Genomic DNA, 56,729 nt, shown 5'->3' with positions numbered 1-56,729 from the left:
TGGAATAATCCCATTTTTCAAACACTCCCGGAATAGAATCATTCTGCCTGTGCGTCCATTTCCATCCTGAAAAGGGTGTATTTTTTCATATTCGGCATGAAGTTTAGTAATATCGATTAGAGATTTTTCGCTGTTAAGATAGATTCCCAACAGTTCACACATCTTCTCATGAACCTGATTCGGCTTAACTGTTTCAATATCCCACACCACATTCTGTCTGTTTTTATACTCCCCAATCGGATAACCATTGGCCCGGTCCTCAAATACTCCCTGCTTAAGCGCCGCATGGAATTGTTTAATAAGGGGTTCCGATAATACCTCGTTGAATGTTTTTAAGGCCAGGTTAAACATAAGAAAATGTCCATTGGTTTCTTCAATATCCTTAGCCCGGTAAATCTCTCCATCGGACATAATTGTTCCGGTATTAAATAATGACGCCGTCTGTTCTCTTGACAGCCGGCTGCCTTCGATGCGATTTGAATTATAGGCAAATTCTCTCTGGGTAATTCCATAGATACCGCTTCGATCCTTTTTCTGTAATTCGATTAACATCCTGTCCAACAGATAATTATTTATCGCAACGCAGTCATCCGGTGTTAATTCATGAAAGCTTTTATTTAAAATCGAGTTAATATTCATATATTCTCCATCAATCAAAATACGTTTTAGTCCTGAACCATATGTCTATTGACCATCAAGTTCTTCTATCTTTAGCCCATCGAGAGCAGTAAGTATATAATAACGTTTCCGAGTAATTCAGCGATATAATGGTATGAATTAGCTTTAGCAAAACCATATTTTGCACCATGAATACTGTGAGGAACGATTGCTACATCCTCGTGCAACATCTTCTTAAAATATTCCTGCCATTCCAGTGTGGCTTTACCATAATCGTGTAAATATCCTGCAACATCCAAGAGAGCTTCCATGCCGAATTTTCCTGCAAATTTGCGAGCCAGTTTTGAGACATTAGTCGAATGTACTTTTAAAAGCTGATTCCGGCGAGCCAATGCTGTATCCCACAATTCTGTAGTAAATAATTTCTGTTTAAAGGCTTCTTTTTCGTCCTCAACTAATGGCGGAAAAACAATCTGCTCGTTCATCTTACCTCCTGCACTCTAACATCTCTATAATAACATATCCACATTCTTACAACAAGCAGTATCTATTAGTAAGCTCCTGTCGCGCCCCACTACTCCGTCCAGGCCACAACCGCTGACACGCTCCGCACACCAGCGGTTGTGTGGCCTTCGCCGCATAGCATACTACAGACGAGGGCGCAACTGTGAGCTGGCTCCCAGCTGCGCCCTCGTCTTCCGTCTGCTCCTCACCATTAATGCTCCAACATATTCTCAATCAAAATCCCATACCCTCTGCTCGCATCCTGCACAAACACATGGGTCACCGCCCCGGCCAGCTTCCCATCCTGTATAATCGGACTGCCGCTCATCCCCTGCACAATCCCGCCTGTCAGCTCCAGCAGCTCCGGGTCAGTCACCTTGATGACCATGCTTTTGTTCTTATGGCTGGAATTATAATCCACCTTTTGAATTTCAATGGCATAATCCTTTAATTCGCCGGAAATATTGCTTCGGATATAGGCCGGTCCCTGCTTCACATCCTGGCGGCAGGCGATTTCCAGAGGCTCTCCCACTATCTGCTTTTTGAATTGCTGGTTGACGGTGCCGAATATGCCTTCATTTGTGTTCTTTTCAATATCCCCCATATGGGACTGGGGGCCGTAGTAAATCACGCCGGACAGCAGTCCCGGCTTGCCCATGGAGCCTTTTTCAATTCCCATGATTTCAGTGGAATAAAGGGCGCCGTCAGAGGATTCCACCAAGTCTCCTGTATCGCTGTCGCTGATTCCATGGCCCAGGGCGCCGAATCTGCCGTTCATATCCACATAAGTAATGGTACCGATACCCTGGGTATCGTCCCTGACCCATGCTCCCAGCTTGTACTGTCCGTCAGCGCCCTGGACCGGCTTCAGGCTCACATCCACGTCCTCGCCTTCCCTGCGCACCTGGAGCACACAGTCCTGTCCGCCTGACTCGCTGACAGCGCGTATCAGGTCCTCCTTTGTGTTCATGGGCTTTCCGTTAAATGCCTCTATATAGTCTCCTGATTTCAGTATACCGTAGGCAGGTTCCACCTCCATGCCGTCGCTTCCCGTTATACGTCCTGTACCGATGACCATGACGCCGTCTGATTTCAGATAGATTCCTATGGGGGAGCCGCAGGGAATGGCATATCTGGTGTCCACCACGTCCACCTGTATGTCCTTTAATTTTATCACCCCAAACAGCTTAAGACCTACCTGGTAGCTTCCCTTTTCTCCCCCAAACATGGAAAAACGGTCCCTGCCGCTTATGGTAATCTGGTCCGCCGGTATGTTGCTTTCATTTGCCAGGGCCACTTCCTGGCTGCCGCTGGATATGGTTGCCTTCAAAGGCAGGCCGAAGGAAAATTCCTCCTCTTCATTTTCTATAATGCTCACCCGGTCCGGCACTGCCTGGTCCATGTAATACCACGTATACCCCGTAACAGCCACAACGGACAGCCAGAAGATGCGTCCCAGCCACCGGTAAAAGATTGATTTCCCCTTCATCGCCCTGCCTCCTTATATAGTCATTCATTTAAAATGGGTCAATACAAAGCCATGGTGCATCTGCTGCGGATGGACCATAACAAAAAAAGAAAGAAGCAATGTTCGCTGCCTCTTTCTTAGTATTATCCATCCTTAGGATTTCAATCTGTTTTATTTTGTTCTGTCTGCCAATTCCTTCATTTCACCTGCGTTTTTAAGTACGGCCTCTGTAATCCTGGCGCCGCCCAAGAGCCTGGCCAGCTCTTCTATGGAAGCCCTTCTGTCCAGCAGGCGGATGGTGGTTATGGTCCTGCCCTGGCTGGCAGATTTTGCAATTTCAAAATGTGAATCCGCCATAGCCGCTATCTGCGGCAGGTGGGTGATGCAGATAACCTGGTGGTTCTTTGCTATGAGCATTAGTTTCTCCGATACCTTCTGGGCGGTACGCCCGCTGATGCCGGTGTCTATCTCATCGAAAATCAGGGTCGGGATGTCGTCGGAATCCGCCAGCACGGTCTTAATGGCCAGCATGATTCTGGAAAGCTCGCCTCCGGACGCTACATCCTTCAGAGGACGCATGGGCTGTCCGGGATTGGTGGAAATAAGGAATTGGACTTCGTCCCATCCGGACGAGGTAAAGTGACCCAGTTTTTCAAATTCCATGTCAAATTCCACATCCAGGAAATTCAGGTCCTCCAGACCCTGCTTGATTTTCTTTACAAGCTCCCTGGATGCCTTTTTACGTATCCCTGTTAATTGTGCGCAGAGTTTCTCCAATCCATTCCTGCATGCCTCTAATTCCTGCTCCATGCGCTTTCTGTGGGCGTCATAATCTTCCAGTTCTTCCAGCTTTTTCTTTTTTTGTTCCAGCTTTTGGCGGATAATCTCCACTGTTGCCCCGTATTTTGCCTGAAGGTTATGTATCAGGTCCAGGCGTTCCTCGGTCTTCCTGAATGTTTCCTCGTCCATTTCCATGGAATCCAGGTAGGCAGACATTTCCCTTCCTGCATCCCTCAGTATGGAATCCGCGTCATAGAGCTGGTCCCGGATGCCGCCCAGGGTGTCATCGTACTCAGCGGCCTGCTCCACCTCTTTTAAGGCCCTTGAAAGCCATTCTCCCTCCACTGCCCCGTAGGCAGCCCCCAGACATTCTGCAATACGCCTGGAATGGGAATAACGGCGGTAGAGGGAGGTGAGTTCCTCCTCCTCCCCTTCCTTCAGGGCTGATGCCTCTATCTCCTCTATCTCGAACCGCAGGAAGTCAGCTTCGCGGATACGGCTCTCAGCATCCAAATTAAACCCTCCCAGCTTTTCTTCAAGGGAACGGTATATACGGTACCTGTCTGCAATTGTCTGTTTTACAGGCTGGGTCGCGGCCTTGACATAGGCGTCCAGAATTTCAAGATGCTTGGATTTGTACAGCAGGGACTGGTGCTCATGCTGCCCGTGTATATCCAGCAGCAGTCCTGTAATCTGGCTCAGTCTGGCCATGGTCACTGTCTCATCGTTAATACGGCTGATGCTCCTGGCAGGGGTCAGCTTCCTGGATATGATTACCAGTCCGTCCTCTGTGGGTTCCACCTCCAGCTCCCTGAGAGCCTTCCGCTTCTCTTCCCCTGTGACGGAAAATACCAGCTCAATATAGGCGTAGTCTGCCCCGGGGCGTATGCTGCCTTTGGACGCCTTGCCGCCCAGGGCCATGGTTACGGAACCGATGATAATGGATTTTCCGGCTCCGGTTTCACCGGTAAGGATATTGAGGCCCTCGCCGAATTCCACATCCGCTTTTTCAATAAGGGCCAGGTTCTTTACATGCAGCTCCAGTAACATATTACACCCCTTTTCCGTTAGTCTTCCACCATTTTCTTGATTTTTTCCATGACAATGATGGTGTCGTCCACACTGCGTATGGCACACATGATGGTATCATCGCCAGCAATGCAGCCCACGATTTCGTGAAACTGGATGGCGTCCAGGGCAGCAGCCACAGCCATGGCCATGCCGGATACGGTCTTGATTACCAGGATATTCTGGGCCATGTCCATGGACATGTATCCGTCCTTAAGGATACGGATATATTTAATGGCAGATGTCCCTCTGGGGCTTTCCAGAACCATGTAGCGCTGTCTGCCGCTCTCCGACTGCATCTTGGTCAGCTTCAGCTCACGGATGTCCCGGGAGACGGTTGCCTGGGTCACATTAAACCCAGCCTCATTCAATCTCTCTGCCAGCTCCTCCTGTGTCTCTATCTCATATTTTCCAATTAGTTCGACAATCTTGCTGTGGCGCTCTACTTTCATGTGAGACGCTCCCCTCCTTGTTGATTTATAATGGCCTGCGGACCATGGGTTGGCTATAATCCTCCCAGATGGTTGCTGAGGTTCTGCATGAATGATATCTGCTTTAGCTTGAGCATCACTGTCTGCAGCCCGGAACATTGGATGTCAATGCAGTCTCCTGCCTTTAACTCCATGGACGTATCCCCGTCAAAGGATACGACCTGGCCGCTGTTAAGGACCTTAATCCGGACCCGGTCCTCCGGAGCCAGCACAATACTCCTGGCATTGAGGGAATGGGAACAGATGGGCGTCAGCACCATCATCCTGGCCCCCGGCGCTATCACCGGTCCTCCTGCTGAAAGATTGTAGGCCGTGGACCCTGTAGGCGTGGCCACCAGGACACCGTCTGCTGCGTATTCATTGAGATACTCGTCATTTACATAGACACTGTAGCGGAGCACCTTCAGAGGGTCCTTTCTGGTAACCGCTATCTCATTGAGGGCAATATCCTTTAAAATGGCCTCTTCCTCCCGCCATGCAGTTCCCTGTATCATCATCCGCCGTTCCAGCTGGTAGCGCTCATTCAGCAGGGACTCCAGCACCGGTGCAATGTCCTCCTGCCGGCTCACCTGATTCAGATAACCCAGATGGCCCCGGTTCACCCCCAGCATGGGGATATTACGGCCCGCCAAATCCCTGGCCGCCTGTATAAGGGTGCCGTCTCCCCCGATTGTTATGACACACTCCGTATCCTCCGGCACCTGGGCCCCGTCAATATGGGCTCCCCCCCTGGTTCTCTCAGGTGTGTGGTGCAGAAGGCACTCTGCTCCCTTTGCCTCCAGGTACCCTTTGATGAATACCTGGGCTTCCTGTACATATTCTTTGTCAAGATTGGCAATAATATAAAAATGTTTCATGGTTATGGGGCTCCTGACGTTTTTATACGTTATTTATCCATTTGTGCAGGCCGTGGGCTGTTTAATCCAGACAGCCATGGGCCTGCTCCACTATGGCCCGGGCCGATACTTCCTGCCTGGCTGCTTCCTGCCTGGTTACTTCCTGCCTGTTTTCCTCCTGCCTGTTTTCCTCCTGCCCCGCCTCTTCCTGCGGACAATTCTGGAGGTACAGAAGATATTCGATGTTTCCCTCAGGCCCCTTTATGGGTGAGAATTCCAGGCCCAGTATGCCAAAGCCAATGGTTCTGGCATACCCCATAACCATCTCTATGACTTCAAGATGAACGCTCTTTTCCCTGACAACGCCCTTTTTTCCCACTTTTTCCCGTCCTGCCTCAAACTGGGGCTTTATCAGGCACACCACCTGGCCGTTCTGGGTCAGAAGCTGTTTTACCGGTCCCAGCACTTTGGTCAGGGATATAAAAGAAACATCAATACTGGCAAACTCAATGCGGTCCCCAATATCCTCCGGGGTCACGTACCGTATATTGGTCTTCTCCATGCAGATAACCCGGTCGTCATTGCGCAGCTTCCAGGCAAGCTGTCCATGGCCCACGTCCACGGCATACACCTTCACCGCGCCGTTCTGGAGCATACAGTCCGTAAATCCGCCGGTGGAAGCGCCTACGTCCATACATACCTTGCCGGCCAGCTCCACGCCGAAATGGCTCATGGCCTTTTCCAGCTTAAGCCCTCCGCGGCTGACATATTTAAGGGTGCTTCCCCTAACCTCAATCTGTACTGTCTCCTCAAAGGACGTGCCTGCCTTATCTTCCTTCTGCCCATTGACATAGACTATCCCTGACATAATCAGGGCCTTTGCCTTTTCTCTGGACTCCGCCAGGTTTCTCTGGACCATAAGCACGTCCAACCGTTCTTTCTTCATTACCGTTCTCCTTATGCCGAAACGGCATCTCCCTGCTGCCTTCCGGCTTAAGGGGGCAATGCCGCCTGTGTTATCTGATACCTGTCAAAGGCTTTTCCGCCGTACATTGTCCGGCAGCTATCCGCCCGGATACATATGTTCAAGCTTGGTTTTTGTCCGGAACCGGGCAGACTTCCGGGGATTCCTGTGCGGCCGGCCCTATATAGCCGCTGGCCTTCATGGTCCGTATAATGGAATCGCTGTCGATTCCCAGGCCTTCTCTTAATATGGATACATTGCCGTGCTCCACATATGCGTCAGGAATGGCAATATTAAGTACCTTTACATCCGGATAGTTTTCATGTATAAACGCAGTGACAGCCAGGCCGTATCCGCCCTGGAGCACATTTTCCTCCATGGTGACAATCAGACGGTGCCTCTCAGCCAGACGTGAAACCATTTTCCTGTCAAAGGGCTTCACAAACCTGCCGTTGGCAAGGCTGCATCTGTATCCTTCTGCTTTCAGCTTCTCCCGTACATGCTCCCCCGTGCTGACCATGCTTCCCACTGCAAGGAGAGCAATGTCCCCTTCCTCGTAAAGCATTTCACCCGCACCATACGAAACAGGCTGCCTAAACTCCTTCAGTCCGCGGTATGCCTCGCCTCTCGGATAACGGATAGCCAGTGGACTGTTGTAATCCATGGCAAAGTCCAGCATGGCCCGCAGCTCCCACAGGTTCTTGGGGGCCATGACGCTCATATTGGGTATGGAGGTCAGGAAGGAATAATCAAAGATTCCCTGATGGGTCTCCCCGTCGCTTCCCACAAGCCCTGCCCGGTCCACTGCAAAGAGCACCGGCAGGTTCTGGATACAGACATCGTGGAGGACCTGGTCATAGGCCCTCTGAAGGAAGGAGGAATAGACCGCCACCACCGGCCTGAGCCCGGCTGCTGCCATACCGGCTGCGGATGTGACTGCATGGGCTTCCGCGATTCCCACATCAAAAAAGCGGTCCGGGTATTTCTTTCCAAAGGCAGCCAGCCCCGTACCGTCAGGCATGGCGGCCGTGACCGCCACCAAATCCGGATGCTCCTCCCCCAGCTGGCATAGCTTTCTGGAGAACACATCCGTATAGGATGGATTCTTCTGGGCTGACAGGGATTTGCCCGTTTCCACGTCAAAGGGTCCCACCCCATGAAAATAGGACGGATTCTTCTCTGCCGGGCGGTATCCCTTTCCCTTTTTTGTCATCACATGAACCAGGACTGCGTGGTCCAGCTTCTGGGCCTCCCTCAGCACCTTGCAGAGGGCCTGGATATTATGGCCGTCCACTGGTCCCAGATAGGTGATTCCCATATTTTCAAACAGCATGCCTGGTATAAACAGCTGCTTTATACTGTTTTTGGTGCGTTTGATTTTGTCTATCATGGCAGTGCCCACCACCGGAATCCGGTCCAGGGCATCTGCCACGCTCTTTTTCAGGTCGTTGTAGCCGCTGCCTGTACGCAGGCCGTTTAAGTAGCGGGACATGCCCCCTACATTTTCCGAGATGGACATCTTATTGTCATTCAGCACAATGATAAAGTTCTTCTTCATCCGGGCGGCATTGTTCAGGGCCTCATAGGCCATGCCTCCGGTAAGGGCCCCGTCTCCAATCACAGACACCACTCGGTAGTTCTCACCCCTGATATCCCGTCCCAGGGCAATGCCCAGTCCTGCGGATATGGAGGTGGAGCTGTGGCCTGTATCAAAGGAATCATAAGGACTCTCCTTGCGCTTGGGAAATCCGCTGAGACCGCCGTACTGACGGAGCTCATCAAATTCAGCCATGCGCCCGCTTAATATCTTATGGGTATAGGACTGGTGCCCCACATCCCAGATAACCTTGTCCTCAGGAAGGTTTAAGGTCTTAAAAAGGGCGATGGTCAGTTCCACCACGCCCAGATTGGAGGCCAGATGTCCTCCGGTATGGCTGATTTTTTCAATCAGGAAGGTCCGTATCTCCTGGGCCAGTATCTTTAAATCCTCGGGCGGGAGGGCTTTCAGCTCCTCCGGCCCACTAATTTGTTCCAGTATCATAATAACGGTATCTCCAGTCTTACTTCTGACGGCCCACCAATGAGCGGATTAACTGCTCCAGGAAGTCATTGTTTCCCGGCAGCTTGTTCAGCTCCTCGATGGCTTCCGCAGAAATCTGCTCCACATCCTTCTTGGCCTTCTCCAGGCCTGCCAGGGTTACATAGGTGGTCTTCTTATTCTTTTCATCGCTTCCTGAAGGTTTGCCGGTCACATCCTGGCTTCCCGTCACATCCAGGATATCGTCCTGAATCTGGAATGCCATTCCGATTTTGGCTGCAAGGGATTCCACTATCTTGCAGTCCTCCTCGGCAGCTCCGCCCAGAACAGCGCCAATCAGCATAGAAGCCTCAATAAGCGCTCCTGTCTTCAGACGGTAGATGAAATCCAGCTTGTTCTCGGGTATAGGACCTCCGGCCAGCTCCACATCCACGGTCTGGCCTCCTATCATGCCGTAAACCCCGGTCTTGCGGGCAAGAATGCCCACGGCCCGTCCAATCCTGGACAGTTCGTCCGGGTCAATGCTTGTCTCAAAGGCATTGGCAGCTGTCTCAAAGGCATACATCATAAGCGCATCCCCGGTAAGCACACCGATGTCCTCGCCGAACTCAGCCCATGTGCTGGCCTTGCCCCGGCGCATCATGTCATCATCCATACAGGGAAGGTCGTCGTGCACCAGGGAGGATGTGTGTATCATCTCCACTGCCGCCATAAAGGGTATCACGGATTCCAAAAGGGTGCCTGTAAAAAGCCGGCACATCTCCTGCATGAGCATGGGGCGGAGGCGTTTTCCGCCTGCCTTCATGCTGTAGTTCATGGCCTCGAAAATTGTCTTCTGATGGCCTGTTTCCTCCGGAAGATAAGTTCCAATTAACTGCTCAATTTCTGCTGTACGCGCATCAAGTTCCTGTTTAAATGTTTCCTTATCGCTCATTTTCGTCACCCTCACTCAATATTAGAATCTGTTTTTCTACGTTGTCTATCTGACCGCTCAGGGATTTCACCAGCTTCATCCCCGCTTCATAGCAGGTGAATGATTCCTCCAGCGTACTGTCCCCGGCTTCCAGTTTCTTTATAATATCTTCCAGCTGGGCGAAATTCTCCTCAATGCTGGCTTTATTCTCTTCCTTTTCCTGTGTATCCGTCTTCTTACGCGGCATCCTCTATCCCTCACTTCCCGGTAATTTCATGGATTCTGTGTTCGTGACCAGGGCATCCACACGTCCGTCCTTCACGCTTATGCGTATGGTATCGCCTGTCCCTGCCTGTGCAATGGAGGTGAATGCCCTGCCTTTTGCATCTGTCACAAAGCCATACCCGCCCCCTAACTTTTTAAGAGGCGACAATCCGTCCAGCCTTCCGGACAGCAGTGCCAGCCTGTGCTTTCCCTCTGTAAGTCCGGCAGCCATCCGCGCCTCAAGACGCCGTTTCCTGTCCTCCAGCGTGAGCCGGGCATCTCCCAGCTGTTCCTCCATCATCCGCCCCAGACGGCTCTCCATATCCGCCAGACGCTGGCGCCTGTCATTGAGCTGGCGCTGCGGGCTTAGAAGTTTCAAACGCATACCGCACTGGTCCAGCCGGAAATGCACCTTTTCAAGCCTGCGCTCCATGGAGCGTTCCAGCACCTGCCTGTACAGATTCACCTGCTCCGTAAACTGGCTGTAATCAAACACGGCCAGCTCTGCTGCTGCTGACGGCGTAGGCGCCCTTAAATCCGCCACATAATCCGCTATGGTCACGTCTGTCTCATGCCCTACGGCTGAGATAATCGGGGTGGTACAGTTGAAGATGGCCCTGGCCACCATTTCTTCATTAAATGCCCAGAGGTCCTCAATGGAGCCTCCGCCTCTCCCCACTATCAGGACATCCAGCCCCATCCGGTCCAGCGTTTCAATGCCCTTTGCAATGCTGTACTTTGCCTGCTCCCCCTGGACCAGGGCCGGGTATAGTATGAGCTGGACATAGGGGTTCCTTCTGGCGGAAATATTCATGATGTCGCGGATGGCAGCTCCTGTGCCGGCCGTGACGATTCCCACCTTTCTGGCATACCTGGGAATGGGCTGCTTGTAGCAGCTGTCGAACATTCCCATCTCCTCCAGTTCATTCCGCAGCTTTTCAAACCGGCGGAACAGGTCGCCCTTTCCTTCCCTGGTAATTTCCTTTGCATAAAGCTGGTATCTTCCGTCCCTCTCGTACACATCCACGGTGCCTGACACCGTGACCTCCTGGCCTTCCTGAAGCTCAAAGTCCAGCCCTTTCCTCTGTCCTGCAAACATGACGGCGGCAATCTGTGCGCCGCCGTCCTTCAATGTAAAATAGATATGGCCGGATGTGTGGTACTTACAGTTGGACACCTCTCCCCGGATGGAAATCCGGTTCAGGGCAAAGTCCTGTGTAAACATGTTCCTGATATATGCAGTTACCTGAGATACGGTGTAAACACTTGCCATACGTCCTGCCTACGCTTCGCTTTCCTTATTATCCGCGGGGCCCTGGGACGCTTTGGAGTCCTGGGGCGCCTTGGTGTCCTGGGATGCCTGGACATCCTGGGACGCCTGGAGGTCCTGGGTTTCCTCCGCCGCCCTGTTCTCCCCGGCCGCCTTGGTTCCCTTGCTTACAAACTTAGCCAATATTCCGTTTACAAAGGACGGTGAATCATTTCCGCCGAACTTTTTAGCCAGCTCCACTGCCTCGTTGATGGATACCTTCTCAGGAATGGCGTCATCGTAAATCATCTCATACAGGGCCAGGCGCAGGATGGTCAGTTCCACCTTTCCCATACGCTTGGTCTTCCAACCGGCTGCCGCCTGGTTCAGCTTCTCATCTATCTCAGGAATCTTCTCCATTATGTTTGCTGTTCTTGCCTGAAGATATTCACTGTCCGCCTCTTTTAATTCTACTTTATGCAATACCTGAAGAATACCCGACTCATCTACATCGTCTTCTTCCGGGGACTGGAAATACTGGCCCAGCTGGGCTATGGCCTCTTCCTGTGTCGGGTAGAAGTCAGCCGAGAACAGCATCTTAAAACAATGCTCCCGCAATTCTCTTCTGGTCATTTTCTCTGCTTGTACCAAAAAGCAACGGCTTTCCGTACATTTTCCTTTCTTCGTGATGTCCGCTTCCTCCCTTGTCAGGGCGTGTCCTAAATAACCCGGGGATGAAGCTGCTCTAGATATTATAGCAAACCCAGTGCATAAAAACAATAAAAAATGTATAAAACACTCCCCAGGCAACGCTCCGGGGAGTGTTTACAGATATTATATTAAACCATGGTTTTATCTGCCTTCGTCCATATTGACTCCGGCAATCTTTACATTCACGTCCAGCACGGTCAGCCCTGTCATGTTCTCAATGGCCGTGCTTACCTTTTCCTGAACCTGCTCGCTTACGGCCGGGATGTTGTATCCGTAGCGGATATTAAGGGACAGGTCTACCGACACATGCTCCTCGGTCACATCCACCTTGACTCCCTTGCTCAGGTTCTTCATGCCCAGCTTGCCCACCAGCTCATTGGTGATGTTTCCGGCCATGGAATCCACGCCCTCCACCTCTGTGGCAGCCAGACCTGCAATAATGGCCACTACCTCGTCTGCAATCTGTACTTCGCCTATCTTTTCTTTTTCGTATAATTTATGGGTACTGCGATTTTCCTCAGACATCACAACTTACCTCCTGTCAAGACTTAATTATTAGTATTATAACAAATCCGGGAGGATATGTATAGGATTAATTTTAACGCCCTTTCTCAATGATACCAGCTCTGACAGAGCCTTTAACCGGCTGAAAGCCCGTTCAGAATGCATTGGCTGTCCGTGACAGTTCCTTCTGGAATGCGTTCAGGTCCTGTCCCTTAAGGGCCCGTTCCAAAAGCTCCGGCATTTTCTGGGGATTGCAGGCAAAGCAGGGCACATCCATAGATGCAATCCTGCCCGCAATCTGCTCGTCGTAGTAAGGCTTTCCGCCGTCCGCAATGGCCAGAAGACAGACCACGGTTACCCCGGATTCCTTCATTTCCAGGATACGCCTGAGAAGTCCGGCCCGGTTTCCGCCTTCCATCAGGTCGCTGACGAGAAAAAACAGTGTCTTTCCCGGATTTTCCATGAATTGCTGGCAATAGGCCACGGATTTCTCAATGTCCGTACCGCCGCCCAGCTGGAACCCGAACAGCAGGTCCACGGGGTCCTCACATTTCTCCGTCAGGTCCGTAACCTTTGTATCAAAGGCCACGATTCTGGTCTTCACCGATGCAATGCTGGCCAGGATACAGCTGATGACAGAGGAATAGATAACCGATTCCCCCATGGAGCCGCTCTGGTCCACATCCAGAATAACCGTATATTTATTGGCCGCATTGGACGTGGTCCTGTCATAAAAATAAAAATGCTCCGGCACCAGCCTCTTTAGCTCGGGATTATAGTTCTTTAGATTTCTGCGTATAGTAGCCTTATAATCCAGGGCAGCTGCCGATGGTATGGGAGAATGCCGCCTCCTGTCCACGGCGGCCGTCACTGCCCTGCGGATATCGTCAGCCAGCAGCTTATTGATTTCCTCCACGATTCTGGCAATGAACAGCCTCACCTGGTCCTTGGACCGCACCGGTATCTGGTCTTTTAAAGCCAGCATCATGGAAGCCAGGTTCATATCCGGCTCCAGATTCTCCAGCAGCTCAGGTTCAAACAGCAGCTGTTTTAGACCGCACCGTTCCATTGCATCGGACTGGATGATGGTTACCAGTTCCTTGTCAAACAGGGACCTGACATCCCCCAGCCACCTGGACAGCACCGGGGCGGACGGACCCTTTCCGGCTCCCCTGCCTCCCGGCGCGTTTTTTCCTGTCCCGTTTCCAAATCCACCGGAGTCCGTCTGATTATAGATGGACGCAAGGGCCTGGTCCATTAAAAGCTGCTCACCTGTCAGCTCCCCACCGCCCATTTTTTCAAACTGGGGACTGCTTTCCTCACCCAGTATCAGGCGCCATCGTTTCATTCTGGTTTCAAGCTCCATATTTTTCACCCATCCTATATATCGTCAAAATCAAACCCCTCCAGACTGTCCAGCAGCTCCATTTCCCCGTCCTTTAACGGTCCGTTCAGCACCTCTCCCGCCTGGGCCGTGTTCACCTGCCATATCTCGCCCAGGTTCTCAGCCACATCCAGCTTTTCCCTGGAACTGAAATCAGCAAAAGCCCGCCGCAGGAACACCAAGGCCCGTTTAAACTCCCCGTCATCCAGCGTATCCATATAGGCGCTCAGCTCCCGCCACAAATCCAGCCTGGCAATGAGCGCATACCGGTTCTTCTTTGACAGTCCTGCAAACCATCCGGCTCCCAGTTCCGCCGGAATTCCTTTCGAGAGGCGGCGGTGGACCTCACGGCTTAATTCCTCTTCCTCCATCCGTCCCCGTTCCAGTAACACAGCGGCAGCAAAACCGGATATGCCTGTGTTCAGGTCATCCCTGGATGCAGCCTCCGCCAGCAGACGGATAAACCGCTCCTCATCCAGGAAATCATGGTGAATACACAGACTGTTGACCCGTTCAATGGCTTCCATAACACCCTTTTCCGCCTGGCTGTCGCAGCCGCAGGAATTGAGGAACACCAGGCAGGCCCGTAGGAACATCTGATTCAGGACAGGCAGAAGGGGAGCGCTGTCCAGATGCCGTATATTCCCGAACCGCACAACCGTGGAAATACTCTCCGCTGTCTTTGCCAGCTCCAGAAAGCCAGCTGCCTCCACCGACAGTCCCTGCAGGATATCCGTGGCATAGGTGACCATCTCCGGTATCCCGCAGCAGCATGCGGCCTCAATGATACCAGCCGCCTCTCCAATCTGCTCCGCCTGCATGGCCTGCTCCTTCATGACAAAGGATGCTGCGGCAGCCACTGTATCACCTTTCAGGGCAGCCTCCACCAGCTCTATTTCCACTTCCGGAGTCCACCGGATATCCCAGCTCTCAGCCCAGGTGGCGGTTTCCTGCCGTTCCTTTCTCAGGACTGCAAAATGGACTCCCAGCACCCGCAGGCGGTGCAGGAAAAATGACTGGTGCAGCTCTCTGTAGGCAGCTGCCTCTGATTTCACACTCAGTTTTTCCCGTAAATCCAGGGACAGTGTGAACGCTGTCTCCGACTTATATTTTTCCAGTTTCAGTTCCCTGAGCTGCCTGTAAAAATCATCCTGCAGGCAGGTCCGGCTGACGCCCTGCGGAAGCTCCCCCACAGCCGCGCCAATCTCCGTATCCGCCACGGCCAGCGCCAGTTCCGACAAACTGCCGTGCCCCATGGCAGTTACTGCGGCGTCCCGCAAATCCCGCAGGGAGGGCACCCTGTACCCGTGCAGATTCGCCAGGGAGCGCGCCAGCTCCACAGCCTCAATCACCTCAGCGGAGGACACAGGAAAACCATGCTGCCTCTGGTAAGCGGATATGGCTGTGAGATAAGGGTAAGTCCCCATATCCCTGCCGCCTTCCTGCAGTGCCTGCCAGAGCATTCCGTAGTAGGCAGGCGCCTCATTGCCCGCCCCATAGCCGGAACGGGAGGACAGGCGGTAATAGGAATAGGGCATCAGCGTGACATTGCAGGGCACCGATGGCAGCAGGCCCATCTCCTTATCTGTCATGGATGGTTCCTCTCCGGTCAGACCTGCCACATGATAAGCGCCTGTCACTGCCACGATTCGTTCTGCCCGGAATCCTTCCTTTACAGCATCCTCCATCTTCCTTCTCATATATGCTTCCCGGACCAGTGTCTCAGGCCAGTCGCTGTCGCTGCCCGCTGTCAGCTCCCGCAGCTGCCGCCCAAAGGTTTCCGCTCCGTCCCGGTATGCATCATGATTTTCGGAGTGCTCCATAACCCGTTCCCAGAAAGTCTCATGACTGTCCTCCCCGCTGAACCGGTCCAAAAGCCGGTACACATGCTCGGAAGCAGAACCCGGCGGGGTGCGCTGCGCATCCTGGACCGGCTGCTCATTTTGGCACGGCTGTTCATCCTGGCCCGGCTGCTCATTTTGGCCCGGCTCAAATTTCTTATTAAATTCTTCCTCCCTGGTCCGCTGGATTCCCAGAAATACATCCGAGGGCAGGTCCATGAACCGGCACTCCGCCCCGTGCTCCCTGGCCCAGACAATGGCCTGATATTCCGGGGAGTACTCTGCAAAGGGATACAGTATTGTGCGCACCGGCGGGTCTTTTGTAAAGGCCATAACCGCAAAGGGCGGCTTTGTCTCTTCCCTCACCATGTCATCCATCAGACCGTTAAAATCGGAAGGACCTTCCACCAGAATCAGGTCCGGCTGCTTTTCATCCAGAAAGCTTCTCAGATGATATGCGCCGGCCGGCGACAGGTGGCGGATACCAAAACAATATGGATGTCCCATCTATTGGTTCAACTCCTTACACTCTTTATAAAGTCCAAGCCACCGGCTCCCGCGTTTCTTCATGACATTTTCCAGGTATTCCTTCCACGCCAGTCCGTCCTTATCCTCATCCTTGACCACAGCGCCCTGCAAAGCCGCCGCCAGGTCGTAATCCGTTATTTCCCCGTTTCCAAAGCTGCCTGCCAGGGCCATGCTGCCTGCCAGAAGTGAAATAGCCTCGGCGGTGGACAGCACGCCTGAGGACGGCTTTACCTTCTGCCTGCCGTCCAGTGTCATGCCGCCCCGCAGCTCCCTGAAAATGGTGCACACCTTTTCCACCACCTCGGCATGGGGAATCCTGGCCCCCAGCTCCAGGCTTCCGGCCAGCTGCTCCACCCTTGACTGCACAATTTCCATCTCAGTGGAAATATCCGGCGGCGGCGGCAGGATGACAATGTTGAACCTCCGCTTCAGGGCAGCGGACATCTCGTTGACTCCCTTGTCCCTTGTATTGGCTGTGGCAATGACGGAAAAGCCTTTCCGGGCAGGCAGTTCAAAGGCCAGCTCAGGTATGGAGATGCGTTTCTCCGATAAAATGGAAATCAGGGCGTCCTGGACCTCGCTGGCACACCTGGATATCTCCTCAAAGCGGGCAATGCTGCCTGTCTCCATGGCCCGGTATACCGGGCTTTTAATCATGGCCTCCCTGGAAGGGCCCTGGGCTATGAGCATTGCATAATTCCAGGAATAGCGTATATGTTCCTCCGTGGTGCCTGCCGTTCCCTGCACCACCTTGGTGGAATCCCCGTTGATGGCGGCCGTCAGGTGCTCGGAGAGCCAGGACTTTGCAGTTCCCGGCTCTCCAATCAGGAGCAGGGCCCTGTCTGTCACCAGGGTGGCAATGGCGATTTCCACCAGCCTGCGGTTTCCAATATATTTGGGAGTAATTTCTTTTCCACCCGCGTTTCCTCCCGTTATATAGGTGAGTACGGAGCGCGGACTCATTCTCCAGCCCGCAGGAACCGGGTTCTGCTCCGCTGCAATCAGCGCGTCAATCTCCTCCTGGTAAAGCTGTTCCGCAGGCAGACGCTGCACATTCTCTTCTTTTCCTGTTGTTTTTCCCATGATATCCTCCAAGTCTCACTTTATTTTCCCAAAAACACATGGCCGTCAGCCCTGCCCGGTAAGTCCGGCAGCCTGGTTGATGGCGTTCCTGCAGTAATCATTGGCGTCCCAGCTTCTTCTCTCAGAGCTGCCCTTTGGAAAGCTGCACATAATACGGTCAATCTCACGGATTTCCATCTGCCGTTCCTCCTCTGTCATGGGCAGCTCACTCATCCGGCGCTGTATGGCCCACAGCGTTATGCCTGCATTTGGATTCTTTTTTACATAGGCGCTTATAAGACCTTTAAAATCCTTCCAGCCGCACTGTACCAGAATGTGGTAAAGCCCCCGGTTATCCGTCACCGTAAGCGCCCTCTTATAAAAATAGGAGCCCTTCTCTGCCCGTTCCCTGGCCGGCAGCATAGAAAACAGAATCTTATCCCGGTCCGTTTCACATTGCCTGCCGGCTGCATCCAGTCCCATGGCTGTCTCATTCCCGAATATCCTGGCATCCATCAGCAGGTCTGTCCAGCGGGAATCCGGTTTTTCGTAAAGCCTGCGCCCAATCCGGTGGGCTGTCCCTGCCCCCGCCTTTTCTTCTATGCGGCAGATGATTTCACAGGCCCCGTTTTCCTCTATGCAGTGAATCCGGCCCAGCACAGACAGTACGGCCCTCCTGGCCTTGCGTTTCTCCTCTTTTCCCAGAAGGGAATTCCTGGGAATCTTCCGGCAGCAGGATTCATACACAAGGGCCGCGGGCTTTGTCAGGAAATCAGCTGCAAGGGCCGGTCCCAGCCATGTTCCCGCCTGTTCATTGGCCAGTTCCCCTGCCAGGGAAATCAGCCGTTCATCCTGGCTGTAGATAATCGAATCCGCCAGCATGGCGGGAAATCCGGACCAAAACTCCTGGTTGGACGGGTTCTTTCCGGCTGCCCTGCGATATAATTCCTGTATGGCCGGTGAGCCCTTGCCCGGCAGGGCCATGAGAAGCTCGTTCATAAGCCCGGCAAATTCCTTTTTGGCCAGAGTATCCTTCTGCCTTAAGGTTTCTTCCATTATTCCGGCCAGCCTGTCTGAAACCAGGTCTGATTTGGAAAAACAGAGATAGCCTGCGATTCCCTTTTTTCTTGTCTTAAACTGTTCCTCCCAGTATGGGTCTGTCTGTTCCGGGTCCATCATGCCCAGCACCTGCTCCGTCATTTCCAGGCACATTCCCTTTTCGGTCCGGGCCAGGTCCAGCAAAATGCTGGTATTTTCCGTGTCAAATCTGAAGGCATGGATGGCCTCTGCCCGCAGTTCCTTTTTGGCCCGTTGGAGAAGCCCTTTATAAAATTCATTTTCTTCTTCACGGCATATGGCCTCTATGACCCTGAGCCGGTGCAGCCTCCCATTATCCGTGGTTTCCCAGTACCCCCGCTTTAAAAGGGGCACAATCTGTCTGTCCATCTTAGACAGAAATGCTTCAGCTTCATCTGCAATATCAGCATACCGGTCTGAGAGAGCTGTTATGACGGCTGCCTGCAGGCGGTAATCATCAAAGACCTGGGGATGCTCCTCCATGGCCTCGGTGATGGGGACCAGACGCCCGCCTCCTGACTCAGTCAGGGCCTGCTCCAGGGGATGGACCTGGCTGTAGGGCAGGCAGGGACCGTAGCAGCGGGATATCAGCTCCAGCGGACGGTACCCCGGCCCAGACTCCGGCCCGCCGCTGTTCTGTTCTGTTTTATATCCTGTCTCATATCCGGCCTGGGTACACAAAAGGGCTTCTGACAGGGCCAGCGCATCCAGCAGACAGCCCGGACGGTCCTCACAGTCCGGGGCCATGGCCTTTTCCGCCATTGTATACAATTTATTTATAACCGGCACTGCCTGGGCCAGGGGACGAATCTGCTCCACCGCCCTTTTAAGCCGGAAATCATCTCCAATCAGGTTCACTCCGGCCACTGCCGCTGCTTCCAGGCGCTGATGGAGTTCATATAATCCCTGCAATTCCATGGTAATTCCTTCCTTTCCTCCGTCTGTCCATCAATAGAGCAGGCGGACCACCTCTTTTTCCGTGATGATTGAGTAGGGATGCAGACAAATCTTATGTCTTTTCCTGTCATACCATAGGACTCCGAACATCACCTGATGCTCTGCCATCCGCCTGTCCGGCAGGATATCCAGACGTCTGACAGACGGCATGTCCCCTGGCCGGTCCCTCAGTTCTATGGTGCTGCCGCCGCAGTGCAGTATGTATTCCCGCTGCTGGCCCTCCTCGCCTTCTGCTACGGCTGTTCCCAGTCCGTCGTAGAATACCAGGCATCCAAACCGGCCGTCCGACAACGTGTTCTTAAGGTCATTCTTTGCCGCCTTCACCAGTTCCGGAAGGGAAGCAGAGGCCTTATCCCGGGCTTCTGCCAGCAGTTCACCGGTCACCGGCAGGAATTCCCGGCCCTCAAAACGTATCCTGCGTCCGTTCTCACCGGGATAATAGACCAGCATGGGCACCCTCACTGCCTCCATCACGGAGTCCTCTTCTTTTACATACTTAAGCGCCTTCACAGGACGGTAATTATAGGTAATATCAATCTCACCGCTGTCCAAATCCAGCCACCAGCCCTTGTCCACCCATTCTCTTCTGGCCCCGTCATAGCTGACGCCGAAGGACAGCTGGAGCAGCCGTCCGTTTTCCTTTTTAAGCCCCAGCTCCATCAGCCGTTCCAGGTTCCAGATTCCGCCCAGCTCCTCATAGAGGATGCTGTTGTCGTCCTCCACCTGTCCCTGCTCCAGTTTTTCCGTCAGATAGACCCTTGACTTCTTTATCAGGGCACGGAGGAATACAAGAATTCTTACGGCCTCACCGTAATCCCCGGTTCCATCCTCCTTAAGCCGTTCCACCTCCAGCACCAGGGACTGCACCAGCCTTTGGGGACCGGGAAGATAATAATCCCCCAGCTGCTTTGCCAGGTCCCGGTAGACCTTCACCGACGTTCCGTTCAGGGTCCCCAGGCCGGCCTCCATTAACTCCCTCACCACCTTCTCGGCCAGGTCCAGGCCCTCCAGCTGTTTCTTAAGCTTCTTTGTCCTGGCCGCCTGATTCGTCTTCTTAGGGGCCTTGGGCTTATCTCCCTGTTCTTCCTTTTTTCCTGCCCTGGCGTCCTTCTTCGCCCTCTTATCCAATATGTCCTGGGGAATGCTGCAGATATCCCAATGGCGGCCCTGCGACAGCTCCATCATAAGCGCCAGGCCGTGTTTACACGGAAACTGCCTGCTGGGACAGCTGCAGCGGCACACCGGCACGTCCCCGTCCACAAAATCCAGGGACACCCTGTAGGCTGAACTGCCGCTGCCCTTGCAGGTACCCATGTAAAAGGTGTCATCCCCAGACCTGGCATGTTCTGTAAAACCTCCGCTTTTAACGATTTTCCTTGCATTGCTGACCGCATTGGCATTGGGAGCCATGGCGGCAATCTGCTGTTCCGGGATTTCCCTCATAATATCCTCCATCCTGTACCGGAACTGCGGTACAATTGTATGATTGGTCATTTATTCCATTATACGGAAATTCATAAGGGGTTGCAATGGGAAGTTTGAAAGGAAAGGCGCCAAAAAGGCTGCCGCCTTTACGGTTTTCCGACCGTTAAAGCGGCAGCCCGGCTTTCCCTGTATTCCTGCCTATTCTGCCATATTCAGCAATGTAATAATAATCTGGTCTGCTGCCACCTCTGCCTTGCGTTTCACGATATCTTCAATCTGGGCACGCTGTGGGTCTGTGATGGAAGGCGCATTAATGACCACGTCCACCTTATCCTTGGTAATGCTGACAACCGGGTCCGAGAAACCTTTTGCCATCAGGAGGGTTTCTGCGGCATTTTCCTTCTCGGATACCTCGGTCAGGTCAATCATGTCCTGGATAGCCTGCTGTTTGGCTGCTTCGTCAATGCTGTCACTGTTAATCAGGCTCATCAGTGTCTCTTTGTTCTTGGCGCGCACCTGCTCTCTGCTGAGCTGTACGTTTGCTATGTAATCAGCCACGTTCATACCGCTGGTAAGTACGGCTTCCCCTGGATTCTCCAATCCGGCCTGGGCAGAGCTGTCCGTATCCGCCGCTGCCATCTGCCCCGGGTCAGCTGCCTGGGTAGCCTCCTCCACGCCTGTGCCGTCTCCGGCCTGGGCCAGCTGTCCCTGGCCGGCTCCTGTGTCCGCCGCTGCCTGGGCGCCGTCTGCATCGCTCACCGCATCCAGGTCAGAAGGGTCCTGGTCCAGACTGGGAATCTCCTGCAGTCCGGCCTGGCCGTTTAAGGAAGCCGCCTGGTTCTCCGCCAGGATATCTTCATCCGAAATGTCCATGGCCCCTGCCTCATACACCCGGTTGCCGCTTGCCAAATCCTTCTTTCCCGCATAGTTCAGATATCCGGCTGCCGCAATCATAACAGCCAGTGTTGTGATGATAATTTGGTTCCTGCGGAAGAGACGTTTCATGTTCATGTCTTTCATGTGCTCTTTTACCTGTTTCATATTCTTGATTTTCATATCCTGCACTCCTTTATTTATTCCACCCTCTTTAATACTTTTATTTTATGTGCCGGCAGGCCAAATAATGCTTCCATGGCCTCAGAAATTTCAGCTTTTACTGTTGGACTGCCTCCGCCCTCCGCGCTGATGATGATTCCAGACAGTTCCGGGCTCAGTTCTTTTTCAACAATGGGCGCGTTTCCGCTGCTGCCGGAACCGCTTCCCGACAGTATGGTGCTCTCCTGCATCTGATTGTTCGTCACGTCTCTGGTTCCTCCCCCGGAATCCTTTTCCCGGGTGGTGCTGGTATTGGTGGAACGGTCCACGCGGAGCACCTTTTCACTGGAGGATTTAAGCACCACCATCACATCCACCTTACCCACGCCGTCCACGGACTTTAAGATATTCCTGATTCTGTTTTCCATCTGCGCTTCATAGGACCCTTCATCGGATGAGCGGGCCGCTGCAGGATAGGAATCCTCCGTCCCGTCCGATGCGCCTGCCCCGCTACCCTCCGGCCCCTGGGCCATGCCGGTTCCGGCGGCGCCCTGGACAGAGCCGCCGGCCCCGCTGCCGCCATTGGCATTGTCCTTTGTCCACAGCGGAACAGCCCCGGCCCCCTCTGTCCCGGTACCCACGGTCTGTTCACCGGCATTCCTGTCCTTTTTACTTCCTCCGGGCAGGGGAAAGGATAGAATCATGAGAAGAACACCTATGAGAAGCAATAACAGCCATTTTTCCTTAGTCATTTTTCCACTGAACTTTGATATCTGATTCTTCCAGCCCATAGTACTGCGCCACCTTTCCTGTTAAATGGTTTATTTTTTTATCTGCCGCCGTTTCAGATTCCTCTGTTTCTCCGGTTCCCGGCGTTTTCCCCAGTTCCACATCCTCAACCTTCACGCTGTCCACCTTCCCCGCATCCACATTCACCGGCCGGCTGCCCATATAATCCCAGCTGCCCTGTTCCGGTTCCTCCTTCCCGCCGCTGATAACCAGCCTGATTCCTTCAATCCGGCCGTAACGGCTGCTGTTGCGGTCGCCGTCAATCTGCACGCTGGCCCCGGTACATTCCAGACCCTCCTCCCTGGCCATGGCCTCCACATCAGCCGCCACCGCCTCCTCATACCTGCTGATAACCTGGTCCAGACGCCGTTCTTCCATTCCCCACAGGTCCTGTTTCAGGTCGTCCGTGTCGTTCTGAAAGGTAATGGAACGGAACATGGCTGATATCTGCTCATCCAGGTGCAGTCCTCCCGTAAACGGACTTACCACAAGAAGAATCAGGACCATTCCCGAAAAAAAGCGGATGTATTTGCCGTATTTAGAGTCCGCCAGAAGGTTATTGACCACTGAAAGGAAAATCATGTAGTATATGATATTTTTTACCCATCCATAGACAGCTTCCATCGGCATCTCCTTTTATAGAACGCTATTCCGGTATTTTATCATCCGCCTCCAGGCTCCGTCCGCTCCCCGGTTAAGCCCCGTCCCGCTCCCCTGCCAGGCTTCGTCCGTTCTCCTATGAGGCAAAATAATTCACATTGGTGGACGCACATGTAATGGCTATGGCTATCATGAACAGAAACATGGAGTACAGCACAATCTGCAGCAGCAGCTTATGGCCTCTGGACACGCCTGACACGCAGGACACCACCCGTTTGTCACACACGGGCTGCATCACGGCGGCCACGCACTGGTACATAATCATGAGGACCGTCAGTTTCATCACCGGGACAACGGATATTACAGCCAATACAACCACGGCTGCCGCCCCCATGGTATTCTTAATCAGTACCCCTGACCCCAGGACCATCTGAGCCATGGCGCCGGCCCCCTGGCCCAGCCCCGGAATCATTTCCATAAGACGTTTCATTCCCGCCTGGCCTGCTGCATCGGCATAGGGAAGTATCATGGCCTGTATGAGATGGAAGCCCACCACCAGCCCGGTCAGGGTCCTGAGACTCCACACCACGGCCTGCTCCAAAAGCTCTGTCAGCTTTGACAGAAGCGCCTCCTTCGCCACATGGCTGCCCAGCACCATGAGCACATAAATTCTGACCATGGAGAGCAGGACCGTGCTGCACAGCCATTGCACCCCTGTCACCGCGCCCAGCATACATTCATACAAAGCCAGTGCGCTCATGCTGCCCCCGGAAAATGCCACGGCCATATAATAGGCCGGCATCAGCAGCTTCATGAATTCCAGTATCTGCTCCATCACCCGGGCCGCCACCTGTAAGCTGGCGGAGAAACTGGCGGCCAGACATGTAAACAGAAGCAGGTATGTAACAAAAAAGCCGGTGTCTGAAATCTGTCCTCCCTTAAATACAGAGGAAACATTGGTGAACACAGCCCCAATCAGGCCGATGGCCGCCACCTGAAACAGCATCTGGCCGCCCTTGTCCACCTGTGAGAACAGTGCATTCTTAAGGCCCATTCCGGTCTGCCCCAGAATCCCCTTCAGGTTTCCTTTCATCAGCTCCTTCATCAGTCCCCAGAAGGAGAGTCCTTCCATGCCCCCGTCCTGCTGTCCCATAACATCATCCAGAAACTGCTGCAGCCCCTCCATCTCATCCTGCAGCCCCATATCCTGCAGAGCCCGGTCCGCCCCTGACTCCGTTTCCTGGCCCTGCCCCGCGGCCTGCGCTATGACCTGACCCTGCCCCCTTAGCTGCCCGTCTGCCGGGGCGCCGTAAGCAGTGCTGCCCGCCAGTCCGAATCCTCCGGCAAGCAGCACCGTCAGCACACATAGGGCAGCGCTTCTGACCCCCCGTTTTTTCCATCTCTTCATCCCAAAAATGTCTCCAATGTCCCAAAAAGCGCCAGCAGGATGGGCATACTGATACCCAGGATGGACAGCTTCCCGAATATTTCAATCTGGTTTCCCAGAGAACCGTAGCCAGCGTCCTTGCAGATTCCGGATGCAAACTCAGCCACATAGGTAATGCCCACCATCTTAAGCAGCGTTACCAGATATACGCTGTTGACCTTGATATAGCCCTGAATCCGTTCCAGGGCCTCCAGTATGTCCTTTAGCTTTCCCGTGCCGTAAAAGAAGATAAAGGCGCCTGCCGCCATGACCATATATGCGGCGTATTCCGCCTTTAGCCCCTTCAGCTGCACTGCCAGCAGGACCGTGGCAATTCCGGCAGCCGCAATGGTAATGATTGTCATATGGTTCCCTCCCTGAAAAGGCGCATCTTACAGCGCAAACAGATTCTTCATTGTCTCAAACAGGTCGTATATGTACGGTATCATCCAGAATAATACCAGCACCAGTCCGGCCAGGCTCGTTAGGAAAGCCTGCTCATCCCGGCCGCTGTGCTTTAATACCTGGCAGATGACAGATACCAGGATTCCTACTGCCGCTATGCGAAATATCAGATTTACACCCATTGCTGTCTCCTCAATCTTTTTAATCCATATTTACAAATCTGTCCTGTTAATCCCCGGCACACCACAATCATACAGCATGTGTTCCCGGCAAATCTCAGAACATCACAATCACAAGAAACATTCCTCCCATGATTCCCAGGCTTGTGTAAAGCCTGCATTTCTCCCTCTGGTTCTGCCTGAGATAATCAATGGTCAAATCCAGCTGTTCCAGATACAGCTTAAGGGTACGTTCCTGCATGTCCACATCCAGATAACCCAGATGTTCCCCCAGGTGCGCCAGCTGTTCCAAATCCCCCTGTTCCAGAGGAATCCGGCCCGTGTCTGACTTTAAGGCCATGACCTCCCGCCTCCATATCTCCTGAAGGGACTCTCCCTCCTGCATACAGATTCCCTCTGCCGCAGCCTCAAACAGGCTTCCCAGAGGTCCCGGCTCCCGTTTTCCCACCCGTTCCAGGGCTTCTGCCAGCGGCGCCCGGCTGTATGTAATCTCACCTTTTAAGAAATATATCATCTGTCTGAGGGTTTCCAGCATCCTCAGCCGCCCTTTCCACTGCATGGCGGACCAGATTCCCAGTCCGCCGGCGGAAAACAGCACCAGAATTGCCCCTGTCCATTTAAATACTGCCACTCTGCGACTCCTTTCCCCTTCCATCCCCATACAGGACGTTTCCTCTTCCATCCCATATAGCCGCCACATGGCCCGCTGTTCCCTGACAGTCCAGCAGAATCATCCGTTCAAAGGCTCCCTGTCCAATCAGCTCCCTCACAGCCGGTTTCTGCCTGATATCCTCCAGGGAGCTTCCATGGATAGTGGCAGCCAGGGCGCAGCCGCAGTTCCTCACATATTCGATGGCCTGCACATCCTCCCTGCTTCCAATCTCATCCACAGCTATAACCTGGGGCGCCATGGACCTTACCAGCATCATCATGCCCTGGCTCTTGGGACAGCAGTCCAGCACATCGGTTCTCATACCCAAATCATTCTGAGGCACCCCCTGATAGCAGGCCCCTAATTCTGAGCGTTCATCCACCACCCCCACAGACACTCCCGGTATTCTCCTGCCGGTGCGCGGGGTCCTGGGCCCGTCTGAAACCTGGCGGATGATGTCCCGCAGCAGGGTCGTCTTGCCGCACCTGGGCGGCGATATCACCAATGTATTCAGAAACCGGCCGTCATCCGAATACAGATATTCCATCACCGGGTTGGCACAGCCCTGAATCTGATGGGCCACCCGTATATTGATAAAAGATATGGATTTCATGAGCCGTATATCCTGCCCGAGAGCCATGGTCCTTCCGGCCACGCCAATCCGGTGCCCGCCCTGTATGGTGATGAATCCCTGCCGCAGCTCCTCTTCCGCTGCATAGAGGGAAAAACTGCACATATATTCCACGGTTTCCTTCATCTGAGCCTGGCTGACCGTGACGATTCCGGCCCTGGCCCAGTACCGCTCCTGTTCCTGGCAGCGGCCGCTTCCCCGTATATCCCTTACCGGCGGGTCGGGAACCCCAACCGCCAGACTGCCATCTGTTTTAACTGCATATTCCCGGCCGCCGCAGATAAGCAGCAGCGGTTTCTGGGTCCTCATCCGTATCTCCTGCACCCTGTCGAAATCCACAGTAACCTGTCCAAGTATTGTCCGCAGGTCCTTTGGGAATATTTTAAGAACTTCTTCCCTGCCAGCCATATTCTTCACCCCTTTTACCTCAATATATGAGACGTGTCCAAAAATATGACTGGAGCCGGAAAAAAGGCAGCACCCGCCCGCAAGGGCTGTGCTGCCAAACTGGATATATCTGTATCTGTTTGAACGGATAATGGCCGGTTTATCTCACTCTAATTCGTTCCCTGCCGTTTTCTTCTCTTTACCTTCTTTACAATCTGCCCCGTAGGCCTCCTGTCAATTTTGTATACAATCTGCATGAACCGCGCCACCTCGTCCCAGGCCTCCCGGCTCTCAGGCACCAGGTCCATACTCATCTGGAACACATGGAACATACCCTCATACACAGAAATCCGGCGCTTCACCCCGGCCAAGCGGGCATTTTGGGCTACCTCCAGCGCATCGCTTAAGAGCATCTCATGACTGCCTGCCTGAAGAAGCATGGGGGGCAGTCCCCGGAAATCGCCGAACACCGGCGACATATAGGGCTCCCTCGGGTCGGCCTGGCCAATATAGGCTGAATTATAAAGCATACTTTCCCGTGAATTGCCAAAAAGAGGGTCATTTTCAAAATTAAACTCATAGCTGTCCCCGCCGCAGGTCAAATCAGCCCATGGGGACATGAGCACCAGCCCGGCAGGCTGGGGCAGTCCGTGGTCCCTGAGGTAAAGGCACAGGGCCAGGGCCAGGCCGCCTCCGGCCGAATCGCCGGCCACCACCACCTGGCCCGGCCTGTAATGCTTTTCCTTTATCAGCCACTGATAGGCATGAATCACATCCTCCAGGGCCGCGGGATAGGCGTGTTCCGGCGCCACCCTGTAGTCCACGGTCAGCACGTCGCCTCCATAGCTGAGACGGCTGTACCGCACGGAAAATTTACGGTAAATATTCTTCATGGGTCCTATATATCCGCCTCCGTGAAGCTGAAGCACCACCCTGCCGGTAACCACTCCCTCCGGCTTCAGATATTCCATTTTAAAGGGTTCCCTGTCAATGATTTCATACTCGTAGCCAGATGGGCATACCCAGGCCGGTTCCACGGGATTTTTCCTGAATTCCCCTGTCTGGATGGGTTTTCCCAGGGACGTTTCCATGATGTCGTGAATCATATCCCGCACCAGCGCCCCCCGTATACTCACTTTTTTATTGCGCATCCTTATCTGTATCCTCTCTGTAAATGCAGGGTCCCTCCATTGTCACAGGTGGAACCGTCTGATGAGTTCATTTTTAAATCTCCTGTCACCCAGAAAAATAGTCATGGCCAGGATTCCCACGGTCAGAATCACGGTTATGATTGCCATGGAAGGGTGGGTGACCAGCCCTGCGGCCCATAAAATCAGCGGAATAAAGCTGAAAACCGTAATGGCAATCTGGTACATAAAGTAGCTCTGCCAGTTCAGGCGGTTCACAAGAATGAGCAGCACCACAGCCACATCGGCAAACAGAATGGTTCCCGGCACCGCGTAGTTCACGGACCAACCCTCAAATCCCAGAACCCGGTCTATCATCACAAGCAGAATCTGCATTCCTATGGTTTCTATCAGCAGTGATTTACCTAAATTAGCGTGGCGCAGAATGGAATACCGAAGGGTCAGACCCACATAGGCAATGCCCGGTATGGCAATCCCGGACCACCACAGCCCGTCATAGGTGGCGATATTCACCAGCCCGAGAAACAGCGCCACTGCCGCCAGCACCCCATAGCAGGCCAATACCAATTTTTTCCATATACTCTCATCGTGTTGAATCACCGGATAATTTCCCTTATCAGCCTCCGGCATGATGACGCCGTTGCTCTCCAGCTCCACCGGAATGCCGTCTGACCTCAGGCGTCCGAAAAAACATTCCTCCAGCCTGGCATCCTGAAATACCTTGGTAAAGGTGATGACTGTCCTGGTTCCAAAGGAGCATACACCGCATTTGGCTGGCTGGCGTTTTGACACGCCAATCAGCATCCTGAACCCTTCAATATCATCCTCATATTCCCGGTCCATGGATATGAGGCCGATATTGGATAAGGTAATGGTGTGGGCTCTGTCATTGCGGCGGAAAATAAATCCAAGGGCCAGCCACTTGACAAACAGGGGAAGGATGCGGACATACCACTTCTTCTCGTTTGAAACATTGTAGGAAATGGTTTCCTCCAGCTTTTCCTTTACTATCTTCTCGTCCATCTGACTGCACACAGATGCAAGGATTTCCTCAAATTCATCCCTGCCGCGGCCGGGTTCGTGGTCAATGGCAGTCACCGCAAAAAAGTTGGAAGCTGTATTGGAGCCGAAAAAGGCCCTTAGGTTGATAGGCAGGTTTACCCCGATGCGGCGTCCCTCCCGGCCTTCCTCCCGGTATTCCCTGGAAACAGACCAAATCAGGCAGGCTGTCAGGTACTTTGTAATGCTGACCCCCATTTTGCGGCTGACGGCCTTCAGTGCCCCTGTATCCACAGAACCGTGGACCACGCTCTCTCCTCCAAAGGGAATATACCTCCCGGTCAGGCGCAGCGCAGGGCAGGAGCTGTAACGCCTGGTCCGCATTTTCCGGTAATGCTTAAGATAGCTGTCCTCTGTCTGGGTGGACACGCCTTCCCCCGGCCGTTCCCCGGTTCTCCGCCCTCCCCGTTTGAGCTCCAGGTAGCCTGCGGTCAGCTCCCTCAGGAAATTCACGGCCCCCATGCCGTCGGTCACAGCATGGAATACCTCCAGATTGATTCTGGCGCCATAATAGCTTACGCGGAACAAATAGAGCTGGTTGCTCTTGGGGTCAATATAACGGCAGGGCCAGCTGTTCTCCTGCTCAACAAAGGGCTGGCGTTTGTTCTCCTCAAAGTAATACCAGAAAAACCCTCTCTTAAGCTTTACCTTAAACCCGCCAAACCAGGGCAGGACCTCTTCCAGCGCCTGACCCAATAGTCCGGGGTCTATCTCTTCTTTCAGTGTTACGGAAATTCGGAATACGTTGCTCAGGTTTTCATTGGCAATCATAGGAAATATCTTCCCTGTATTATCCAGCCTGTGCCAGCGTTTTCCCTGGGGATTTTTCTTCATAGCGCCCCTTTCTGCCGGCCCTTCCCGCAGATTTCCTGCCGGTCCGGCGCAAACTGTAGTTTCTGCCATTATATCTCTATCATCCTGCAATCACAACTATATTATACTTAATTTTTGTTTCCCCTGCAGCAGTTTTCACCTGTAAACGCCCTTCCCATGCCTTTTGTTTCTGCCGCATGTATGCTATATTGGACACATAAACACCAGCCGGGCCGTGCATCCCGTAAATTCCGCAGGAAATATCATGATGAATCCTTTATTTCACTTAAAATAGGGGTATAACAACATGAGGAGGTATCCCTATGAAACTTATCCGTACACAGGCCATAGAGCTCTCAGGAAGCAGCTACGAGGCAGGCCGCCGCTTAGGCAGCTGTCTGGCATCCATCCCCGGCCTGAAAAAACAGCTTTCAGGCGGCTTCCCAGGCTTCGGCCCTGCACAGCTTGAAGAGGCCGACCAGTGTTTCCGGCGCTGGTGCCCGGGACTTACCGGGGAGCTGGCTGGTTTTGCCCATGCCCTGGGCTGCGCCCCGGAACAGGTTCTCTATTACGGCATGACCTGGCTTACGCCGCGCTGCAGCCACCTGGCCCTTCTGCCTTCCCTGACAGCCTCCGGACATCCCATGGCGGCCCGGAATTATGAATTCAATGACGAGGCCGAGGACTTTACTGTCATAAAAACCTGCATCACAGGAAAATACACGCATATAGGCACCAGCGTTCTGGGAATCGGCCGGGATGACGGAATCAATGAGATGGGCCTGACCGTTACCATGAGCTCCTGCGGTTTTCCTGTGGGAGCGCTGCCTGAGATGCGCAGGCCCGCAGCCGCCGGCCTGCAGTTCTGGGCCGTGGTCCGTACCCTGCTTGAAAACTGCCGCAATGTCCAAGATGCCCTGTCCATGCTCAGGGACATGCCGGTGGCATATAACCTGAACCTGATTCTGCTGGACAGGGAAGGCTGCTGCGCCCTGGTGGAAACCCTGGACGGACGCATGGCAGTGAAGTCCATTGACCGGAATTCCGGGGAACAGGCCCTCTATGCCACCAACCATCCGGTCCTGGATGAGCTGATTCCCCATGAACCCAGGGCATTCGTCCACTCCATCCGCCGGTATGACAATATTACCGCTTTCCTCAAACAACATGGGCAGGACATCACGGACGGACAGCTGAAGGATTTCCTTCTGACCCCTTATCCAAAAGGCCTGTCATGCAGCTACTACAGCCAATTTTTCGGTACCACAAAGAGCATGGTCATGGACCCTGTCAGGGGCAGTCTTTCCCTGTGCTGGGGAGGACGCCAGGAAAACGGCTGGCAGGATTTCAACTTCGACAGTCCATTTCCCCAGGGAACCGCTGACATCCAAATACAGGACCGGACAGCAGACCCATCCATCTTTGCTTACAGGAGCCTCATATGAACTACAATACGGCAATCGAAAGAGCCATTCTATTCATAGAAGACCATCTGACCGCATCCTTCACCGTGGAGGATGCCGCCAGGGCGGCCGGATATTCCTATTATCACTTAAACCGCCAGTTCTCCGCCGTCCTTGGGGAGAGCGTTGGCAGCTATGTGAAAAAGCGCCGGCTGTCCGATGCCGCCAGGGAACTGGTGTACACGGAGAGACGCATCATTGACATTGCGCTGGACCATGGCTTTGAATCCAGCGAAGCCTTCAGCAGGGCATTCAAAGCAGTCTACCATACAAGCCCGGCCGGCTACCGGAAAAACCGTCTGGATGTCATCATCAGCCAGAAACCCAAAGCAGACCAGCATTTGCTGGCCCACCTGACGGAATCCTTGACGGTCCGCCCTCAGATTGTGGAGATTCCCCCTGTTCTCACCGCTGGTCTGAGAGGCACCACCACGCTTAAGGACAACCAGATTCCACAGCTCTGGTCCCGTTTTCTGGAGCTCATCCCCCAGATTCCCGGCCAGGTTCCCGGCGGCCGGGGCTTTGGCATATGCCAGTCCTGCGATGAGGGGAATAACCTGTACACCATGAATCATGAGCTGCTGTTTTCCGAGGTGGTGTCCGTGGAGGTCAGCTCCAGGTCCGTCCTGCCTCCGCCCCTTGTGTACCGGACCATTCCCGGCGGAAAGTATGCCGTATTCACCCACACAGGCTCCTTAAAAAGCCTGCCTCTGACCTACCAGTATATCTGGGGCACCTGGTCCCTTACCACCCAGGAAAAGCTGGACGCCAGGGATGACTTTGAGCTGTATGACCAGCGCTTTCTTGGGTTTCACCATCCCGGCAGCCAGATTGACATCTATATTCCTGTCCAATAACCCATAAAGGCCATGGTCTTGACAGGTATCGCTACTTCTCCTCTCCTCTGATAATGCGCTTCATCCGGGCCAGCTCATCCATGGTCAGAAGCCCGCTGTCCATGTATTCCTGATACACGGTCTGCGTGGCCTCCACAAAAGCCTGCCGTTCTTCCCTGGAAAGGGTGTGGATTTCAGCGTTGGCCCGGATATTTTCCATTGCCTGCACTTGGTTTTCATCAATAAGGCGGCTGTTTTCCTTCATCATTTCTGCCGTACATTCCGCCAGAATTTCCTGGTACTCCTGAGGCAGCGACTCATACCAGCTGGTATTCACATAAAAAGGCTCCGGGTGGAACTGGTAATTCACTTCCGTGAAATACTTCTGGACCTCATAAAACCGCATGCCCGAGGAATTGACCCAGGGATTTTCCTGACCGTCTACAGCGCCTGCCTTCAAAGCCATATACAGGTCGTTGTAAGGCACGGTCATGACTTCGGCCCCCAGGGCCTCCAGGGTTTTATTGATGGTATCCATGCCGTTGGAGCGCATCCTAAGCCCCTTTAAATCCTCCGGCCGGCGAATCATCCGTATGCTGTTGGAAAACTGCCGGAATCCCCCTGCATCGCCGATTCCCAAAATGGTGGCGCCGCTTTTTTTTGAATCCAAACTGATTTCCCTTGCAAACTCAGAGTTTACCAGCCGTTCTGCCTCGGTTCTGTTTTCACAGAGAAACGGAAGGGAGAACACAAGCATCTTTGGCACTATCTCCAGCTGTCCCCCGCGAAACCCCTGGATGGTTCCGCCGCAGACCTGTTCCAGCATGGAAGCCTCGCTGCCCAGCTGGCCGGCCGGATAGATATCCACCTGGATTCCGCCGCCTGTTTTTTCCTCCAGCTGCTTCTTAAACAGCAGAAAGGACTGGTGGCGCGGGTTGTCCACCGGCTGGGAATGGCCTATTTGCATGGAATATATCTTTTCGGGCTTGTTTGCCGGAACATCCTTCCCTGAAATATCTGCTCCGCTTACCGGATGTCCCGGGACCGGCGCCTGCTCTGTGCCTGCCTGCCGGTCTGTCCCTGCCGACGTCTTCCCCTTATCCGGTTCCCCCAGCACGCCGCATCCTCCAAACACCAGACCCGCCAGCAGCGCCGCCAGAACCCATGCCCTGTACTTTTTTCTCATTCCCCGTCCTTCTCCTCCCTGAGCCCCTCCGCCTGTTCATACCGGAACTTCAGCGGAGACATACCTTCCATTTTCTTGAATGTCCATGTAAAGTAGTTTGGCTCCGAATATCCCACCAATCCGCTTATCTGCTTGATGCTGCAGGTTTCGTTTTTCAGCAGTTCCTTTGCCTTCTGCATCCTGATTCGAATCAGGTAATCCACCACCGTGGTACCCATATATTGCTTGAAAAGACGGTTCACATAGTATTTGCTGAACCCTGCCTCCGACGCAATGATGTCCAGGGTCAGGCGCTTCCGGTAATTTTCCTGTATAAAGGAACAGATTCCCTCCACCTCCCTGGGCGTGCCGCTGTCTGATTCCGGTCCCTCCTCCCTGCTCTCAGTCCGGGCAGCCATGTCCCCCACCCTTTCGCGGGCCATCCCATAGCTCTCCTCTATCTGGCTGACATCCGTAAAGGGAGTCCCGCTTCCCATTATGAAGACTGTCTGCTGCTGCCTTAAAACAGAGGCCAGTAATTCCTCCATCTTCCCGAAAATTCCCGGAAACGCCTCCGGTTCACGGCAAAAAACAATGGCTGTAACCATGTGGTTTGCCTCGCTGAACATGACTGTCAGGTCCAGATAACCAAACTCTTTCCTGACAGCCTTAAACAGGTTCTGCCTTGCGCATTTATCCGGTGAACCCTGGAGACGGATGCAGAAACAATTTCCGCTGCACTCAGTTGAGATATGTTTTAAATCCAGATAGTAAAGCACCTCCTCCGGCATATTGCCCAGCACCAGGTCGCCCACCACCTTGCCCTCCATCATGTCCAGGGTCTTCAGAAGCTTTGTCTCACGGTACTCCTTCTCCGCCTCCGCATCCAACTCGTCAACAGCCCGCATAATTACATTGATAAACGCCTCCTTTTTCACAGGCTTTACCATAAAATCCACTGCTCCCAGGCGCAGGGCCTCCACTGCATATTCAAAATAATCATAGGCCGTGGAGAATACAGCCCGGAACCTGTAATCCAGGCATTTGATTTTCTCCAGGGCCTGGAGCCCGTTCAGGCCGGGCATATTGATGTCAAGCACCATAATATCCGGCCGGTCAAGCATAACCCGTTTAATGACCTCGGTTCCCGAGGCGCACTCTATGACCTGGTCTATATCCAGGGAGGACTCATCTATGAAAAAGCGCAGGGCCTCCCTCTCCAGTTCCTCATCATCTGCAATTAATATTTTATACATTCTCTTCTCCCCTGTGCAGATAAATACTGACAATGGTACCTGCACCTTTTTTGCTCATGATTTTAAGGCTGTCATCCCTGCCCGTATACAGGGAAAGCCTCTGCCATATATTCCAGATTCCAATCCGCTCCGACTGATGCTCCGAAAGACGTCTTCTGATTTTCTCCAGACGTTCCCTTTCCATTCCCATTCCGTTGTCACAGATTCGTATCCGTATATAGGCCCCTGCCTTCCTGACATCCAGAATCAGGGCTCCCCCTTCTTCCTTTGGCTCCAGACCGTGGATAACCGCATTTTCCACAAGGGGCTGCAGGGTAAACCGCGGAAGCATCACTGCCTGCTCCAACCCCCGGTCATGCCTGATGTCCACATTCAGTCTGGATGAAAAACGCATTTTCTGAATCTTCAGATATTCCTCCGTAATCCCCAGCTCCTCGCCCAGGAGAGCCGGTGCCTGCGCATCCGCCAGGTTATAGCGCAGCAGCACTGCCAGTGAATCCAGCATGGTCAGCGCCTGTTCCTGGCGTCCCAGCATAACGGTCCTGTTGATGCTGTTCAGGGTATTGAATAGAAAATGAGGGTTAATCTGGCTTTGCAGCGCAAGGAAGCGGGCCTGGCTCAGCAGCTTTTCATATTCCTCATTTTTCCTCTGTTCCACCAGAAGCTGCTTTTCGCTCTCTATTTTTTCCTTCAGGCTGAAGGCCATATGGTTAAATGCCCGCGACAGCATGCTCACGGTATTTTCCCCGGAGCTCTCCCTGACATGCACGTCCAGATTACCCCTGGCTATCTCCTCCACCTGTTTTTTCAGCTCGTTTAAGGGCCGGGTCACCCTCACGAAAATGTAGCTGGCCGATGCGGCTATGAGTATGCCGGCCGCTGCCACGGCTCCCATGTTGAACACAGTCATTACATTCCGCCTGTGGGTCAGCTCCCGGTTGCTGTCCACGCTGGATTCCAGGGCGTACTGGAGCAGTTCATTTGTATATTTCTCCAGATACCCGCCGATGGTCTGGCTGTAGTAGTAGCTGTCGTAGTACCGGTAATCATTGCCGTTAAACAGAAAGGAGGCATTGCAGCACTCACTGTAATAAGACTCAAAGGACTGGTCAATGCCCCGCAGAAGATACCAGGATTCCTCATTGGTACTTTCTGTATACAAAATGTCTATGACCGCCCTGGCTTTTTCATAGGTATCATTAAACTCCGCCAGAGTGGTCCGGTTTCCTGTCTTCATGTATTCCCCAAACAGAACGCCGCTCTGGAGGAAATGGCTTTTCAGCTCCAGTATGGAGTAATACTGGTTGATTTCCTTCTGATATCTGGCGCTAAACTGGCTGAACAGGGAATGGTTGTAGATGGAAAATGAAAGGAACAGTATCAGCATAAGCAGCAGCACTCCATTGATTTGAGCTCCCACTGAAAAGCTGAACTGTTTCCACCAGAATTTTAGTTTTTTCATTTAAACGCTCCTTCGCTGAAGCTGACCTCCGGCTCCTCCGTAAGCGTTTCCACCCATATCTGCTGGAATTGTTCCATGGCCTGTTTCTGGTACTGGTACGTGCTTTTAGCACAGGTTTCCACGGCCTCCCGGTCTTCCTTGGACAGGGAGGTAAGGTTTTCCGTATTAATAATCATTACATCCGGAAGGCACCATGCGTCGTTTTTGGTGACAAAATGGATATACTGGTCATAGTTATTGCATATAAACTCAGAAAACGAGGACTCCGCACCGTCGATATTGCCTGATATCAGCGATTTGTAGGTGTTGGTATTGACCGAGCCTGCCAGCTCGATTCCCATGTCCCGGAATATTTCCGCCATAAGAGCGGAATCGCTGCTCTCAATTTTCTTTCCCTGCAAATCTTTTTTGTCCGCAAAGCTGCTGTCCGTACCATAAAAGCACCTGAAATCTGGATAATACCATACCAGAGGCGTGATGCGGTCCATCTGGCACTCATCCCTCAGCGTCTCCTCATTGTTGTGTATCCACCCTGACTGGGCATCCCCGTCCGCAAAGTTGGAGGGAACAAAGAATTTACGGATGGATTCCACTTCCTCCGACAGCTCCAGGACATTGACGCGGGCCATGGCAATACCGCCGAATTTAACCTGTTCAATGATTTCCGTGGGGGTTCCCAGGCTGCTGTTATAATAAATTTTAACCGTTACCCGGCCCTGGGTTTCCCGGCTCACCATTTCTGCAAAATGAGCCATGGCCCGGGCGGAGGGATGATTCTCAGGCATGGTTTCCGCCATCCTGAGGATTACGGCCTGGCTCCGGGGGCCTGCCGGATTATCATGTCCTGCAGCAGGTGCGCAGCCGGCAGCAAGGACGGACACTGCCATGAGCGCTGCTGACAGGGCTGTTATCAGGACGGTTTTCAAATTCGCCGCAACAGGCGCATGAACGTTCAGAGTCACGTGAGGCTTTCCTTTCTGGGAAAATGAATTTTGCGGACATTGTATCATAACTCCCTCCTTTCCACAACACCAAATACCCTCAACCTAAGCTGAGGGATTTGGGATATGATTGGATTTTATTTTACCAGTCCCAGTGCATTGGGGATGGTCATGGAAATGGCCGGCACATAGGTCACCAGTAACAGTATGACCGCTGTCACCGCAAAATATGGAAGAAGGGTCTTAAATACTTCCTCGATTTTTACATTCGCCACCTTGCAGCCGGTAAACAGAATGGGTCCTACCGGCGGTGTGATTGTACCAATGCAAAGGTTAAATACAATCATGATTCCGAAATGGATTGGATGCATTCCAAAGCTGGTGCAAATGGGCAGAAAAATAGGCGTAAATATAAGGATTGCCGGAGTTGGGTCCATGAAGGTTCCCACCACCAGAAGCAGCAGGTTCATAATCAGAAGAATCACAATCTTGCTGTTGGTCAGTCCCATGAGCACATCCGCAATAATGGCCGGGATATTGGTAAAGCTCATAATCCAGCTCATGATGGAGGATACGCCTATCATGAAGATTACAATGGCAGTCATCTTAACGCTGTCCAGCAGAATCTTCCTTAAATCCCTTATCTTAATGCTGCGGTAGATAAAGCTTAACAGCAGGGAATATACCACAGCAATGGCAGAGCCTTCCGTGGCCGTAAAAGCCCCTATGAGAATACCGCCAATGACAATCACAATCAGAAGCAGGCTGGGTATGGCTTCCCATACGGTTTTTAACACAATGGTGAGGTTGATTTCATCCCGGTTTCTGTAGCCGCGTCCGGAGGCCATGATTCCCGCAATCACCATTACGCCGATTCCCCACAAAAGGCCCGGAAGGTACCCTGCCATGAACAGCGCAGAGATTGACACGCTGCCTGCCACCGTGGAGTACACAATCAGGGTATTGCTGGGAGGAATCAGCATTCCTGTGGGAGCAGATGCAATATTAACAGCTGCCATGTAATCCTTTGCATAACCCTCTTTTTCCTCCAGAGGTCCGATGGTTCCGCCGATGGCTGCGGCTGCGGCCACACCTGAGCCGCTGATGGCGCCGAACAGCATATTGGCAACCACATTGGTCTCCGCCAGGGCCCCCGGCATCCTGCCGCTTAAAATTTTTGCGCAGTTCACCAGCCGTATGGCGATACCGCCGTTATTCATAATATTTCCCGCCAGTATGAAAAAGGGTATTGCCAGCAGGGAGAAGGAATTCACGCCTGTAAATACCTTCTGTGCCGCTGTCCCCATGGCATTCTCAAAGGGAAGCACGAACAGCATGGCGATGGTGGAGGCCAGACCAATGCTGATGCTGATGGGAATTCCCAAAACCAGCATGGCCAGTACGCAGACCAGCATAACCAGTGCTACAATCATTGCCTGTTCCATAATTCTATCTCCTTTGTTCTTGGATTTCTTTCAGTTTTTCCGCCAGCTTTATTTCATTGTAGACAAAGTAGAAGAGGATGAAACACGCGCTTACAGGCACTGCTGAATAGATGATTCCCATGGGAATCTGGAGTGCCGCATCCATCTGAATCATTTGGCTTGAAACCTGCTTATAGCCCCCGAATATCATGACGCCTGCCGCAAATAACGCAACCATCAGTTCACCCAGCATTTCAACCGCCACTCTTGTCTTTGGAGGCATATGGTCGCGGACAAAGCCGATATTCATATGCTCCCTCAGCCCAAACACATAGGCTGAACCATACATAACCATCCAGACAAACATATATTTGGAAAGTGATTCCGTATATGCGTTGGGGCTGTTAAAGAAGTATCTCACAACAACCTGGAAGGTGACCAGGATTGTCATGACAGCCAGCAGCACCACGCATACCCACTCAATTATCCTGTCCAGGATTCTCTTTGCTGATTCCATGAGTCATGACCCCGCTTTCTGCAAATCCCTGTTAGTTGGCAAGGCTGCGAATTTCTTCGTATAATGTCTTTGCTCCCTCGCTCTTGCTTGTCACATTGTCGATAACGGACTGGCATGCTTCCTGGAACGGAGTGATGTCCACATCAATAAACTGGGCGCCTGCTTCCTCTGCTGTCTTCTTTGCGCCTTCCAGGTTTTCATCCCAAAGCTGGAATTCACGCTCTGTATATTCCTTGCAAAGGTCCTTTAAGGTCTGCTGGTCCTCTTCGCTCATTCCCTTTAAGGCCGCTGTGTTCATAACCAAAAGGTCGGGAATCATCAGATGACGTGTGTAGGAAAAGTAAGGAGCCACTTCATAGTGCTTTAAATCTGCATATGTAATCTCATTGTTCTCGCCGCCGTTGATTACGCCCTGCTGAATTGCAGTGTAAACCTCGCCCTGGGCCATAGGCGTTCCCACACCGCCCATTGCATCCAGCATGGCAATACAGGTCTGTGATTCCATGACGCGGATTTTGTAGCCCTTTAAATCTGCCGGGGTCTGAACCGGCTTGTCTGTATAGATACAGCGCGCTCCTGCTGTAAATGCAGCCATAACGCTGAAATTATTGGCCTCTGTGCTTGCAAAGATATGGTCCAGAGCTCCGCTGGTAAATACCTTTTTCTGATGCTCCACACTGTCATAGGCGTAAGGAAGGCCTAATACGGCAAAATCAGGATTCACATTCTCCACAATGGAGTTTGCTACCATTGCCATCTGGATGGTACCGCTCTGTACCAGCTCAAATGCATCCTTCTGTGAACCAAGAAGCTCATTGGGGCTGATTTCAATTCTATATGCGCCGCCGGTTTTCTCGTAGAAGGCATCGCTCATCTCGGACAGGGCCAGATACTGGGGATGCTTCTCCGACTGGTTAAAAGCCAGCTTTAGTGTGGTTGTCTTTGCGTCCTTTTTGACTGCCTCAGACGCGTCGGCCTTGGACTCCCCGCCTGCTGCCGGCGCCGGGGCTGTGGCGGCGGATGGGGACGCGCCTCCTGAGCATGCGGTCAGTGACAATGCGGCTGCCCCGGCCAATATCAGTGTTAATGCCTTTTTCATCATAATCATGTTCTCCTGTTCTTCCCTCCGGGAATCTTAACGTTTTCTTTACAGGATGATTATAAGCGTTTCCGCTTTAAATTGAACTACAAAAAATGGGCCATGTCCTATAAGAAATAAGACATGGCCGCAAGATATTGATAGTGCAAAAGGGCAATATTTTATAGTTTTGGTTTTACCGGGACTTCCGGCCCGGACTTCATCACTGCGCCAGCCGTTTACCGGCATATAAATCGCAGAATGCTTTATAATCCGGATTTTCCCATGTTTTTTCCTCAAAGTCAGTGTATGACACCACGATTGCTTTGAACGATTCAACGCCGCAGGTTTCATCAATGGCATACCCCTGGGAATCACCGTAGGAGCTGCCGGGAACCAGATTAATATTTTCAAATGAAACTTCCGTCACATAGGCCGGGTCGTTAAAGCTCATCTGACCCTTGATTTTTACAGGAAGGCCATTGGCGTCCCAGGCAGCAAAGGCCACCACCGCATCGCGGATATCATCCTCTGAATTATTCTGAATCACGGCCTGGAGCATATCCGGATACAGCGACTTATACCGCTCATCCTGGACCACGTACTTTGTGCTGCTCACAAACACGGGCTGCCCGGCCAGGGATGCCTCCAGTTCTTCAGAGTCAGCGCTTTCCACCTTTGTTCCCGACGCGGTCCCGGACTTCGTAAAAGCAGCGTCCTGCATCTCGACCTCAATTTTTATATCATCGGAATACTTCTTCCCCTCATAGGCCGCCCGGAAGCTGTCCTCATATGGATTCCTCCATTTATCACCGTCAAACGTTTCAAATGACAGTATCATTGTTTTAAAAGATTCTACCTTGCAGGACTCATTGATGGAAAAGCCCGAGTTCTCACCAAATGTACTCCCGCCCACCAGATTGATGTCGTTGTAGTTTACCTTCTTAAAATAATCTCCTCCTGAAAAGTCCATGTTGCCCTCCAGCTTAACAGGAAGCTGGTTGCTGTCCCAGGCAACAATGGCAAGAACCGCATCTTTAATGTCTGAATCCGTATTATTCTGAATGACCGTACCCAGCATATCCGGATACAGCGACTTATACTGTTCATCCTGCACAATGTATTCCGTCTTTACAACAGAAACCGGCAGACCGGCCAGCAGCTCATCAAATTCACTCACAGACAGTTCCTTTACCTCCTTTGGAGGCACTGTGGTTTCAGCCTCTGTGGTCTCCTTTTGTGTGGTTTCCTTGGGCGCTGCGTCTGCTGCCTCAGCCACAGTCGCCTGTTCCTTCTCCGCACCCGTTGCAGCGGTTGTTCCTGAACCTCCGCAGCCCCCTAAAATCAATACTACTGATAAAATTACCAGCAACGGTTTTCTCATATGTACATTCCCCCTTTTTTGTTTCATTTTAACACTTATCTGCAAAATCGTCCACTTAATTGTAACGCATTGGTAACTATTGGGAATTTTTTCCATGAATTCCATTATCTCATTCTGCCAATCATACAGGATGTCCTTATCACAAAAAAATCCCATACCAAAAATCCCAGGCCAACTATAATCGTCAACCCAGGATTCCCTTACTATGTTTATAATATCTGCTTATTCTTAATTCTATTCCATTATTTTATGACTTATAATCCAATCTAATATTTCATCATAACCAATACTGCCATCTGCCACGCCTAATCCTAAAGCAATCCTGGCGGCTTTTTCTTCCACCGTAGGATAAACTTCTATCTCCCCAAATCCACTGTATGCCATTTCACCCTATTTTTAAATACAAAATTCAATATTGATAGTATTGGGCTTTAAAATAGAGGACATACCCTTTTGGGGTACATCCTCCTTCTCTGACAAGAAATTAATAATATCATCATTATCATCCGCCATCATAAGAAAGCGCAGATTTTCAATGAATTCTCTCTGTTCCTCTACTGTATTCAGCTTCATGAACTCATCTGCTATGTACATTTTTAAATCTTTTTCCACGTTGGTATCCTCCTCAGATTATTTTGAAATTAGAAATTCATTCCTATATCACGTCCCTTCTTGATGATTATCAAATTTCCTCTATCCTCCTTTCCACAAAAAAATCCCAGGCCAACTATAATTATCAGCCTGGGATTCCCTTATTATATTTATAATAACTGCTTGTTTTCATTTCTCTTACAATACTAATTTCTTCTAATGCAAACTTACTCTGCATTCTGCAAATACTCGTTTGCTTCTTTCTCTGTTAACTGAAATCTTATCTCTAACTTCTTTAATATCTCATCTTCAGATAAATCCAGTTCTCTATAAGTTGTAATTGCACCATAAATCTTACCTTTTTCCACATTCTCCTGGTCACGCATTAACAACGTCATATATTCATGCCTCCATTCTCGATTCCGCTTGGCTTCCTCTACTGCTTCCTCCAGTTTCCTTACAAAGACATCATCCGACTTCCTACCTACTGCATAATCCAGAAATGCCTTCAATTCCTTGCTGACATCATCCATCTCCCCCTTTGCATTCAGGAAAATCTTTGTTGTCCCATCCTTAAGGCTAATGCTGGTATCTTCTTTACACACATTCTCAAATGTATAGATATGTCTCCCCTTTCCATACAAATCAAATGGACATATAAATATAATATAACTCTGATTCAGCTTTTTATAAGACTGCCCTTTATCAATCAACTGTAAATCAATCATGCTCTGATAGTATCTGCTTCTCTTTGGCAGTTCTTTTGTATCCGCCACCCGCATTTCTATATCATAGACTGTATTTTTACCATCCTACACATATACATCCAGTCTCACGCTTCTGGCGTCCACATCCGGCTTTATGCTTTTTTGTGTCTCCGGGTATTCGATACGGTCTATCTCCAACTCCGGCAGGATTCTTTGCAGCAGTTCCTTGCACAGCTCTGGATTCCTCATAATCTTTCCAAACAGGAAATCATTTGATATGCCCAGTTCATCCCAATCTGTTTTTATATTTCCCATGTATTTCTCCTGTGTAATTTTAGCTTGTTTCATCTCATAAGTACATCCACAACGTTACTTCCTACCCTAATTATAAGATATTCACTCCCCTAAATCAAGGCCACCATTCCTAATTCTCACAATCATCCTTCTCCCCGCTACTTGTGATACGGTTCCCCGGAAATAATCCTGTAACTCCTGTAAATCTGCTCCAAAAGCACCACACGCATCAGCTGATGAGGAAATGTCATCTTAGAAAAACTCAGGGCATAGTCCGCCCGCTTCATAACGTCCTCCGACAGGCCCAGAGAACCTCCTATGACAAACACAATATGGCCTATGCCATCCACTCCCAGCCTTTGAATCCGGCCGGCCAGTTCCTCGCTGGCCAGCATCTTCCCTTCAATGGCCAGGGCAATGACGTAAGCCCCGTCTTTTATGTTAGAAAGGATGCGCTGTCCTTCCTTTTCCTTGATTTGCCTCTCAATGGCCTCACCGGCCCCGTCCGGCGTCTTCTCATCCGCCACCTGGATGATGTCCAGCCTGCAGTAGCGGCTCAGGCGCTTGGCATACTCCCTGATAGCATCCTCAAAATACCGTTCCTTAATCTTTCCAACCGTAACAAGGGTAATCTTCATCTGTTAAAACTCCAGTATCATATCGTACCACACAGCTCCGCCGTGAACGGATTTGGAAAGACCCGTATTCACATAGCCGAACGTTTCATAGTAGCCAATCAGTCTGTCCTTACAGGTAAGTATCAGCCCCCTGCGGCCCTGGTTCCTGGCCTGTTCAATCATGGCCTTCATCAGACGGGAAGCAACGCCCCGGTGCCGGTATTCCTCAACCACATCCAGGCCGAATATGCTCTGATAGGCCCCCTCCGGCTCATGGAGCGAGATATCCTCAAACATCTCGTCCCCAATGGTTCTCTCATTTGTGACAGCGCCATTGATGAACCCAATGATTCTGTTTCCGTCCTCCGCCACAAAAAAACTCTGGGGAAATGCATCCAGCCGCTCCTTCAGACTTTTCCTGTCTGCTGCCTCTGCTGCCGGAAAGCAGGCTGCCTCCACCTGTACCACTGCATCCAAATCAGCCGGTACCGCTGTCCTTATGGTAATACCATCCATCTTCTGTCCTCTTTTCGTGTCCTTCGCAGTCCTTATGCCTTTACCCTGAAATAGTATCCAACGCCCCACTTCGTATGTACATACCTTGGGTCGCTGGGACTGGGTTCGATTTTCTCACGCAGTCTTCTCACATGGACATCCACGGTACGCACATCTCCGCTGTCCATGGCCTTATTTCCCCACACATAGGTCAGAAGGGCCTCCCTGCTGTATACCTTATTGGGGTTGCGCACCAGCAGCTCCAGCAGGTCGAATTCCTTGGCCGTGAGATTGATTTCCCGTTCGCCGATAAACACCCTGCGGCTCTCTGTGTCCATCTTAAGGTCCCCTGCGCCAATGACGCCGGACTCAGGCTCCTCCCGCTTCTGACGTTTGCTCTTGGAGCTTCTCCGTATAATGGCCTTGATTCTGGCCTTGACCTCCAATATGTTGAAGGGCTTGCTGATATAATCATCAGCGCCGTATTCCAGTCCCAGAATCTTATCCATGTCGCCGCCCTTGGCCGTCAGCATAATAATAGGCATATCTGAAAATTCACGTATGGCCTGGCACACCTCATAGCCGTCGTACTTGGGCAGCATCACGTCCAGAAGCACGATATCGTACTCTGTCTTTTTTGCCAGTTCTATGGCCTCCTCGCCGTCATATGCACAGTCCACTTCCATCCCGTCCTGTTCCAGGCTGAAGCGGATTCCCTTCACAATTAATTTTTCATCGTCAACCACTAATACTCTTGCCATGTTCCATTCCCCTTATCTATTATTAAACGGCGGCCTGATAACCAAGGCCGCCTGCCGTCATTTACACTGTAATACTGTCCTTAATCTTCTCAAATGCAGCATCCTTGATGCCGGATACATTCATGATATCCTCAATGGACTTAAATCCGCCGAATTCTTCGCGGTAATGTATGATGTCCTCTGCCCTGGATTCCCCGATTCCTCTCAGGGTCATCAGTTCCTCCCTGGAAGCCGTGTTAAGATTTATCCTGGCTTTAGAGCCGCCATTGCCATTCCCTGCGCTGCCGGACACCAAAACGCCGGCCGGCATACCGCCTGCGGACACGCCGGGCTGGTTCAGCCCCTGGGCCTTCCATTCCTCTGCCTGTTCACGGTCCGGCACCTGTATCTTCATGCCGTCCTCCAACTCCTGGGCCAGATTCAGATAATCCGGCGCCGCTGCTTCTGAGAATCCTCCCGCTGCCTCAATGGCCTCATATACCCGGCTGCCTGCGGGCAGACCGTACACGCCCGGCGTACACACCAGGCCGCATACGTGGATATACACCAGAGGTATATCTTCCTGCCCCGGCAAATGTTCTCCATCCGCACCGGCGGATAAAGCGTCATCCCCGCCTTCGGGCCCATCCATGTACTGCGGGCTTTCAATGCCCGCGTATTCCCCGGCAGCAGGACCACTGTCAGGCTCCAATGCCATGACCATGTTATCCGGCCCACTGTCCCGGTTCTTCACACTGCAGCTATAGCATATGCCTGCAGCCAACATACATATGACAATCACTGCCAGTTTCATTGCTTTGAAAGATGTAAGTTTCATCTTGGGCGGTATCCCTCCTTCCAGAGAGCACCGTCCCAGCCTGATACTCCTATTCTATCGGAAACCCCCTGCAAATACAAGCATAAATTTCCAAATTTTATCTTTCAAAAATCACAATTCCGCCTATGGCAATGGCTGCCCCAATCATCTTATTCCATGCAAAGGGCGCCTTCTCCACGCCGAACAGTCCAAACAGTTCGATGGCGTACGCAATAATAATCTGCGACACCACAATCAGAAGGGCTGCCTTGGCCGGTCCCAGGCTTCCCATGCTCCGGATGACTGTGTAAGTGATAAGGGCTCCCATGATACCGCCCACAAGCACATATTTGGGCGTCACCTGTATAATGCCGGCCACTGGCTCCCTGCCTGTAAACATCCATATAACCACACAGGTGATGAAGGCCGTAAGCTGTACCCAGCCAGCGGCCACCCAGACGCTGGTCTGCTTTGTCACTTCCGTGTTAAATACGCCCTGTATGCTCATTAAGGCGCCTGACAGCAATGCTATGATAAATCCCATGTATTATTTTCCTGCCTTTCCACTAATTTTACCGTTATCTTAGCATTCCCGCAGGTTTCTATTTTATTCTGGTATTCTTCCCGCATATGATGTATAATCGTTCCGTCAGGAGGCACAGCTATGCTATCATTCATAAAAACATTACTACAGGCTGCCGCATGGCCTATCCAGGCGCCTGAACCATATTCTGCCTTTCACATTCTGCTCTGCGCTGCAGGCATACCGTTTGCCGTTTATCTGGCCCGGCGGCTGTCATTCAGACACCTGCACCCTCATCGTGTGCTGTTCATCTGCGGCCTGTTTTTAGCTGCCAGTGAACTGTATAAGCAGGGCTTCCTATATTTTATCGTCAGCCAGGGCCAATACAACTGGTGGTTTTTTCCCTTCCAGCTCTGCAGCGTGCCCATGTATCTGTGCCTGGTTCTTCCCCTGTTCAGACATCCCCGCCATCGCCGTGCGGAAAAATGCATATGCACCTTCATGCAGGATTTTGCCCTTTTGGGCGGCGTCATGGCCCTGGCGGAACCCAGCGGTCTCATGCACCCCTATCTGCTTTTGACCCTCCATGGGTTTCTGTGGCATTTCATGCTCATTTTCATCGGACTGTACTGCGCCATGACCGGCCTGGGAGGCAGGACTCCCGGCGATTTTGCATCCATGCTTCCCCTGTTCCTGGCCTGCGTGTGCATGGCCACGCTCATCAATGTTGCTTCCCATCCTTACGGCAACGCAGATATGTTTTATATCAGTCCCTATTATCCAAACGGGCAGATTGTCTTCCACCAGATAGCCCTCACCATCGGTACGGCCGCCGGAAATCTTCTGTACCTGGCAGCCATGGTCCTGGGCGGCTTTATATGCCACCTGTTCCTGGGACGGCTGTTTTCCAGGCGGCCGGGCTGACCTATTTCCGGCGCAGCCGGGCTGAGGATATTCCGCCTCATCTCAGACAGACGTTCAATTCCAGACAGACGTTCAATTTCAAACAGACCACCAGCATGTACAAAAAGCCGCCTTCCTCCGGTATACAACCAGACAGAAGGCGGCCTCTGCAATGTCCTGTTTCCTTTTCTATCCTTATCCCAAATATCCCTAATACGTTCCCTTTTTCAAAAGTTTCCGCAGATACGCAAAGGTAGCTTCCTCCCCCTGGTCCTTCAGCATATGGAGAAGCTTCTCCAACAGCGCCCTGGTCCGGGGATGGACGGTGATGTAATTCTTTGTATACTCGTAATACTCCAGCGGGGCGGCGCTGGTATAAGCCTTGCCCTTATATACCTCGCAGGCAGCAATCCGGTCGCAGACCATCTCAGCCACATAGCGCAGCGGCATCTTATTGCCCACCAGTCCCTCTTCCTTGTGGTTGGATATGTCTATCCAATACTCATAATGGTGTTTATTCCTGCCCTTGTGGTGGAGCCAGGCCCTGGAATATCCTACCGTCTCCCGCTCAGCCGCATTGGGGCTGCGGTCTCCCTGGTAGTACCTAACCCCGGTCCAGAATTCTTCCGGGCTGTACTTGGAGAGGTCATGGGTCAGACCCTGCCAGTACAGACCAATCTGAAAGCAATGCTTCCTGACCAGGTTCCTGTGCCTGGTGATGGTACAAAAATGGTTCCATATATTACAGATTTTCATTCAAATCCCTTCTTTACACAATAATATGCATGCTGTACTGCATTGAAATATGCTATAGTATATCATAAAATTCACCTTTCTGCCTGTATTTCTTTATATTTTAACCTTTGAACAACAGAATCTGAGGTTTATATAAATTGTTTATACTTAATGACCAAAAACGTTTGACACTTTTCAACATTTATGATATCCTTAGGACAGTTGCGAAATTGCTTGCAACATATCACATTTTTCTATTTTTTATATTTTTTGGAGGTATCGTAATGAAAGGTACAGTTAAGTGGTTCAACAACCAGAAGGGTTACGGATTTATTTCCGACGAGCAGGGAAACGATGTATTCGTTCACTACTCAGGTCTGAACATGGATGGCTTCAAGTCCTTAGATGAGGGCGCAGAAGTTGAGTTCGATGTAGTAAACGGAGCTAAGGGTCCTCAGGCTACAAACGTAACCAAATTATAATCAATGAACAACAGTGTACCTTTTTCAAACATATATCATCACTGATAGAGGTTGAAGTAAGTTATATCTGATTTCAAATGATTACAAGTAAAAGCCAGTCCTGCGACTGGCTTTTATTGTTATGTCCTTATATTTTAATAATTTGTACCTCTATGCTGCTTTGCAGCGGCTCTGTGATATATCCTGCCCTATCTGGCCTTTTCCAGCATGTCCTTAAGTTCTTCCACGGAAAACGTATAATTCTTATTACAAAAATGACAGTTCACTTCAATGGGCTTGCCATCCTCTATCATTTCCCCGATATCTTTTCTGCCCACGCTGATTAACGCCTTTTCCACCCGTTCCTTCGTACAGTTGCAGTAAAATACAGCCGGCAGCCTTCCGCTGATTTCCAGGCCGAATTCGCCCAGCACATATTCCAGTATCATCTCCGGTGTGTTCCCCACATCCAGCAATGTGGTGATGGAGGATATCTCCTTCAGCTTGTTCTCCAATCTGCCTATGATATCCTCGGAAGCCCCCGGCATCAGCTGGATGATGAATCCGCCGGACTGGCGCACCGTGTTATCCTTATTCATCAGCACACCCAGCGCCACGGAGGACGGTGTCTGTTCCGAGGTGGCGTAATAATATGTCAGGTCCTCCGCAATCTCTCCTGTCACCAGAATAGTCTGCCCCACATACGGCTCCTTAAGCCCGATGTCCTTGATGACGCTTAATACACCTACGCCCAGCGCTCCGCCCACATCCAGCTTTCCCTTTTCATTGGGAGGAAGCATTACCATGGGATTAAATGCATATCCCTTTACATTGCCCCTGGAATCCGCTGTAACGGTCAGCCCGCCAATGGGACCGTCCCCCTGTATCTTAAGGGTGAGCAGGTCATTTTCCCCCTTCATGTCACAGCCCATCATCACCCCGGCGGTCAGCAGCCTGCCCAGGGCGGCCGTTGCCACCGGGCTGGTGTTATGGGATATCCTGGCCTGTTCCACCAGGTCCCTGGTTGTAGCGGCAAAGGCCCTGATTTGCCCTTCTGCCGCAGTTGCTCTGATTACATAATCTGCCATACAATTCACTCCTCGTCTCTGATTGTCTTGCCCTGTTCCCTCATGATGATATAGATGCGTTCACTGTCCTCCCGTACCGGATTACGGGTGCAGGCATCGTAAGCAGCAACAAACTCCATGCCTGCCTCCTCCGCTGCCTGCCTTACCTCCTCCAGGCTGTAGGCTTTCTGGAAATGGGTTTCCTCATACTTGCGGTACAGCTCACCCTCGCGTATAAACAGTGTCAGGTCATACTCATTTATCCTGGTTTCTTCGTCGTAGAAATTGTCCCAGATAAAACTGCTCTCCTCCCTGGCCTCTGCAAAGGTATTATCCGCCAGCAATTCCCGGTACTTATACTCTGTATTCAGGTCAAAAACAAATACTCCCCCTGGGTCCAGATAATTATTCACCAGCCGGAATACCTGCACCAAATCCTGGTGCTCCATGATATAATTCATGGAATCACATATGCTGACAACTGCCCGCACCGTACCGTAAAGCTCAAATTCCCGCATGTCCTGCAGGAGATAGAGAATATCCTGTCCCGAGGCCGCCCGCTTATCCATGGCCATCTGAAGCATTTCCCCGGAATTATCAATTCCTATCATATCGTACCCGGCCTTTGCCAGAAGCCCGGTAAGGCTGCCCGTACCGCAGCCCAGGTCCAGCACCAGGCCGTTCTCCACCCCCTGCTCCCGCAACAGCCCGGTGACATAGGAACACCACGCCTCATAGGGTACATTGTCCTGAAAAATGTCGTAGACCTCTGCAAAACTGCTGTAAGCTTCCATGTCTTCATCCTTCCCGGCAGCGCTGCGTCTCATTCCCGCGCCATCACTGAATCATTCAACTACAAAAGCGCCTGTCCGGAACAGTTCCGGGCAGGCGGGTAAAATCCTGGGCTTTATGCGTTCTTTCCGCAGCACTTCTTATATTTCTTGCCGCTTCCGCATGGACAGGGGTCATTTGGGAAAATCTTTTTGCCCTTGCGCACTGTACCGGAAGCCTTCTGGGCCTTGTACAGTTCCTTGCGCTTATCCGGTGTGAGGAGCTCATCCCACTGGGGAAGCTCATACAGCCAGTTAGCCTTTGCCTCTACCATATTGTAGTACAGCTTCTCCGGGTCAATCTCAATCTTAACCTCTGTGTCCTCTTCCATGGTTTCAATGGGGTTCTCATAACCCTTCAGGCTCTCATTGATTCCATCCAGGAAACCGGTCATGATAAGGATTTCCGTATTGTACTTCTCTGCCAGGTCCTTTACAGTGCCTGTGATAACCTCTGTTGGGTTAGAGAGAATCTGCTCATAGATTCCCTTCTCAATCTGAAAATATCCAGCCCACAATTCTTCTTTCTTTTTATCATCCAGGCCGTCGCCGTAAGCCAGATTTCTCCATGTCTCTAACAGTGCCATAGTAAAACCATCCTTTTTGTATTATTTATGTTCCAGGGGCTTCCTGTCCCGGGCGCCATGCCTCATCCTGTCTGCCGGACCGCTCCGCTGCCTGTCCATGGCCGCCCATAGACCTTAGTATATAACAAAACATAAGATTTTTCAAACATATTTTATTTTATACAGCCTTATCCTCCTAAAATATAAGGCATTTCCCTTAAATTCTAAACCGCAGTTTTTATTTCGCCTGCATATTGGGGGTATTTTTTCTGTTTTTCTGCAAATAATAAACCTGAATCCAATTCAATTTAAAAGGAGGCTTTACCATGAAAGTAAATGGAAAAAATGAGAGCATCAAATGTACCATCAAGAACTGTGCTTACAATGCACAGTCTGAGGATTACTGTACCCTGGACGCCATCAAGGTCGGAACTCACGAAATGAACCCAACCAAGAAGGAATGTACAGACTGCGAGTCTTTTGTAAATAAGGCTCAGTAATTCCATCCTCAGGGACTGTGTACAGGCAGGACATATCTCTGTCTGTCACAGTCTCTTTTTCATTCAATTTATCAGATAATAACATATTATCCACAATCTTTTCCACAACATTGTGGATAACCTCAGGCGTTCAAAGATTCGTCCGCATGTCCGTCAAAAAAGTCAAAAAGAAAAGCACCCGCATGGATGCTTAACATGGTTTCCTCTTTGTATTTGGTCCCATTCCTTCCCGTCTGGAGTTATGGGTCTGGTTCTGGTTTTCCGGCTTCACCTTTTCTGTAATACTGTTAAACATCTCATTTGACTTTTTCCTGGCCTGCTTTTCTTCTTCATACCTGTCCATATCCGTCTCCCTTCCGCCGCCTGTCCGCGCGGCTCAATCATCTCTGGCAACAGTATGCCCTGAAAAGAAGAAAAATATGTAAAAAGTCCGAAACTTAACTTGTATTTTTTCCCAACCGTGCTATAATCGAATCAATGGGGACATAGCTCAGCTGGGAGAGCGCTGCGTTCGCAACGCAGAGACCGCGGGTTCGAATCCCGTTGTCTCCACTATTTTTAAACCCACATAATTGCGAGAAACTACGTAATTGCGTGGGTTTTTGATTGTCTGAAATTGTTGTAATATCCTTATATGGGTATGGAATATACAAATATATCCCACGATATCACACGAAATATCGCACGAAAACAGCGCATCTCCTAAAGCGCAGCCAGAAAGCCCACAGAACCATAATTACGGCTGCAGCATATTTTCTTTCCGGAACCGAATCTTATTCCGCTCATGGAGGGTATTGTCCAGCCAGCCATGGAATTCTTAAGCAGGAGGCTCAGAGGCTAGAACTTCGGCCTCGCAGGCAATAAGCGGCTTTACGGAAATGATTTATAAGATATAGCTCATGGCTTTTAATAAATTAACACAGATAAAACTAACTATGACGCCAAGGGCCAGCACTACACAGGGGTGGACTCGCGGCTTCCGCTGGCCTTCCTTCCTGCCGGAAAACCCGGTGAAGAGGCGGAGATTTATTACAATCCAAATGACGGAAGAATTTTCTATTGTCCCGGCGAGGACAAAAATGCCAGATACGGATACCTGATGTTCATTGGACTGTCTGCGCTGGCCGGCCTGGCTGTTTACCTTTTTCTTGTGCTTGCGGACTATCTCCATTAACCTGCCTGTGCCGGAATAAGCCGGATACGCTACCGCGTTACATGCCGGGAAAACCCGGAATACATATAAACATATTATCAGTTAAATCAATTAAACCAGGAGGAACCAAATGATGGACCATACAATATTTATGAAAGAGGCTATCCGCCTGTCCCAACTGGCTGTCAGCCATGGGAACGAACCCTTCGGAGCCGTGCTGGTGAAAGACGGTGAAATTGTGTACAGCAACGAGAACCAGATTTACACTGGTTTTGACCCAACCTTCCACGCAGAGGCCGGCTTACTCCGCCGTTTTTGCGCTGAGACGCATATCACGGATTTGCAGGAATACACCCTCTATTCCAGCTGCGAACCCTGCTTTATGTGCTGCGGCGCAATGGTATGGACTAAGCTGGGCCGGCTGGTCTACGGCGCCAGCGATATTGATTTATGCGGCATACTTCATGAGAACGGCGCTGAATGCTGTAAAATCGTCTTTGAGCACTCCCCCTGGAAACCCCAGGTTACAGCAGGCGTCCTGAGAGACGAAAGCCTCAGGGTATTGACAGCCTATTTTTCCAGGCACGCAAAGGGCTGAGGCATTACTCCATCAAACGTATTCCCTCCTCTGCCTGTTGTCAGAATGGCAGCTGCGCCGGTGTATACTGGACCGTAATCCATTTCAGCTCTGTAAACTCATCAATGGAATAGGAACCGCCTTCCCTTCCCACGCCGCTGTTCTTCACTCCGCCAAATGCCACCGTGGAATTATCTGAAACCGTTGCATTATTAATATGAACCATGCCAGCCTCCATATCAAGGGACAGGGACATTGCCTTTGATAAATCATTGGTCAGCAGGGATGAGGAAAGTCCATATTCATTGTCATTACACAGGCGGACAGCATCCTCTGCATCCTTTGCCTTAATAATGGAAGTTACCGGCCCAAAGCTCTCTTCATAGAAAATCCTCATGTCCGGCGTCACATCCTTAAGAACAGTGGGCTGATAATAGTTGCCCTCATGGGACCCGCCTGTCATCAGCACTGCCCCCTTTGAAACAGCGTCCTGAATCTGGCTGTCAATCATCCGGCACTGCTCCTGCTTAATGAGGGGACCAATGATGGTATCCTGCTGGTGCGGGTCCCCTACCTTCATAGTGCCGGCATAAGCGGCAAACATTTCACAGAACCGGTCATATACAGGCTCCTCCACAATCAGCCTGGAGGTACACATACATATCTGTCCCTGATGGAAAAATGCCCCGAATCCTGCAATCCTCACAGCCTGCTCCAAGTCAAAATCCTTTAAAAGGATAAGCGGATTCTTGCCGCCCATCTCCAGGGAGTACTTCTTGAAAAGGACAGATGCCTTGGCGGCAATCCCCTTTCCAACGGCAGTGGAACCGGTAAATGCCACCATACGGACGCGTTTATCCTCAATCAGCCTGTTTCCGACTGTTTCACCGGAACCGGGAACCAGATTGAATACTCCCTTGGGAAGCCCTGCTGCATCCAGCGCCCTGGCTATCATAACACCGGAAACCGGCGTGGCGCTGGCTGGCTTGAGAACAAATGTATTGCCTGCTGCCAGGGCAAATACCACCTTTTTCAAAGCCAAAAGCAACGGGAAATTAAAGGGGGCAATCCCGGCCACTACCCCAAGGGGGAGTCTTCGAATCATGGATATCTCACCCGGCGCCTGCTGCTGGACCTGGCCAAATACCCGCCTGCATTCTCCTGCTGCTGCCCTGAATAAATCCACTGCAAATCCTGCTTCAAAGTATGCTTTTCCAAAGGCAGAACCGCTTTCTCCCATCAGCACATCCGCCACCTCATCCATATGCTTCTGCATCCAGTCAGCTGCTTTCAGGAGAATCTGCTCCTTTTCAGCGGCAGGTGTGCCGGCCCATGGCCTCCATGCCCTTTGGGCCGCCGCAATGGCTGCCTCCACCTCTGCCTCTCCGGCAAAGTGTACCCGGGCGAACACAGAATCATCCGCAGGATTCTTGTCCTCAGCCACATAACCTGTCACAGTTTCCTTCCATTCCCCGTCTATGTATAATTGATACTCCATTCTCAACGCCTCCTCTATCTCATCTTCAGCAGGGCTTTGATGGCTTTCCCGCTGTGGGATGCCTCAAATGCCTCATTAATCTCATCAAACTCAAACACGCGAATCAATCTGTCAAAGGGGAACCTTCCCTGTTTATAGTATGAAATCAACTGCGGAATAAAGAGCTTCGGATTGGAATCCCCCTCCACAATGCCTATGAGGGACTTTCCCTCACCCATAAGCTCCTCCTGAACCTGTATGGTCAGTTCTCCTGTAACGCCTAATACCACAGCTGTTCCCAGGAATTTAACACAGGCCAATGCCTTTTTCACAAAATCGGGCACACCGCTGGTATCAATGGCATAATCAGCGCCGCCTTCTGTAATTTTCTTGATTTCACTAACAATGCAGTCACATTTCTTCCGGTTAATGGTATGGGTGGCTCCCAGTTCTTTCGCCAGAGCAAGGCTCTCTTCATTTCCGCCCACAGCAATAATATTTTTACAAGGGCATAAATGAGCCGCCATAATTGCGCTCATACCCACAGTACCGCAGCCAAACACCACAAGGCTTGACCCGGCAGCCGGTTTAAGCCGGTTCAGGACAGCGCCTGCGCCTGTCTGTATTCCGCACCCCAATGGCCCCAGGATATCCAGTTCCAAGTCCTTATCCACTTTGATAATGCTGTTTTTATGAACAACAGAATAGGTTGCAAAGGAGGACTGTCCGAAAAAGGAAGAAATCTCCTGGCCATCCTTTGACAGCCGTTTAGTGCCGTCACTCATAACACCCCCAAAATTAATGGCATTGAAATTCTCACAGGCATAGGGTCTTCCCGCCAGGCAGTTCCTGCAGTGCCCGCAGTATCCGAAGGAAAATACCACATGGTCCCCCTTCTCGAATTCCGTTACCCCCTCTCCCACCTTTTCAACAATACCGCATCCCTCATGGCCCAGGACAGCCGGAAGGGGTACTGGAATCATCTGATGCTGGGCCACCTCATCCGTGTGGCATACTCCGCTGGCTGCTATTTTAACCATCACCTCTCCCTCGCGGGGATTCTGTAGGTCCAATTCCTCAAACTGGAAGGGCTTACCTTTCTCTCTCACAACTGCTGCTGTTATTTTCATCTGCTAAACCTCCTTCACTATTTTATTTTATCATCATAGCACTAATCGCGATAACTTAGAACAATAGTTTGTCTTTTAACATATTTACTATTTTTTTAACAATAAAGTTTTAATTTTTTTACAATAATTGACTTTATTCGATTATTGTCACATATATTTTCCAAACAATTTTCATGCTCTGGCCAATATCATTTCCTTACAATCAACCAATCCCCGTTCCCTACCATGCCCCGGGCGGCTCCGTCACCTGGCTTTTATGATACTCAAATATCACCTTATAAAAATTCTTTCCCCGGTCCAGACCATATTTACTGTAATAGAGCCATATGGTCAATTTATCAGGCGTTCCATTCATCTCATTGTGCCGTGAAACAATGCCCTGAACCTTTTGTTCGATATGCCATGGTTTATATACGATAACATACAGGTCCGCTTCCCTGAAATCCGACCCGCTATGGGAGAATACTTTATAAATTCTGTAATCAGGCAGACGGATATAACAAACCGCCATAACCAATACTATTATCAGGCCTGCGGCGGCCAAATATTTTAATAACTTTTTCATTTCTCCCCCTCCACTACTATATAGAACGGAGAAATGCATAATTATTCCCTTTGTACAGTCAGTATGGTTGTATTTTTTACCACATTTCCGACACTTATAATGTCATTAGAACTATTACAATAGAACAATACACAATATGAAAGGGGGAACCGTAGTGGTTTATGATTTTGGTTACAGGCTGCGGGAGCTTCGTGAGAGACGGAATCTGTCTCAATCACAGGTAGCTGCCCATTTAAATATAACGCGGTCTTCTATCAGTAACTATGAAAACAATATAGCCTATCCATCTACCGATGTTCTGTCCAGACTTTCCGTTTTATACCGTACCACTACGGATTATATTCTTGGACTGGACCACCGCAAGGTCATTGTATTGGATGGTCTTGACCCGGGACAGGAAAAAGCCATTGAAGATATTGTGGAGATATTGAAAAATCAGTTTAAAATATCTTCACGGTTATGAGCAGGCCATGCAGGTATAATGTCAGGGCGGGAGGACGGCGGCCGGCAATGGATTGCCCGGCTCTTTGGGCGGAATTGATTACCATGGATATGATTCCGAGTTACTGTTCAGAGGTATCATAAATCAGTATTGGCAAAGTGACGAAATTTAAAATTTAAGAAATAGCGTATTTTGTGGCTATGTCTA

Annotated in this window: 60 protein-coding genes, 1 tRNA gene and 1 pseudogene (1 of these 62 running past the window's edge); 9 read left to right on the top strand and 53 right to left on the bottom strand. The window is 51.3% G+C overall.

The window, feature by feature from the left end:
* From FGS84_RS26630 to FGS84_RS26495, 28 genes are all read right to left on the bottom strand, one after another.
* Window positions 1–639, bottom strand: the 5' portion of a protein-coding gene (locus FGS84_RS26630; protein ID WP_138311247.1) for a Fic family protein. 162 nt of this gene lie to the left of the window's left edge; only the first 639 of its 801 coding nucleotides appear in the window; it begins with the start codon at window positions 637–639; its stop codon lies beyond the left edge, outside the window.
* 71 nt (window positions 640–710) lie between these two features.
* Window positions 711–1,103, bottom strand: a complete 393-nt coding sequence (locus tag FGS84_RS26625) for a CRISPR-associated endonuclease Cas3'' (RefSeq protein WP_138311246.1) — start codon at window positions 1,101–1,103, stop codon at window positions 711–713.
* Window positions 1,104–1,333: 230 nt separating this feature from the next.
* Window positions 1,334–2,611, bottom strand: a complete 1,278-nt coding sequence (spoIVB, locus tag FGS84_RS26620; RefSeq protein WP_138311245.1) for a SpoIVB peptidase — start codon at window positions 2,609–2,611, stop codon at window positions 1,334–1,336.
* Between the two features lie 150 nt (window positions 2,612–2,761).
* A complete protein-coding gene (gene recN, locus FGS84_RS26615; RefSeq protein ID WP_138311244.1) occupies window positions 2,762–4,420 on the bottom strand; it encodes a DNA repair protein RecN in 1,659 nt (552 codons plus the stop codon).
* 17 nt (window positions 4,421–4,437) lie between these two features.
* Window positions 4,438–4,890 carry an arginine repressor gene (gene argR, locus FGS84_RS26610; RefSeq protein ID WP_002569663.1) on the bottom strand — a complete coding sequence of 151 codons (453 nt, stop codon included), beginning with the start codon at window positions 4,888–4,890 and terminating at the stop codon, window positions 4,438–4,440.
* Window positions 4,891–4,943: 53 nt separating this feature from the next.
* Entirely contained in the window at window positions 4,944–5,786 is an 843-nt protein-coding gene (locus FGS84_RS26605) for an NAD(+)/NADH kinase (protein WP_138311243.1), read from the bottom strand.
* 61 nt (window positions 5,787–5,847) lie between these two features.
* A complete protein-coding gene (locus FGS84_RS26600) occupies window positions 5,848–6,711 on the bottom strand; it encodes a TlyA family RNA methyltransferase (protein WP_138311242.1) in 864 nt (287 codons plus the stop codon).
* A gap of 139 nt (window positions 6,712–6,850) precedes the next feature.
* On the bottom strand, window positions 6,851–8,770 hold the full coding sequence (gene dxs, locus FGS84_RS26595; protein WP_138311241.1) for a 1-deoxy-D-xylulose-5-phosphate synthase: 1,920 nt from the start codon (window positions 8,768–8,770) through the stop codon (window positions 6,851–6,853).
* A gap of 19 nt (window positions 8,771–8,789) precedes the next feature.
* Window positions 8,790–9,701 (bottom strand): polyprenyl synthetase family protein, encoded by a 912-nt coding sequence (locus FGS84_RS26590; protein WP_138311240.1) that lies wholly within the window; start codon window positions 9,699–9,701, stop codon window positions 8,790–8,792.
* Window positions 9,691–9,927 carry an exodeoxyribonuclease VII small subunit gene (gene xseB / locus FGS84_RS26585; RefSeq protein ID WP_138311239.1) on the bottom strand — a complete coding sequence of 79 codons (237 nt, stop codon included), beginning with the start codon at window positions 9,925–9,927 and terminating at the stop codon, window positions 9,691–9,693. The genes FGS84_RS26590 and xseB overlap by 11 nt, the downstream gene beginning before the upstream one ends.
* Window positions 9,928–9,930: 3 nt before the next feature.
* Entirely contained in the window at window positions 9,931–11,217 is a 1,287-nt protein-coding gene (xseA, locus tag FGS84_RS26580; protein ID WP_138311238.1) for an exodeoxyribonuclease VII large subunit, read from the bottom strand.
* A 9-nt stretch (window positions 11,218–11,226) separates the two neighbouring features.
* Window positions 11,227–11,826, bottom strand: a complete 600-nt coding sequence (gene nusB / locus FGS84_RS26575; RefSeq protein WP_138311237.1) for a transcription antitermination factor NusB — start codon at window positions 11,824–11,826, stop codon at window positions 11,227–11,229.
* Window positions 11,827–12,045: 219 nt separating this feature from the next.
* Entirely contained in the window at window positions 12,046–12,429 is a 384-nt protein-coding gene (locus FGS84_RS26570) for an Asp23/Gls24 family envelope stress response protein (RefSeq protein ID WP_138311236.1), read from the bottom strand.
* Window positions 12,430–12,562: 133 nt separating this feature from the next.
* Window positions 12,563–13,774: a VWA domain-containing protein gene (locus FGS84_RS26565; RefSeq protein WP_138311235.1), complete on the bottom strand. Its 1,212-nt coding sequence runs from the start codon at window positions 13,772–13,774 to the stop codon at window positions 12,563–12,565.
* Window positions 13,775–13,788: 14 nt separating this feature from the next.
* A complete protein-coding gene (locus tag FGS84_RS26560; protein WP_138311234.1) occupies window positions 13,789–16,140 on the bottom strand; it encodes a DUF5682 family protein in 2,352 nt (783 codons plus the stop codon).
* Window positions 16,141–17,244, bottom strand: coding sequence for an AAA family ATPase (locus tag FGS84_RS26555; RefSeq protein WP_138311233.1), 1,104 nt, complete (start codon window positions 17,242–17,244; stop codon window positions 16,141–16,143).
* Between the two features lie 45 nt (window positions 17,245–17,289).
* Window positions 17,290–19,218, bottom strand: coding sequence for a hypothetical protein (locus FGS84_RS26550; protein WP_138311232.1), 1,929 nt, complete (start codon window positions 19,216–19,218; stop codon window positions 17,290–17,292).
* 30 nt (window positions 19,219–19,248) lie between these two features.
* The gene (locus FGS84_RS26545) at window positions 19,249–20,700 is read right to left on the bottom strand and encodes an SWIM zinc finger family protein (RefSeq protein ID WP_138311231.1); all 1,452 of its coding nucleotides are present in this window, start codon (window positions 20,698–20,700) and stop codon (window positions 19,249–19,251) included.
* 180 nt (window positions 20,701–20,880) lie between these two features.
* Complete coding sequence (locus tag FGS84_RS26540) at window positions 20,881–21,738, bottom strand: SpoIIIAH-like family protein (protein WP_138311230.1); 858 nt, start codon at window positions 21,736–21,738, stop codon at window positions 20,881–20,883.
* 17 nt (window positions 21,739–21,755) lie between these two features.
* Complete coding sequence (locus tag FGS84_RS26535; RefSeq protein ID WP_138311229.1) at window positions 21,756–22,508, bottom strand: stage III sporulation protein AG; 753 nt, start codon at window positions 22,506–22,508, stop codon at window positions 21,756–21,758.
* Window positions 22,462–23,130 carry a stage III sporulation protein AF gene (locus FGS84_RS26530; RefSeq protein ID WP_138311228.1) on the bottom strand — a complete coding sequence of 223 codons (669 nt, stop codon included), beginning with the start codon at window positions 23,128–23,130 and terminating at the stop codon, window positions 22,462–22,464. The genes FGS84_RS26535 and FGS84_RS26530 overlap by 47 nt, the downstream gene beginning before the upstream one ends.
* Before the next feature lie 112 nt (window positions 23,131–23,242).
* Window positions 23,243–24,514, bottom strand: coding sequence for a stage III sporulation protein AE (locus FGS84_RS26525; protein WP_138311227.1), 1,272 nt, complete (start codon window positions 24,512–24,514; stop codon window positions 23,243–23,245).
* Window positions 24,511–24,897, bottom strand: coding sequence for a SpoIIIAC/SpoIIIAD family protein (locus FGS84_RS26520; RefSeq protein WP_138311226.1), 387 nt, complete (start codon window positions 24,895–24,897; stop codon window positions 24,511–24,513). The genes FGS84_RS26525 and FGS84_RS26520 overlap by 4 nt, the downstream gene beginning before the upstream one ends.
* Before the next feature lie 27 nt (window positions 24,898–24,924).
* Window positions 24,925–25,119, bottom strand: coding sequence for a stage III sporulation protein AC (spoIIIAC, locus tag FGS84_RS26515; protein ID WP_002569682.1), 195 nt, complete (start codon window positions 25,117–25,119; stop codon window positions 24,925–24,927).
* A 94-nt stretch (window positions 25,120–25,213) separates the two neighbouring features.
* Window positions 25,214–25,747, bottom strand: a complete 534-nt coding sequence (locus FGS84_RS26510) for a stage III sporulation protein AB (protein WP_138311225.1) — start codon at window positions 25,745–25,747, stop codon at window positions 25,214–25,216.
* On the bottom strand, window positions 25,734–26,807 hold the full coding sequence (spoIIIAA, locus tag FGS84_RS26505) for a stage III sporulation protein AA (protein ID WP_138311224.1): 1,074 nt from the start codon (window positions 26,805–26,807) through the stop codon (window positions 25,734–25,736). The genes FGS84_RS26510 and spoIIIAA overlap by 14 nt, the downstream gene beginning before the upstream one ends.
* A gap of 149 nt (window positions 26,808–26,956) precedes the next feature.
* Complete coding sequence (locus FGS84_RS26500) at window positions 26,957–27,937, bottom strand: alpha/beta hydrolase (protein ID WP_138311223.1); 981 nt, start codon at window positions 27,935–27,937, stop codon at window positions 26,957–26,959.
* 42 nt (window positions 27,938–27,979) lie between these two features.
* Window positions 27,980–29,896 (bottom strand): DUF6320 domain-containing protein, encoded by a 1,917-nt coding sequence (locus tag FGS84_RS26495; protein ID WP_347563895.1) that lies wholly within the window; start codon window positions 29,894–29,896, stop codon window positions 27,980–27,982.
* 233 nt (window positions 29,897–30,129) lie between these two features.
* On the opposite strand from FGS84_RS26495, the gene FGS84_RS26490 reads away from it, so the two are divergent.
* Both FGS84_RS26490 and FGS84_RS26485 read left to right on the top strand, forming a co-directional pair.
* On the top strand, window positions 30,130–31,251 hold the full coding sequence (locus FGS84_RS26490; RefSeq protein WP_138311222.1) for a C45 family peptidase: 1,122 nt from the start codon (window positions 30,130–30,132) through the stop codon (window positions 31,249–31,251).
* Window positions 31,248–32,126, top strand: a complete 879-nt coding sequence (locus tag FGS84_RS26485; protein ID WP_138311221.1) for an AraC family transcriptional regulator — start codon at window positions 31,248–31,250, stop codon at window positions 32,124–32,126. The genes FGS84_RS26490 and FGS84_RS26485 overlap by 4 nt, the downstream gene beginning before the upstream one ends.
* A gap of 31 nt (window positions 32,127–32,157) precedes the next feature.
* Here FGS84_RS26485 and FGS84_RS26480 read toward each other — a convergent pair whose 3' ends face one another.
* The 17 genes and pseudogenes from FGS84_RS26480 to FGS84_RS26410 form a co-directional block, all read right to left on the bottom strand.
* Complete coding sequence (locus tag FGS84_RS26480) at window positions 32,158–33,291, bottom strand: TRAP transporter substrate-binding protein (RefSeq protein ID WP_138311220.1); 1,134 nt, start codon at window positions 33,289–33,291, stop codon at window positions 32,158–32,160.
* Window positions 33,288–34,526 (bottom strand): response regulator, encoded by a 1,239-nt coding sequence (locus tag FGS84_RS26475; protein WP_138311219.1) that lies wholly within the window; start codon window positions 34,524–34,526, stop codon window positions 33,288–33,290. The genes FGS84_RS26480 and FGS84_RS26475 overlap by 4 nt, the downstream gene beginning before the upstream one ends.
* Window positions 34,519–35,988, bottom strand: coding sequence for a sensor histidine kinase (locus FGS84_RS26470; protein WP_138311218.1), 1,470 nt, complete (start codon window positions 35,986–35,988; stop codon window positions 34,519–34,521). The genes FGS84_RS26475 and FGS84_RS26470 overlap by 8 nt, the downstream gene beginning before the upstream one ends.
* A complete protein-coding gene (dctP, locus tag FGS84_RS26465) occupies window positions 35,985–36,998 on the bottom strand; it encodes a TRAP transporter substrate-binding protein DctP (RefSeq protein WP_243130094.1) in 1,014 nt (337 codons plus the stop codon). Before dctP ends, FGS84_RS26470 begins: the two co-directional genes overlap by 4 nt.
* A 68-nt stretch (window positions 36,999–37,066) precedes the next feature.
* On the bottom strand, window positions 37,067–38,374 hold the full coding sequence (locus FGS84_RS26460; protein ID WP_138311217.1) for a TRAP transporter large permease: 1,308 nt from the start codon (window positions 38,372–38,374) through the stop codon (window positions 37,067–37,069).
* A 4-nt stretch (window positions 38,375–38,378) separates the two neighbouring features.
* A complete protein-coding gene (locus FGS84_RS26455; RefSeq protein ID WP_138311216.1) occupies window positions 38,379–38,870 on the bottom strand; it encodes a TRAP transporter small permease in 492 nt (163 codons plus the stop codon).
* 31 nt (window positions 38,871–38,901) lie between these two features.
* Entirely contained in the window at window positions 38,902–39,972 is a 1,071-nt protein-coding gene (locus tag FGS84_RS26450) for a TRAP transporter substrate-binding protein (protein ID WP_138311215.1), read from the bottom strand.
* Between the two features lie 199 nt (window positions 39,973–40,171).
* On the bottom strand, window positions 40,172–41,332 hold the full coding sequence (locus tag FGS84_RS26445; RefSeq protein ID WP_138311214.1) for a DUF5780 domain-containing protein: 1,161 nt from the start codon (window positions 41,330–41,332) through the stop codon (window positions 40,172–40,174).
* Between the two features lie 234 nt (window positions 41,333–41,566).
* Window positions 41,567–41,716: a hypothetical protein gene (locus FGS84_RS31070; protein WP_171042718.1), complete on the bottom strand. Its 150-nt coding sequence runs from the start codon at window positions 41,714–41,716 to the stop codon at window positions 41,567–41,569.
* Between the two features lie 12 nt (window positions 41,717–41,728).
* Window positions 41,729–41,944, bottom strand: coding sequence for a hypothetical protein (locus FGS84_RS26440; protein ID WP_138311213.1), 216 nt, complete (start codon window positions 41,942–41,944; stop codon window positions 41,729–41,731).
* A 206-nt stretch (window positions 41,945–42,150) separates the two neighbouring features.
* Window positions 42,151–42,717: pseudogene (locus FGS84_RS26435) on the bottom strand (Rpn family recombination-promoting nuclease/putative transposase); the annotation flags it as partial.
* 18 nt (window positions 42,718–42,735) lie between these two features.
* Window positions 42,736–42,945, bottom strand: coding sequence for a hypothetical protein (locus FGS84_RS31680; RefSeq protein ID WP_243130092.1), 210 nt, complete (start codon window positions 42,943–42,945; stop codon window positions 42,736–42,738).
* 137 nt (window positions 42,946–43,082) lie between these two features.
* Window positions 43,083–43,562 (bottom strand): 23S rRNA (pseudouridine(1915)-N(3))-methyltransferase RlmH, encoded by a 480-nt coding sequence (gene rlmH, locus FGS84_RS26430; RefSeq protein ID WP_138311212.1) that lies wholly within the window; start codon window positions 43,560–43,562, stop codon window positions 43,083–43,085.
* Between the two features lie 3 nt (window positions 43,563–43,565).
* Window positions 43,566–44,057, bottom strand: coding sequence for a GNAT family N-acetyltransferase (locus FGS84_RS26425; RefSeq protein ID WP_138311211.1), 492 nt, complete (start codon window positions 44,055–44,057; stop codon window positions 43,566–43,568).
* 32 nt (window positions 44,058–44,089) lie between these two features.
* Entirely contained in the window at window positions 44,090–44,797 is a 708-nt protein-coding gene (locus tag FGS84_RS26420) for a response regulator transcription factor (protein WP_138311210.1), read from the bottom strand.
* Between the two features lie 61 nt (window positions 44,798–44,858).
* A complete protein-coding gene (locus tag FGS84_RS26415; RefSeq protein WP_138311209.1) occupies window positions 44,859–45,614 on the bottom strand; it encodes a helix-hairpin-helix domain-containing protein in 756 nt (251 codons plus the stop codon).
* A 97-nt stretch (window positions 45,615–45,711) separates the two neighbouring features.
* Window positions 45,712–46,137: a DMT family transporter gene (locus FGS84_RS26410; RefSeq protein WP_138311208.1), complete on the bottom strand. Its 426-nt coding sequence runs from the start codon at window positions 46,135–46,137 to the stop codon at window positions 45,712–45,714.
* Window positions 46,138–46,257: 120 nt separating this feature from the next.
* Between FGS84_RS26410 and FGS84_RS26405 the strand changes: the two genes are divergently transcribed.
* Window positions 46,258–47,040 (top strand): YwaF family protein, encoded by a 783-nt coding sequence (locus FGS84_RS26405; RefSeq protein ID WP_138311207.1) that lies wholly within the window; start codon window positions 46,258–46,260, stop codon window positions 47,038–47,040.
* Window positions 47,041–47,229: 189 nt separating this feature from the next.
* Here the strand turns inward: FGS84_RS26405 and FGS84_RS26400 are convergent, their stop codons facing one another.
* Window positions 47,230–47,775 (bottom strand): DUF5662 family protein, encoded by a 546-nt coding sequence (locus FGS84_RS26400; RefSeq protein WP_138311206.1) that lies wholly within the window; start codon window positions 47,773–47,775, stop codon window positions 47,230–47,232.
* Window positions 47,776–48,038: 263 nt separating this feature from the next.
* Here FGS84_RS26400 and FGS84_RS26395 point away from each other — a divergent pair, with 263 nt between their 5' ends.
* A complete protein-coding gene (locus tag FGS84_RS26395) occupies window positions 48,039–48,236 on the top strand; it encodes a cold shock domain-containing protein (protein ID WP_002569705.1) in 198 nt (65 codons plus the stop codon).
* A 188-nt stretch (window positions 48,237–48,424) separates the two neighbouring features.
* Here FGS84_RS26395 and hslO read toward each other — a convergent pair whose 3' ends face one another.
* The 3 genes from hslO to FGS84_RS26380 all read right to left on the bottom strand — a co-directional run bounded on the left by hslO (window position 48,425) and on the right by FGS84_RS26380 (window position 50,699).
* A complete protein-coding gene (hslO, locus tag FGS84_RS26390; protein ID WP_138311205.1) occupies window positions 48,425–49,303 on the bottom strand; it encodes an Hsp33 family molecular chaperone HslO in 879 nt (292 codons plus the stop codon).
* 5 nt (window positions 49,304–49,308) lie between these two features.
* Window positions 49,309–50,076, bottom strand: coding sequence for a class I SAM-dependent methyltransferase (locus FGS84_RS26385; RefSeq protein ID WP_138311204.1), 768 nt, complete (start codon window positions 50,074–50,076; stop codon window positions 49,309–49,311).
* Between the two features lie 113 nt (window positions 50,077–50,189).
* Window positions 50,190–50,699, bottom strand: a complete 510-nt coding sequence (locus FGS84_RS26380) for an SEC-C metal-binding domain-containing protein (protein WP_138311203.1) — start codon at window positions 50,697–50,699, stop codon at window positions 50,190–50,192.
* A 305-nt stretch (window positions 50,700–51,004) separates the two neighbouring features.
* On the opposite strand from FGS84_RS26380, the gene FGS84_RS26375 reads away from it, so the two are divergent.
* A complete protein-coding gene (locus tag FGS84_RS26375) occupies window positions 51,005–51,178 on the top strand; it encodes a DUF1540 domain-containing protein (protein WP_002575716.1) in 174 nt (57 codons plus the stop codon).
* Between the two features lie 190 nt (window positions 51,179–51,368).
* Here the strand turns inward: FGS84_RS26375 and FGS84_RS31065 are convergent, their stop codons facing one another.
* Window positions 51,369–51,521 (bottom strand): hypothetical protein, encoded by a 153-nt coding sequence (locus FGS84_RS31065; RefSeq protein WP_002584761.1) that lies wholly within the window; start codon window positions 51,519–51,521, stop codon window positions 51,369–51,371.
* Between the two features lie 136 nt (window positions 51,522–51,657).
* Between FGS84_RS31065 and FGS84_RS26370 the strand changes: the two genes are divergently transcribed.
* From FGS84_RS26370 to FGS84_RS26360, 3 genes are all read left to right on the top strand, one after another.
* Window positions 51,658–51,730, top strand: a tRNA-Ala gene (locus FGS84_RS26370).
* A gap of 412 nt (window positions 51,731–52,142) precedes the next feature.
* Window positions 52,143–52,352 (top strand): hypothetical protein, encoded by a 210-nt coding sequence (locus FGS84_RS26365; protein WP_138311202.1) that lies wholly within the window; start codon window positions 52,143–52,145, stop codon window positions 52,350–52,352.
* A gap of 109 nt (window positions 52,353–52,461) precedes the next feature.
* Window positions 52,462–52,929: a nucleoside deaminase gene (locus FGS84_RS26360; protein WP_207671142.1), complete on the top strand. Its 468-nt coding sequence runs from the start codon at window positions 52,462–52,464 to the stop codon at window positions 52,927–52,929.
* Between the two features lie 40 nt (window positions 52,930–52,969).
* Here the strand turns inward: FGS84_RS26360 and FGS84_RS26355 are convergent, their stop codons facing one another.
* From FGS84_RS26355 to FGS84_RS26345, 3 genes are all read right to left on the bottom strand, one after another.
* Window positions 52,970–54,406, bottom strand: coding sequence for an aldehyde dehydrogenase family protein (locus FGS84_RS26355; RefSeq protein WP_138311201.1), 1,437 nt, complete (start codon window positions 54,404–54,406; stop codon window positions 52,970–52,972).
* 14 nt (window positions 54,407–54,420) lie between these two features.
* A complete protein-coding gene (locus tag FGS84_RS26350) occupies window positions 54,421–55,515 on the bottom strand; it encodes an NAD(P)-dependent alcohol dehydrogenase (RefSeq protein WP_138311200.1) in 1,095 nt (364 codons plus the stop codon).
* A gap of 220 nt (window positions 55,516–55,735) precedes the next feature.
* Window positions 55,736–56,080: a hypothetical protein gene (locus FGS84_RS26345; protein ID WP_138311199.1), complete on the bottom strand. Its 345-nt coding sequence runs from the start codon at window positions 56,078–56,080 to the stop codon at window positions 55,736–55,738.
* Between the two features lie 154 nt (window positions 56,081–56,234).
* Here FGS84_RS26345 and FGS84_RS26340 point away from each other — a divergent pair, with 154 nt between their 5' ends.
* Window positions 56,235–56,543, top strand: a complete 309-nt coding sequence (locus tag FGS84_RS26340) for a helix-turn-helix transcriptional regulator (protein WP_227146088.1) — start codon at window positions 56,235–56,237, stop codon at window positions 56,541–56,543.
* The last annotated feature ends 186 nt before the right edge of the window (window positions 56,544–56,729 follow it).

Origin of the sequence: Clostridium sp. 1001271st1 H5 (assembly GCF_005845215.1) — a bacterium.
Taxonomy (GTDB): domain Bacteria; phylum Bacillota; class Clostridia; order Lachnospirales; family Lachnospiraceae; genus Enterocloster.
The sequence above is the reverse complement of the archived record's forward strand: the minus strand, read 5'-3'. Positions and strand labels throughout refer to the sequence as shown.

Excerpts from the sequence above, each read along its gene's own strand:
- FGS84_RS26555 (WP_138311233.1), bottom strand. The coding sequence starts at position 17,244 with ATGGGAAAAACAACAGGAAAAGAAGAGAATGTGCAGCGTCTGCCTGCG.
- FGS84_RS26395 (WP_002569705.1), top strand. The coding sequence starts at position 48,039 with ATGAAAGGTACAGTTAAGTGGTTCAACAACCAGAAGGGTTACGGATTT.
- FGS84_RS26625 (WP_138311246.1), bottom strand. The coding sequence starts at position 1,103 with ATGAACGAGCAGATTGTTTTTCCGCCATTAGTTGAGGACGAAAAAGAA.
- spoIIIAC (WP_002569682.1), bottom strand. The coding sequence starts at position 25,119 with ATGGGTGTAAATCTGATATTTCGCATAGCGGCAGTAGGAATCCTGGTA.
- FGS84_RS26455 (WP_138311216.1), bottom strand. The coding sequence starts at position 38,870 with ATGGAATCAGCAAAGAGAATCCTGGACAGGATAATTGAGTGGGTATGC.
- FGS84_RS26485 (WP_138311221.1), top strand. The coding sequence starts at position 31,248 with ATGAACTACAATACGGCAATCGAAAGAGCCATTCTATTCATAGAAGAC.
- FGS84_RS26415 (WP_138311209.1), bottom strand. The coding sequence starts at position 45,614 with ATGAAACTTACATCTTTCAAAGCAATGAAACTGGCAGTGATTGTCATA.
- FGS84_RS31065 (WP_002584761.1), bottom strand. The coding sequence starts at position 51,521 with ATGGACAGGTATGAAGAAGAAAAGCAGGCCAGGAAAAAGTCAAATGAG.
- FGS84_RS31680 (WP_243130092.1), bottom strand. The coding sequence starts at position 42,945 with ATGGGAAATATAAAAACAGATTGGGATGAACTGGGCATATCAAATGAT.
- FGS84_RS26380 (WP_138311203.1), bottom strand. The coding sequence starts at position 50,699 with ATGGCACTGTTAGAGACATGGAGAAATCTGGCTTACGGCGACGGCCTG.
- FGS84_RS26425 (WP_138311211.1), bottom strand. The coding sequence starts at position 44,057 with ATGGATGGTATTACCATAAGGACAGCGGTACCGGCTGATTTGGATGCA.
- FGS84_RS26345 (WP_138311199.1), bottom strand. The coding sequence starts at position 56,080 with ATGAAAAAGTTATTAAAATATTTGGCCGCCGCAGGCCTGATAATAGTA.
- FGS84_RS26400 (WP_138311206.1), bottom strand. The coding sequence starts at position 47,775 with ATGAAAATCTGTAATATATGGAACCATTTTTGTACCATCACCAGGCAC.
- FGS84_RS26410 (WP_138311208.1), bottom strand. The coding sequence starts at position 46,137 with ATGGGATTTATCATAGCATTGCTGTCAGGCGCCTTAATGAGCATACAG.
- FGS84_RS26540 (WP_138311230.1), bottom strand. The coding sequence starts at position 21,738 with ATGAAAATCAAGAATATGAAACAGGTAAAAGAGCACATGAAAGACATG.
- hslO (WP_138311205.1), bottom strand. The coding sequence starts at position 49,303 with ATGGCAGATTATGTAATCAGAGCAACTGCGGCAGAAGGGCAAATCAGG.
- spoIIIAA (WP_138311224.1), bottom strand. The coding sequence starts at position 26,807 with ATGGCTGGCAGGGAAGAAGTTCTTAAAATATTCCCAAAGGACCTGCGG.
- dxs (WP_138311241.1), bottom strand. The coding sequence starts at position 8,770 with ATGATACTGGAACAAATTAGTGGGCCGGAGGAGCTGAAAGCCCTCCCG.
- xseB (WP_138311239.1), bottom strand. The coding sequence starts at position 9,927 with ATGCCGCGTAAGAAGACGGATACACAGGAAAAGGAAGAGAATAAAGCC.
- nusB (WP_138311237.1), bottom strand. The coding sequence starts at position 11,826 with ATGACCAGAAGAGAATTGCGGGAGCATTGTTTTAAGATGCTGTTCTCG.
- FGS84_RS26355 (WP_138311201.1), bottom strand. The coding sequence starts at position 54,406 with ATGGAGTATCAATTATACATAGACGGGGAATGGAAGGAAACTGTGACA.
- FGS84_RS26550 (WP_138311232.1), bottom strand. The coding sequence starts at position 19,218 with ATGGAATTGCAGGGATTATATGAACTCCATCAGCGCCTGGAAGCAGCG.
- FGS84_RS26565 (WP_138311235.1), bottom strand. The coding sequence starts at position 13,774 with ATGGAGCTTGAAACCAGAATGAAACGATGGCGCCTGATACTGGGTGAG.
- FGS84_RS26405 (WP_138311207.1), top strand. The coding sequence starts at position 46,258 with ATGCTATCATTCATAAAAACATTACTACAGGCTGCCGCATGGCCTATC.
- FGS84_RS26525 (WP_138311227.1), bottom strand. The coding sequence starts at position 24,514 with ATGAAGAGATGGAAAAAACGGGGGGTCAGAAGCGCTGCCCTATGTGTG.
- FGS84_RS26560 (WP_138311234.1), bottom strand. The coding sequence starts at position 16,140 with ATGGGACATCCATATTGTTTTGGTATCCGCCACCTGTCGCCGGCCGGC.
- FGS84_RS26490 (WP_138311222.1), top strand. The coding sequence starts at position 30,130 with ATGAAACTTATCCGTACACAGGCCATAGAGCTCTCAGGAAGCAGCTAC.
- FGS84_RS26590 (WP_138311240.1), bottom strand. The coding sequence starts at position 9,701 with ATGAGCGATAAGGAAACATTTAAACAGGAACTTGATGCGCGTACAGCA.
- FGS84_RS26500 (WP_138311223.1), bottom strand. The coding sequence starts at position 27,937 with ATGCGCAATAAAAAAGTGAGTATACGGGGGGCGCTGGTGCGGGATATG.
- FGS84_RS26605 (WP_138311243.1), bottom strand. The coding sequence starts at position 5,786 with ATGAAACATTTTTATATTATTGCCAATCTTGACAAAGAATATGTACAG.
- FGS84_RS26600 (WP_138311242.1), bottom strand. The coding sequence starts at position 6,711 with ATGAAGAAAGAACGGTTGGACGTGCTTATGGTCCAGAGAAACCTGGCG.
- xseA (WP_138311238.1), bottom strand. The coding sequence starts at position 11,217 with ATGGCAAGTGTTTACACCGTATCTCAGGTAACTGCATATATCAGGAAC.
- FGS84_RS26445 (WP_138311214.1), bottom strand. The coding sequence starts at position 41,332 with ATGAGAAAACCGTTGCTGGTAATTTTATCAGTAGTATTGATTTTAGGG.
- FGS84_RS26570 (WP_138311236.1), bottom strand. The coding sequence starts at position 12,429 with ATGTCTGAGGAAAATCGCAGTACCCATAAATTATACGAAAAAGAAAAG.
- spoIVB (WP_138311245.1), bottom strand. The coding sequence starts at position 2,611 with ATGAAGGGGAAATCAATCTTTTACCGGTGGCTGGGACGCATCTTCTGG.
- FGS84_RS26420 (WP_138311210.1), bottom strand. The coding sequence starts at position 44,797 with ATGGCAAGAGTATTAGTGGTTGACGATGAAAAATTAATTGTGAAGGGA.
- FGS84_RS26450 (WP_138311215.1), bottom strand. The coding sequence starts at position 39,972 with ATGATGAAAAAGGCATTAACACTGATATTGGCCGGGGCAGCCGCATTG.
- FGS84_RS26480 (WP_138311220.1), bottom strand. The coding sequence starts at position 33,291 with ATGAGAAAAAAGTACAGGGCATGGGTTCTGGCGGCGCTGCTGGCGGGT.
- FGS84_RS26385 (WP_138311204.1), bottom strand. The coding sequence starts at position 50,076 with ATGGAAGCTTACAGCAGTTTTGCAGAGGTCTACGACATTTTTCAGGAC.
- FGS84_RS31070 (WP_171042718.1), bottom strand. The coding sequence starts at position 41,716 with ATGGCATACAGTGGATTTGGGGAGATAGAAGTTTATCCTACGGTGGAA.
- FGS84_RS26475 (WP_138311219.1), bottom strand. The coding sequence starts at position 34,526 with ATGTATAAAATATTAATTGCAGATGATGAGGAACTGGAGAGGGAGGCC.
- FGS84_RS26460 (WP_138311217.1), bottom strand. The coding sequence starts at position 38,374 with ATGGAACAGGCAATGATTGTAGCACTGGTTATGCTGGTCTGCGTACTG.
- dctP (WP_243130094.1), bottom strand. The coding sequence starts at position 36,998 with ATGATACAATGTCCGCAAAATTCATTTTCCCAGAAAGGAAAGCCTCAC.
- FGS84_RS26360 (WP_207671142.1), top strand. The coding sequence starts at position 52,462 with ATGATGGACCATACAATATTTATGAAAGAGGCTATCCGCCTGTCCCAA.
- argR (WP_002569663.1), bottom strand. The coding sequence starts at position 4,890 with ATGAAAGTAGAGCGCCACAGCAAGATTGTCGAACTAATTGGAAAATAT.
- FGS84_RS26350 (WP_138311200.1), bottom strand. The coding sequence starts at position 55,515 with ATGAAAATAACAGCAGCAGTTGTGAGAGAGAAAGGTAAGCCCTTCCAG.
- FGS84_RS26520 (WP_138311226.1), bottom strand. The coding sequence starts at position 24,897 with ATGACAATCATTACCATTGCGGCTGCCGGAATTGCCACGGTCCTGCTG.
- FGS84_RS26470 (WP_138311218.1), bottom strand. The coding sequence starts at position 35,988 with ATGAAAAAACTAAAATTCTGGTGGAAACAGTTCAGCTTTTCAGTGGGA.
- FGS84_RS26545 (WP_138311231.1), bottom strand. The coding sequence starts at position 20,700 with ATGAGGGAAATCCCGGAACAGCAGATTGCCGCCATGGCTCCCAATGCC.
- FGS84_RS26495 (WP_347563895.1), bottom strand. The coding sequence starts at position 29,896 with ATGGCAGAAACTACAGTTTGCGCCGGACCGGCAGGAAATCTGCGGGAA.
- FGS84_RS26530 (WP_138311228.1), bottom strand. The coding sequence starts at position 23,130 with ATGGAAGCTGTCTATGGATGGGTAAAAAATATCATATACTACATGATT.
- FGS84_RS26375 (WP_002575716.1), top strand. The coding sequence starts at position 51,005 with ATGAAAGTAAATGGAAAAAATGAGAGCATCAAATGTACCATCAAGAAC.
- recN (WP_138311244.1), bottom strand. The coding sequence starts at position 4,420 with ATGTTACTGGAGCTGCATGTAAAGAACCTGGCCCTTATTGAAAAAGCG.
- FGS84_RS26535 (WP_138311229.1), bottom strand. The coding sequence starts at position 22,508 with ATGGGCTGGAAGAATCAGATATCAAAGTTCAGTGGAAAAATGACTAAG.
- rlmH (WP_138311212.1), bottom strand. The coding sequence starts at position 43,562 with ATGAAGATTACCCTTGTTACGGTTGGAAAGATTAAGGAACGGTATTTT.